This is a genomic window from Snodgrassella alvi, from assembly GCF_002777855.1.
Classification (GTDB): Bacteria; Pseudomonadota; Gammaproteobacteria; order Burkholderiales; family Neisseriaceae; genus Snodgrassella; species Snodgrassella alvi_E.
The window spans coordinates 1-45,604 of sequence record NZ_MEIK01000030.1 but is presented as its reverse complement, the minus strand read 5'-3'; the positions used below and the strand labels follow the sequence as shown (position 1 = coordinate 45,604).

The 45,604-nt window shown below is 42.5% G+C and carries 32 protein-coding genes and 1 pseudogene; 16 read left to right on the top strand and 17 right to left on the bottom strand.

Features of this window, described 5'->3' with window-relative positions:
• A partial coding sequence (locus tag BHC43_RS10610; RefSeq protein WP_218966471.1) for a PAAR domain-containing protein occupies window positions 1–952 on the bottom strand: 952 nt, incomplete at its 3' end.
• A 352-nt stretch (window positions 953–1,304) separates the two neighbouring features.
• On the opposite strand from BHC43_RS10610, the gene mutY reads away from it, so the two are divergent.
• Window positions 1,305–2,375, top strand: a complete 1,071-nt coding sequence (gene mutY / locus BHC43_RS05405) for an A/G-specific adenine glycosylase (protein ID WP_100156739.1) — start codon at window positions 1,305–1,307, stop codon at window positions 2,373–2,375.
• A 411-nt stretch (window positions 2,376–2,786) separates the two neighbouring features.
• On the top strand, window positions 2,787–5,495 hold the full coding sequence (gene mgtA / locus BHC43_RS05400; protein ID WP_218966470.1) for a magnesium-translocating P-type ATPase: 2,709 nt from the start codon (window positions 2,787–2,789) through the stop codon (window positions 5,493–5,495).
• A 259-nt stretch (window positions 5,496–5,754) separates the two neighbouring features.
• On the opposite strand, the gene BHC43_RS05395 is transcribed toward mgtA, so the two are convergent.
• The 3 genes from BHC43_RS05395 to BHC43_RS05385 all read right to left on the bottom strand — a co-directional run bounded on the left by BHC43_RS05395 (window position 5,755) and on the right by BHC43_RS05385 (window position 8,438).
• Window positions 5,755–6,126 (bottom strand): nuclear transport factor 2 family protein, encoded by a 372-nt coding sequence (locus tag BHC43_RS05395; RefSeq protein ID WP_100151935.1) that lies wholly within the window; start codon window positions 6,124–6,126, stop codon window positions 5,755–5,757.
• Between the two features lie 166 nt (window positions 6,127–6,292).
• Entirely contained in the window at window positions 6,293–7,555 is a 1,263-nt protein-coding gene (locus tag BHC43_RS05390) for a glycerate kinase type-2 family protein (protein WP_100156738.1), read from the bottom strand.
• 25 nt (window positions 7,556–7,580) lie between these two features.
• Entirely contained in the window at window positions 7,581–8,438 is an 858-nt protein-coding gene (locus BHC43_RS05385; protein ID WP_100151936.1) for a LysR family transcriptional regulator, read from the bottom strand.
• Window positions 8,439–8,545: 107 nt separating this feature from the next.
• On the opposite strand from BHC43_RS05385, the gene BHC43_RS05380 reads away from it, so the two are divergent.
• Window positions 8,546–8,977: a DoxX family protein gene (locus BHC43_RS05380; RefSeq protein WP_218966469.1), complete on the top strand. Its 432-nt coding sequence runs from the start codon at window positions 8,546–8,548 to the stop codon at window positions 8,975–8,977.
• 283 nt (window positions 8,978–9,260) lie between these two features.
• On the opposite strand, the gene BHC43_RS05375 is transcribed toward BHC43_RS05380, so the two are convergent.
• From BHC43_RS05375 to BHC43_RS05365, 3 genes are all read right to left on the bottom strand, one after another.
• Window positions 9,261–9,695, bottom strand: a complete 435-nt coding sequence (locus tag BHC43_RS05375; RefSeq protein WP_100156737.1) for a DUF3592 domain-containing protein — start codon at window positions 9,693–9,695, stop codon at window positions 9,261–9,263.
• A gap of 134 nt (window positions 9,696–9,829) precedes the next feature.
• Window positions 9,830–13,723, bottom strand: coding sequence for a translocation/assembly module TamB domain-containing protein (locus tag BHC43_RS05370; RefSeq protein WP_100156736.1), 3,894 nt, complete (start codon window positions 13,721–13,723; stop codon window positions 9,830–9,832).
• The gene (locus BHC43_RS05365) at window positions 13,723–15,606 is read right to left on the bottom strand and encodes an autotransporter assembly complex protein TamA (protein ID WP_257377990.1); all 1,884 of its coding nucleotides are present in this window, start codon (window positions 15,604–15,606) and stop codon (window positions 13,723–13,725) included. The genes BHC43_RS05370 and BHC43_RS05365 overlap by 1 nt, the downstream gene beginning before the upstream one ends.
• A 312-nt stretch (window positions 15,607–15,918) precedes the next feature.
• On the opposite strand from BHC43_RS05365, the gene kdsA reads away from it, so the two are divergent.
• Entirely contained in the window at window positions 15,919–16,758 is an 840-nt protein-coding gene (gene kdsA / locus BHC43_RS05360) for a 3-deoxy-8-phosphooctulonate synthase (protein WP_100156740.1), read from the top strand.
• Window positions 16,759–16,833: 75 nt separating this feature from the next.
• Here kdsA and BHC43_RS05355 read toward each other — a convergent pair whose 3' ends face one another.
• On the bottom strand, window positions 16,834–17,400 hold the full coding sequence (locus tag BHC43_RS05355) for an adenine phosphoribosyltransferase (protein ID WP_100141203.1): 567 nt from the start codon (window positions 17,398–17,400) through the stop codon (window positions 16,834–16,836).
• Window positions 17,401–17,595: 195 nt separating this feature from the next.
• On the opposite strand from BHC43_RS05355, the gene BHC43_RS05350 reads away from it, so the two are divergent.
• Window positions 17,596–19,806 (top strand): RelA/SpoT family protein, encoded by a 2,211-nt coding sequence (locus BHC43_RS05350; protein ID WP_100151957.1) that lies wholly within the window; start codon window positions 17,596–17,598, stop codon window positions 19,804–19,806.
• A 117-nt stretch (window positions 19,807–19,923) separates the two neighbouring features.
• Here the strand turns inward: BHC43_RS05350 and BHC43_RS05345 are convergent, their stop codons facing one another.
• The 3 genes from BHC43_RS05345 to BHC43_RS05335 form a co-directional block, all read right to left on the bottom strand.
• Window positions 19,924–20,700, bottom strand: a complete 777-nt coding sequence (locus tag BHC43_RS05345) for an N-acetylmuramoyl-L-alanine amidase (RefSeq protein ID WP_100156735.1) — start codon at window positions 20,698–20,700, stop codon at window positions 19,924–19,926.
• 294 nt (window positions 20,701–20,994) lie between these two features.
• Window positions 20,995–21,489 (bottom strand): hypothetical protein, encoded by a 495-nt coding sequence (locus BHC43_RS05340; protein WP_100156734.1) that lies wholly within the window; start codon window positions 21,487–21,489, stop codon window positions 20,995–20,997.
• A 645-nt stretch (window positions 21,490–22,134) separates the two neighbouring features.
• Window positions 22,135–22,491, bottom strand: coding sequence for a MerR family transcriptional regulator (locus tag BHC43_RS05335; protein WP_100156733.1), 357 nt, complete (start codon window positions 22,489–22,491; stop codon window positions 22,135–22,137).
• Window positions 22,492–22,632: 141 nt separating this feature from the next.
• Between BHC43_RS05335 and BHC43_RS05330 the strand changes: the two genes are divergently transcribed.
• The gene (locus BHC43_RS05330) at window positions 22,633–23,031 is read left to right on the top strand and encodes a carboxymuconolactone decarboxylase family protein (RefSeq protein WP_100156732.1); all 399 of its coding nucleotides are present in this window, start codon (window positions 22,633–22,635) and stop codon (window positions 23,029–23,031) included.
• A gap of 437 nt (window positions 23,032–23,468) precedes the next feature.
• On the opposite strand, the gene uvrC is transcribed toward BHC43_RS05330, so the two are convergent.
• Window positions 23,469–25,331: an excinuclease ABC subunit UvrC gene (uvrC, locus tag BHC43_RS05325; protein ID WP_100156731.1), complete on the bottom strand. Its 1,863-nt coding sequence runs from the start codon at window positions 25,329–25,331 to the stop codon at window positions 23,469–23,471.
• A 102-nt stretch (window positions 25,332–25,433) separates the two neighbouring features.
• Entirely contained in the window at window positions 25,434–25,880 is a 447-nt protein-coding gene (locus BHC43_RS05320; RefSeq protein WP_100141210.1) for a DUF4124 domain-containing protein, read from the bottom strand.
• Window positions 25,881–26,073: 193 nt separating this feature from the next.
• On the opposite strand from BHC43_RS05320, the gene guaB reads away from it, so the two are divergent.
• The 8 genes from guaB to BHC43_RS05280 all read left to right on the top strand — a co-directional run bounded on the left by guaB (window position 26,074) and on the right by BHC43_RS05280 (window position 36,548).
• The gene (gene guaB / locus BHC43_RS05315; protein ID WP_100141211.1) at window positions 26,074–27,534 is read left to right on the top strand and encodes an IMP dehydrogenase; all 1,461 of its coding nucleotides are present in this window, start codon (window positions 26,074–26,076) and stop codon (window positions 27,532–27,534) included.
• 309 nt (window positions 27,535–27,843) lie between these two features.
• Window positions 27,844–28,980 carry a glutamine-hydrolyzing carbamoyl-phosphate synthase small subunit gene (carA, locus tag BHC43_RS05310; protein WP_100156730.1) on the top strand — a complete coding sequence of 379 codons (1,137 nt, stop codon included), beginning with the start codon at window positions 27,844–27,846 and terminating at the stop codon, window positions 28,978–28,980.
• 54 nt (window positions 28,981–29,034) lie between these two features.
• Window positions 29,035–29,712: a leucine efflux protein LeuE gene (gene leuE / locus BHC43_RS05305; RefSeq protein WP_100151944.1), complete on the top strand. Its 678-nt coding sequence runs from the start codon at window positions 29,035–29,037 to the stop codon at window positions 29,710–29,712.
• A 70-nt stretch (window positions 29,713–29,782) separates the two neighbouring features.
• The gene (gene carB / locus BHC43_RS05300) at window positions 29,783–32,989 is read left to right on the top strand and encodes a carbamoyl-phosphate synthase large subunit (protein WP_100156729.1); all 3,207 of its coding nucleotides are present in this window, start codon (window positions 29,783–29,785) and stop codon (window positions 32,987–32,989) included.
• A gap of 863 nt (window positions 32,990–33,852) precedes the next feature.
• Entirely contained in the window at window positions 33,853–34,605 is a 753-nt protein-coding gene (locus BHC43_RS05295; RefSeq protein WP_100156728.1) for a Nif3-like dinuclear metal center hexameric protein, read from the top strand.
• Between the two features lie 160 nt (window positions 34,606–34,765).
• Complete coding sequence (locus tag BHC43_RS05290; RefSeq protein WP_100141216.1) at window positions 34,766–35,371, top strand: glutathione S-transferase N-terminal domain-containing protein; 606 nt, start codon at window positions 34,766–34,768, stop codon at window positions 35,369–35,371.
• 25 nt (window positions 35,372–35,396) lie between these two features.
• Window positions 35,397–35,837: a ClpXP protease specificity-enhancing factor gene (locus tag BHC43_RS05285; RefSeq protein WP_100156727.1), complete on the top strand. Its 441-nt coding sequence runs from the start codon at window positions 35,397–35,399 to the stop codon at window positions 35,835–35,837.
• A gap of 423 nt (window positions 35,838–36,260) precedes the next feature.
• Window positions 36,261–36,548: a hypothetical protein gene (locus BHC43_RS05280; protein ID WP_100141218.1), complete on the top strand. Its 288-nt coding sequence runs from the start codon at window positions 36,261–36,263 to the stop codon at window positions 36,546–36,548.
• Window positions 36,549–36,628: 80 nt separating this feature from the next.
• Here the strand turns inward: BHC43_RS05280 and BHC43_RS05275 are convergent, their stop codons facing one another.
• The gene (locus BHC43_RS05275; RefSeq protein WP_100156726.1) at window positions 36,629–37,261 is read right to left on the bottom strand and encodes a DUF2238 domain-containing protein; all 633 of its coding nucleotides are present in this window, start codon (window positions 37,259–37,261) and stop codon (window positions 36,629–36,631) included.
• A 391-nt stretch (window positions 37,262–37,652) separates the two neighbouring features.
• Between BHC43_RS05275 and ahpC the strand changes: the two genes are divergently transcribed.
• Together ahpC and ahpF are read left to right on the top strand one after the other, a co-directional pair.
• Window positions 37,653–38,219 (top strand): alkyl hydroperoxide reductase subunit C, encoded by a 567-nt coding sequence (gene ahpC / locus BHC43_RS05270; RefSeq protein ID WP_100141220.1) that lies wholly within the window; start codon window positions 37,653–37,655, stop codon window positions 38,217–38,219.
• Window positions 38,220–38,369: 150 nt separating this feature from the next.
• Window positions 38,370–39,938 (top strand): alkyl hydroperoxide reductase subunit F, encoded by a 1,569-nt coding sequence (gene ahpF, locus BHC43_RS05265; RefSeq protein WP_100156725.1) that lies wholly within the window; start codon window positions 38,370–38,372, stop codon window positions 39,936–39,938.
• 257 nt (window positions 39,939–40,195) lie between these two features.
• Here the strand turns inward: ahpF and cueO are convergent, their stop codons facing one another.
• The 3 genes and pseudogenes from cueO to BHC43_RS10700 form a co-directional block, all read right to left on the bottom strand.
• A complete protein-coding gene (gene cueO, locus BHC43_RS05260; RefSeq protein WP_100156724.1) occupies window positions 40,196–41,743 on the bottom strand; it encodes a multicopper oxidase CueO in 1,548 nt (515 codons plus the stop codon).
• A gap of 168 nt (window positions 41,744–41,911) precedes the next feature.
• Window positions 41,912–45,058, bottom strand: coding sequence for an autotransporter family protein (locus tag BHC43_RS05255; protein ID WP_100156723.1), 3,147 nt, complete (start codon window positions 45,056–45,058; stop codon window positions 41,912–41,914).
• Window positions 45,036–45,604: pseudogene (locus BHC43_RS10700) on the bottom strand (hypothetical protein); the annotation flags it as partial. The gene BHC43_RS05255 and the pseudogene BHC43_RS10700, both read right to left, overlap by 23 nt.

The window sequence follows — 45,604 nt, the reverse complement described above, 5'->3', positions numbered from 1 at the left end:
GGGGCAGATGGGCGGGAAGGGTGAAGTCGAGCTCTTCGGTGTCAAAGAGGAGTTTGGCGCCGGTGGGGAGGTGGACGGGGTGGCCGCGGGTAACCGCTTGTGCTAGTTTGGCAGAGGCTAAGCTGGTGCCTGCATTACTGGCGATGGCCAGGACAAGACATTTGATTTTGGAACAGATTTTGCGGGGACGTCTTAAGGCTGAAATCACACCAATGAGCTGGGCAACGGGATGTTTGCCGCTTCTGATTTCACGCACGACGATGGGTTCGCCACCGATGCGTACGTTGTTGGATACTTTGACGCCGCCGGCATGGTCGTCGGTGACTTTGGCTTCGCAGGTGCTGCGGTCGTTGCTGCGTACGGCCGGCTGGCTGTTGATGTAGACTTTGCTGGAGCCTTCTGCTAGATATTCATCTGTGCCGAACGGATGCGGATGTTTGCGGCAAAGTATTTTGTCGTCATCTCTGGGTTCTGCTCTGGGATCGGGTGAGGCGACTGTTGGCCGAATAAATTCTTGGGCGATTTCTCCGGCTGCGATAAGTATACCTGCTATATCGGCGAAGTTTTCGGGCTGCTGCGGTTCTTCGCTGCTGTCACTTAGTTCAATGCTTTGATCTATGGCACCTGCGGCGCGGGCGGAAGCTTTGCTGTTGGTGCGGGTATTGGGCGAGCCGGTTTTGATTTTGCCATCTTCGGAGGGCGGAAAAAGGCTACTGACCCAGTTGGCGAGGTTGGATACGATGGTATCACCACCTGAAATGGCCATGAGTACGCCGACAAGGACACTTAGGAGTAGTCCGCCGGTGGTGATGGTGCCAAAAATGGCAAAACCTACTGCGGCGGTGATGGCTGCGTAGCATGCTATTTCTACAGCCGCACCAACGATGTCTGCGAGCATGGAGGTGTGTAATAGGATGTCCCCTTCGCGGGCGGCCCAATACGCATTGCCCATTCGTTAAACCCCTTGATGAAAATATAGATGTGTATTGCTATGTTTGTTTTTTGAGTTCAATGCTTTGTTTGTTGTTTACAATAAAGCTGTAAAATGCATTGTTAAATTAACGTTTAATTACATTTTATCATGTTTGATATTATGTATAAATAAGAATGGTGTTTGTATATGGTTGGTTTGCTGTTCTTATGTTGTTTTTTCTTTATTTGTGATGTTGTGGTGGTGAAGGTAATCAATTTACTTTTTCAGATATGGCTGCTTGTTTTGGGGTTATGGTTACCAGTATTGGTGGTCTAAAAGGTGTGAGATTGATATTTCATTAATTGATAGATAAATTTTAAGATTCGGCTGTATGTGGAATGAGGAAGTTTTGAAGTCTGAATTTGCTCCGCGGTTGGTGCAATGGCAGCGGCAACATGGCCGGCATGGATTACCGTGGCAGACGCGGGAGCCGTATCGGGTATGGCTCTCGGAAATTATGTTGCAACAGACTCAGGTGGCGACGGTGCTGGATTATTACCCGCGGTTTGTGGCTACTTTTCCCGATGTGCAGGCACTAGCAGCTGCGGAAGAAGATGCGGTGCTGGGTCTATGGCAGGGACTTGGCTATTACAGCCGTGCCCGTAATTTGCACAAAGCTGCGCAACAGGTGGTAAATGAGTTTGGTGGTGTGTTTCCATCTGAAAGAATTGAGTTGGAAAGGCTTTGTGGAGTGGGGCGCAGTACTGCAGCAGCAATTGCTGCGTTCTGTTTTAATGCACGGGAAACTATTTTAGATGGCAATGTGAAGCGGGTGTTGTGCCGTTTGTTTGCGTTGGATGGTGATCCGGCCAATAAAGCTTTTGAGGCAAAACTGTGGACAAAGGCTGAAGCTCTGCTGCCACGGAATGCTGCAGATATGCCGGCTTATACTCAGGGGTTGATGGATTTAGGTGCTACGGTATGTAAACGATTGAAGCCGGTATGTGCTGTTTGTCCGATGAATGATATTTGTCTGGCCCATCTGCAAGGCCGCACGGCTGAGTTGCCACGTAGGAAAGCGGCAGTAGCAGTTAAGGATGTGGCGCTTTACTGGCTAGTATTGCGTAATCGTGCTGGAGCGGTGTTTTTAACTAAGCGGCCGGCTAAAGGGATCTGGGGTGGTTTATGGTGTGTACCCTGTAGCGAGAGTCTGGATGATTTGTATGCACTTGCCTGTGATTTCGGTATACAGGCGGAAGATTTGACTGAAGGCACAGAAATTAAACATCGTCTGACGCACCGGCAGTTGATGATTCTGCCGTTCACAGCTGTGGCTGGTGAGCAAGCGCCGGTATCGGCAAGGATAGCAGGTGAGTGGGTGGCACCAGAAAATCTGGCTATTTATGGTATTCCTAAACCATTGCATAGCTATTTGAATGCGGTGCAAAACAGTCTGTTTTAATCTGATGGTTTTGGGTTTTCTCTGTAATAATGGGCGGGCATACTTATTTTTATGTATGTTTGATTTGGGTGAATATACTGTAATGAATTTTGTGTAGTGTGAATAATATTGTTTTTTGTTTTGAATAGCGTAAATTTTGTTGACGCTATCATTGCAAATCCGTATAAACGCTATCTTGCTGAAATATTTCTTTCTTTTGAGTAATTGTACGCAAAAGGCATAATACTTAAGAGATAGATGTTTTAGTATTTGCTGAGCTTAATGCGATGCATTGAGTTTCTGATTATTTAACCGGGAATAAAACAATGGAAGAAGATTCGAGTCGACCGTTTATTTTATTGATACCACAACTGCAACTAGGCCGTTGAGGTTTCCGGGTTAGTCTACAGTATCTACCGACCGGGAAACTGCATGGCCGGTGAGGTACTGTTTATGAAAAAATTAAAAAAAATCATTTCTCAACCAGTGGATATTAAGGCTGTGCTGGAGTCGCGCAACAGTCTTGATGGTACGCTGTCTAATTTACAGACCAGTCTGAGTGGTTTGACCGAGCATGACGTTAAGGAACGGCTGGCCAATTTTGGTCGCAATGATGTGGTGCACGATAAAGCTCCGTCTGCGTTTGTGCAATTGTTGCTGGCATTTAAAAATCCTTTTATCTTCGTCTTGCTGGCGCTGGCTGGTGTAAGCTTTTTTACTGATTATCTGATTCCTTTGCGTCATGGTGAAGAAACCAGTTTAAGTGGCCTTTTTATTATTGTGGTGATGGTGCTGCTGAGTGGTTTGCTGAGCTTTTGGCAAGAATATCGTTCTAATAAGGCTGCGCAGGCGCTGAAATCCATGATCAGTACTACTGCCACGGTATTGCGTCGTAGCCACCGTGATATCAGTACTGAGCAGCTAGAAGTACCGATTAAGGAAGTGGTGCCAGGGGATATTATCTTGCTTTCTGCTGGTGATATGGTACCTGCCGATGTGCGCTTAATTGAGTCTCGCGATTTGTTTATTAGTCAAGCTGTGCTGACGGGTGAATCTATTCCGGTAGAAAAATCCGATACGGTGAATATGCATGGCACGGTGGCAGCCGATAAGCCTGTCTCTGCTAATCCGCTGGATGCAGAAAATATCTGCTTTATGGGAACCAATATTGTCAGTGGTAACGCTAAAGCTGTGGTGGTTGCTACGGGCAGTGATACTTATTTTGGCTCACTGGCTAAATCGATTGTGGGTACACGCAGCCAGACTGCTTTTGACCGCGGTGTAAACAGTGTCAGCCATTTGCTGATTCGTTTTATGCTGATTCTTGTACCGGTGGTGCTGTTGATTAATGGTTTTACCAAAGGTGACTGGGGTGATGCTGCTTTGTTTGCTCTGGCTGTGGCTGTGGGGCTGACACCGGAAATGTTACCAATGATTGTCAGCGCCAATCTGGCCAAGGGTGCGATGGCAATGGCACGGCGTAAAGTGGTGGTGAAGCGTCTGAGTGCCATTCAGAATTTTGGCTCTATGGACGTATTATGTACTGATAAAACCGGTACATTGACTCAAGATAAAATCATCCTCGAACATTACACTGATATTAACGGTAATAATGATAATGAAGTATTGCAGTTGGCATGGTTAAACAGCTCCTATCAGAGTGGTATGAAAAATCTGATGGATAAGGCCATTGTGCGCTTTGCGCAGGAACCGGAAAACAGTGCAGTGATTAACGATGGTGGTTATCGTAAGATTGATGAGTTGCCGTTTGATTTTGTACGCCGGCGTCTGTCTGTTGTGCTACGTGATGATAAGCAGCGTCATGTGCTGATTTGCAAGGGTGCAGTGGAAGAGATGTTGTCTATTTCCAGCTGTGTGTATGAACAGGGCAAACATCTGACATTGAATGCTGCACGACGTGAGCAGTTGCTGGCATTGGCTGAAAGCTACAATAAGGAAGGTTTTCGCGTACTGGCTATTGGTAAAAAGTATATTCCAGAAGGGGAGCAGAAGGCACAGTATGCGGTGGCAGATGAAACTGAACTAACTTTATACGGTTTTTTGACGTTTCTTGATCCACCAAAAGACAGTGCGGCACAGGCGATTGCTGCTTTAAGTGAAAATGGCGTAGCGGTGAAAGTGCTGACAGGTGACAATGCTATTGTGACGCGCAAAATCTGTCATGAGGTGGGTATTGAAGCTGGCCAGCCACTACTGGGTAATGAAATAGAAGCTTTGAGCGATGAGGCTCTGAAACCGCTGCTGGAACGGCATACTGTGTTTGCTAAGCTAACGCCGTTGCAGAAGTCGCGTATTATTCGTTTGTTGCAGGAAAATGGACATACGGTTGGTTTTCTGGGCGATGGTATTAATGATGCGCCGGCTTTGCGTGATGCCGATGTGGGTATATCTGTGGATACGGCTACTGATATTGCTAAGGAATCTGCGGATATTATTCTGCTGGAAAAAAGTTTGATGGTGCTGGAAGAAGGGGTTATTAAAGGGCGCGAGACCTTCGGCAATATTATTAAATACCTGAATATGACGGCGAGCTCCAATTTCGGTAATGTATTTTCAGTATTGTTTGCCAGTGCTTTCTTACCGTTTCTGCCGATGCTGGCGATTCAATTGTTAATACAGAATCTGCTGTATGATTTTTCTCAGCTTTCCCTGCCATGGGACAAAATGGATGAGGAATTTTTACGGAAACCGCGCAAATGGGATGTTTCTAATATCAGCCGTTTTATGCTGTTTATTGGTCCAATTTCCTCTATTTTTGATATCAGTACGTTTGCGTTGATGTGGTTTGTGTTTCATGCCAATGCACCGGAAGTGCAAAATTTGTTTCATTCTGGCTGGTTTGTGGAAGGTCTGCTCTCACAGACGCTGGTGGTGCATATGTTGCGTACACGTAAAATACCGTTTGTGCAAAGTACCGCTGCTTTACCGGTATTATTGATGACAGTGCTGATTATGGCTATAGGTATTTATATCCCCTTTTCACCAATTAGTGGCTGGATTGGTTTGACGCCATTGCCATGGCAATATTTCCCATGGCTGGTGTTGACTCTGGGCTGTTACTGTGTAGTGACGCAGACGGTGAAGCGCTGGTATATTCGCCGTTTCGGGCAATGGTTCTAACTATCGGTGTAAATAAGAGCGAGTGAATAACTCGCTCTTTTATTTAGTTGCTATTGGAAAAATCGCTGGCTAAGTTTGCCATCCATTTGGCGATGCAGAGTGCATAAAAGTGAATTCAGAAAAAAAATTAGATTGGTAGGGTCTGGAGAATTTAGTGTAAACACAGGTATTTGGTTTTTGCCTGTAGTATTTATCAAACTTTTTAGGCCATACTATTTCATACAGTATGGCCTGATGGATTAGCGGCAGGTGTTAATAATTAAAAAACACTGTTGCCGTTGACCGATTTTATTTTTTCGATATTTTCTTCTATTACGTCCCAGTGTTCGGCTATCTGGCCGTTTTCCAGTCGGTAAATATCACAGGTTTTGCTTTGATGACCTTGTTCATCAGTGGTTTTATAAAATACATATACCATATCGCCATCGGCGCTGATGTTTTTGGTGTCATATTGCAGTTTTTGCTGCAACAGGGTGTGTAGAAATTTGACGAAGCCTTCACGGCCATTTGCTACTTCTGGGTTGTGCTGAATGTAGTCTTCTTTGACAAATTTATTTATGTTGGATAAATCACCATTTACGAACACCTGTTGGTGAAACGCTGTGACAATTTCTTTATTGGTTTGCATCATTTACTCCAGAAAAATTCGGCATATACCGATAATTCATTGTAGCGAGTAATTTTTTATATAAATAACTGATTTATAATAATTAACTTTTTGTATTGCTAGATTGATTATTAATTAATTATTATTAAATCGATGCTGAAGCGGGCTAAATTTTGTCTGAATTTATTTTTTAGAGTATGAGTATGGCGCGGAAGTCGTTGATGTTGGTGCGGGTAGGGGTGGTAATCAGTAATTGTTTGGTGGCGGCAAAAAAATCATAAGCTCGGTGCTGTTGCAACAATTCATTGGGATTGAGGCCGATTTTTCGCGCATCGTGCAGACTCTCAGGAGTGAGCCATGCGCCGGCGTTGTCCTCGCTGCCATCAATTCCATCGGTATCAGCGGCCAATGCGTAGATACCGGAGGCGCCATTCAGTGCAATAGCCAGTGCAAGCAGGAATTCGCTGTTGCGTCCGCCGCGTCCTTGATGTTTGAGGGTTACAGTGGTTTCTCCGCCACTGAGAATTAACAGCGGTTTTCTATGTGGCTGCTGGCGATGATACTGGGCAATGCCGGCCATTACCTGAGCTACTTCGCGTGCTTCACCGCCTATGCGGTCGCCCAGATAGAGTACGTCGATACCCTGATTCTGTGCCTGTTTTTGTGCTGCGCTAAATGCCTGATGCGGGGTGATGATGATATGAGCGCTACTGTTGTCCAGCTTTTTGGGGGTTTCTGCTGTGGGTGAATTGAGATAGGTGGCTACGCTTGGCGGCAGTTCGAGCTGATATTGGGTGACGATTTGTTTTATATCGGCAACTGTGGTGGGATCGGCTACGGCGGCACCCGAGCCGATGGTGCTGATGTCGTCGCCAACCACATCGGAAATAGCCAGTGTGGTGATGTGAGCTGGAGCGGCTGCTTCTGCAAGGCGCCCGCCCTTTATGCGTGACAGATGTTTGCGCAGGGTATTCATGGCTTCGATAGGAACGCCGTGAGTAAGCAGTTGGTGGTTAATGTTTTGTTTGTCTTTCAGTGAGATACCGGCAATCGGTAATGTGGTCAACGCGGAAGCACCACCTGATACTAAATAATAGACCTGATCTTTAGCGTTTAGTCCTCTTACAGCTTGCAGTAATGCTTCGGCAGCTGCCTGCCCAGCGGAATCCGGTAGAGGATGGCTGGCTTCCAGTACTCGAATGTGTTTGGTAGGTACACTATGTCCATAACGGGTTACAACCACTCCGGATAGGAGTGGATAGTTTTCTGGCCAGATTCTTTCCCACTCGGCAGCCATGGCGGCGGCAGCTTTGCCGGCACCGACTACTATTACTTTGCCCGTAGGTTTTTGTGCTGGTAACCATGCTTTCATTTTATTTATTGGGCTGGCTTCTTGGACGGTGTACTGAAAAAGCTGCTGTAGAAAGCTGATGGCTTGGTCGTTTTTAATCATATTGTTTCCCCTTTGTATGTAAATGTTAGTGGTTTTTTTCATGTGCAAATTTCTGTGCCAGAAAATCGATAAAGCTGCGTACTTTGGCACTGAGAAATTCGCGATTCATGTAGGCGGCATACAGGGTGTGGCTTTCAGGGCAGGCAATGTGATCAATGGTTTGAAGGCGCTGATTTTCGATGTCTTCTTTAACCATCCACTCTGGTAAATAGGCCAGTCCCATATGATTGAGTGCCATTTGATGGATGAGCAGGGCACTGTTGCTTGTACAAGCCGGTATCAGGGGTAGGTCGAGATGTACGTATTGGGGAAGTAGCCCATAGTGCTGTTTGAGGTCGGCCATGGTATGTGGCGTACCATATTTTTTCAGGTATTGCGGGCTGGCAACCCATAGAAAATCGATTTTGGTGATGGGTTTGACGATGAGATTAGGTTCAGGATTATTGGTTACTCGCAGTGCAAGGTCTATTCCTTCGGCTACTAAATCGGCGCGGCGGCTGTCTAGATTAATAGATAAGCTGACTTCGGGATATTGGCGCCGATATTCTGCTAGCAGTTCTCCGAAATGACGAGAGGCACACCAGTTGGGAGCGGTGATTTTAAGTAGTCCCTGAGGTTTGATGGTACCAGCCTGTGCGATGTGTTTTGCTTCGGAAAGGGTATCTAGTGCTTCTACACAACGATGATAGTATTCTTGACCGGCTTCAGTGAGGCTGATGCGGCGGCTGGTGCGGTTGAGCAGTTTGGCCTGGATGCTTTTTTCAAGATGATGTAAGTGCTTACTCGCCATGGCTGTGGAAATATCCATGAATTCAGCCGCTTTGGTAAAGCTGCCAAGTTCGACGACATAGCGAAATACCCACATGCTTTGTAAGGTGTCCATTTGGTTTCTTTACAGGAAATAATTATTCTATAAAAATGATATCGTTTCTCAATGGTAAATTCAATACACTGTCGTTATCTTTTCAATAAATGAGTAATGGAGTGGCCATGATTAATACGAAAACAATGGATACTGATTTTAATGGTTATGCTTTGACTGTGTTGCGTCTGGTTACGGCTTTTTTATATATTCAGCATGCTACAGCAAAATTTTGGCAGTGGCCGTTATCCATGACTGACGGTCGTGGGTCTGTGCCACTGTTTTCGCTGATGGGAGCGGCCGGTGTTCTGGAATTAACGGGCAGTGTTTTGTTGCTATTGGGTTTGTTTGTGCGGCCAGCTGCTTTTGTTCTGTGTGGGCAGATGGCGGTAGCTTATTTGTTTTTTCATACGCGGGCTGCTGGTTTGCATACTTTACTTACTCCTCAGTTAAATAATGGGGAGCAGGCAGTATTATATTGTTTTATTTTTTTGTTTCTCTTTATGGCTGGTGGCGGGCGGCTGGCGCTAGATAACCGGTTTAAATCAATTTTAAAGTAGGCGGCTTTTTGACTATCGGGCTATGATTAGTTCATAAATATTCTGTTTGGCTAGTAGGTTTGGCTTAGACAGAATATTTAACTAGTATATAAATACGTAATTATAAGCCATGGTGATTTTTGTAAATATTTGAGATAATTTTATATCAATAGGATATTTTATTTAATTTTGCTCTTGCTATAGATTAGCTTTTAAAATTTAATATTTTAGTGATATGGGATTATAGTTCTTTTATTCTTGTGTTTACTGAGGCTTAATGTTTATATTTGAATGTTTGTAGAAACTAATTATGATTTTGTTTGTTTTGCCTGTATACAGATGCAGTGCAGCAACTAATGAAAATAGCGCTAGCAAAATAAAACCATAAATTTGTTTTAGTTAGATCGTTGTCTTTTATATCTGCAATTTCAGGAGAATATCTATTATAAAGAATTTTGATTTTCTCTCCTTCGTGTACATTAATCCAGGTTTTAATATCTTTGCTAATAACAACATTATTGTTTTTATCGAGATATTTGGCTGTTAATTCATAATAATCTGTCCCCTTTTTTTGATATTTATAAACGGTTTCTACAGTGGCTGAGGTTTCTATACCATGTATATAAACTCTGTAATAATAAGTAGCATAATATATGGCTACTATACTCAACATAGCGCTTATTAAGGTCCCAATCCAAAAATTTTTATCTTGATTATGTAAATCTAGTCTCTTTAACATAATTAATAATGTGCCCTTGAAATAAACTTTAAGAGTTATATTAATATACTATAATTTTTGATGGATAACGCAATTCGATGCTAAGTAAGCAGTTTAATTTTCGGCATAAATTTAACTTTAATTTAAGTTAATAATTAATCAAAACGTCGTGTATATCGGATTTCGCCACCTGCAGATCCTGTTCCTACACGTATGATGCTTTGCAGAGCTCGGCTGATCTGATAGGTAATGCTAACTGTTTGTGTAGCACTTTCTATTCCGTAAAGATAACTAATATATAGGTTGTTGGAAAGATGTTTGCCAATGGTAATGGCTTGTTCGGCCGGATTCATTTCGCCCGTTTGGCTATTGCGGGTTTGCTGGCTGGTTAGGCCAATTTCATCCAGCAGGCCAAGTTTATCGTTGAGACCGCCAGCCAGCCATGCGCTGGCAGCTGCGGCAATGGCTGCTTCATCGCCGGCGCTGCCGCTGCTGGGACGGTTGAGTATCAGCCATGACAGTTTGTCTTTTTCGCTCATGGCTTCGTTGGCGATAAGGTTGATACGTGGGCTGTCGAGGCGACCCAGTGCTTCAACTCCTGCTCCTACCTGAGAATATCGGCGTTTGGCACGGATTTTCAGGTTGGGGTTGTCCATCGGACCGACGAAGGAAATGGTGCTGCCATGCTGAATGACCAGATCTTGTCCGTAGGCTTTGTACTGTCCGCGCACAACATTCACAGTGCCGACAATCTGGATGGTGCTACCGGGATTGGCGCTGGCGTTGAGCTGACCACCTAGTAAAACATCTAATCCTTCGCCGCTGAATCTGAAGGCATTGTTCATATCTAAATCCAGATTAAGACGAATGGGTGTGGCGCGCTGCTGCTCGGTGGTTTTTTCACGGCCTAGAACAACTACGTCGTCATCAAGTTGTGGCATGCCGGATTTCTGCATGCCGAATAAACCTTTGTCTACTTTGAGTTTGCCATTCAGGACGATGCCATGGGCGATGGTATACAGCAGCTGCGTATTGCCGCTGAGGGTAAGACGGCGGTTTATCTGGTCAAAGATGTTGTAGTGGTCAAAATGGGCGGTGACGTTAATATCTGGAGTAAGTTTGGTCATGTCAACGACACCATTAAGTTTGATAGTACCGTCGCGGCGGGCGAAGGTGAGGCTGTCTATAAGCCAGCGACGACCCTGAAAATGACTTCTAAGACTGCCATTTTCGAGAATTGTGCCATTAGACTGATCACGATAATAAAGGTTGTTGCCGATGAGTGTGCCGTTTAGTAATGGTTCGTTCAGATGGCCACTGATGGTTGCGTTGGTGTGCATGCTACCATTGAGTTGCATGCCAATGGGCAGTAGATTGCGTACGCTACTGAGATCAGGACTGTCTATTTTAATATGGCCGCTGATGGGCGCATTACTAATTTGTCCGTTGGCGGCAGGGGTAATGATGAGTAGGGCATCGGTGGTGCCATAGCGGGTGAGGCCGCTGAGGTGGTTATCGATGTGACCATTCTGGAAACGGGTATCGAGTCGGACATTTTGCAGACCCAGTTTCTGCTGGTGCTGCGGTAGAATGATGTCGCCGCCCTGCTGATACAGTTTCAGATAGCCCTGCATGTTGCGGCTATAGCTGAAATTCCAGTCGCCACCGATTATCAGGTTTTGTTCGACGGGCAATTCAACGATGCTGTGCAACTCGCGCAAAGCGAGATTGCTGGCAGTGCCGCGGGTAATCAGTCCTTTGTTTTTGTCCCAATTGAGGTTGCTGAGGCTGAGGCTGCCACCCAGTGCCGCCCAACGTGCGTTCTGCATATTGACGCGTTGAGCTCCGGCTTCAAGTTGAATGGGGCTGAGCAGTTTGAGATTGAGGGCACCGTTGATATCTAGTGCGTTGACACGGCCTCGCCACTGATAATTTTTATCCATTCCGCCATGGGCATTAATGCTTAGATGATAGGATTTGCCATCGAGTGACAGACTGCTGTTGCCTTGTAGCTGATGCTGGTTGCCGCGGCCGTTAATTTTGATGTCGGTGTTGTTGATTGTAGTTGGTTTGCTTCCGTTGCTACCGGCTATGTATATGTGGTCTGCAGCCATGTTTAGCTGTAATGGCTGGGTAATATCGGGAGAACCAATAATTTTGAAATCCAGCTGGCTGATGTTAAGCAGTTTTGCGATTTGTAGGTTGCGGGCTGCACCGCTAAGGTTGGCGGTAATTTTTTTCGGTTCACCTGCAATAAAGCCTTTGGTGTTGAGTAGGCCTTTGAGGCCGAATCCAAAAAGACCGATATCAGGAGCGTTGATATCAAGATTGAGTTTATCGCCGGTTTTGCCGAAGCTGCCATTGGTGAGTATACGGTTGTGGCCAGCGTTGAGATTGATGTTGGCTTGCTCCAGATGCTGGTTGCGATAGCGGATTATGGCTTTGCCGGAAAGTGCTGCTCCAGAGAGTATGCTGTTGTGCCACAGCATGTCTGCTTGAATGGCCGGTTGCTGTGCCAGCTGACCGCTGACGTTGATATGGCCGTTGATGCTGCCGGCAGGAAAGCTGGAGTTGACTTTGGACGGGTTGAAATTATTGCTGTTTATAGCCAGTTGCAGGGCTTGATTTTGATACAGTGCTAGGCTGCCTTTGGCACTAAAGCTACCACCTTTATTCGGGGTGAGGTTCAGTTTGTCGAGTATCAAGGTCTGTTGATGTTTTTGTTCATCGGTAATGATTTGAATGGAACCATCGCTGCTGCCTTTTTCGCTGGACAGCAGCCATTGGGTATTTAAGCCGTTGAAGCTGCCAGATACGCGGATGTGTCCATTGAGCGAACCAGGCAATGGTGTAGTCAAAGCGTCATCTGCATAGATTCGTAACAACTGGCTATTGATGTCCAGCTGTTTAGCAGCGCTGTCTATGCTGCCGCGGGTGATGATTTGCCCTTGCCGAAGCAGGCGTGTGGTCAGGGCTGGTAACTGAAGCTTGCCATTGCTGTCGATGTTGATATCGCCTTCAATACTGCGGATAGGTAAACCGGAGCTTTTAGCATCATTATAGGCACGTGGCTGTTCGTTACCCAGTTTGATGTGGCCGGCCAGTTGGTTCTGGCTGTTTTTAACGGGAGTTAGGTCTAAGTTGAGATTAAGATCAGCAAAAGGAAGGCTGCTGCTAAAGGCAGCAGGATTGATATGGCGGCTTTGTAGGTTGAAGCTGACTATTTTACGATTGAGTTGTAAGGCGTAAGGTCTGAGAATGGCATGAGTGCGAAAATGGATATCTCCGCCATCCAGACGGGCAAATAGGTCGGGCTGTTGTAGGCTGCCTTTAATCAAGGCGGCACTTTCTACAGCGGTTTTATCCAGCGTGCCGTTGCCATTTAGTTGTCCGTTCAGTGCAAACGGTGTTTGAGTAGCAATGGCAATATTGCCTTGAAGGTTCTGCCATGGAGTATTCAGTTGGTTGAGGACAAGCTGATGCTTGCGGTAATCATATGTATAGCTGGCCTGACTATTGAGCAAAACCGGAGTCTGTTTTTTGCCGAGAGTGAAGTTGCCAAGCTGGATGCTATCAATTTGAATTTGTAAAGGCAGATTGATGCTATTGGGTAGTGTGGGAACTGGTTTCGGGGTGGGGACGCTGTGGTCGGTGTAGTTGATTTTGCCAACATCTAACAGCCGCACGTGAAATCGTCGTTGCCATAATTCGCGGTTGTTCCAGTTTAGCTGGAGTTTATCAATGGTTAAATCAAAATCGCGATGGCTGACATGGATGTCTGAACCGGCAAAGCCTTGCCAAATTGTGCCGTTCAGTTTTTGGGTGCTGATGTGTACACCAAACCATTTAGGTACGGTATGAACGCTGAAGCGAAGACCGGATTCGGTGCCGACCAGCCAGCACACTAAGGCGATGATGATGATTATGAGGCCAAGCAGGGTGAATAGGCTGGCTTTTAGCCAGCTTTTCCAACGTGGATTGCGCGGTGGCTGTGGAGTGGTTTCGGGTATGGCTGAAGTTTCGCCTGAGTGAAGTATGGTTTCAGCCATTAGAATTTTGTTCCCAAACTGATAGACCAGCGCCATTTTTTATCATGATGGCCGTAGGCGATGTCGAAGGCAAAAGGGGCAACGGGGCTAAACCAGCGTACGCCTAAACCAGAGCCATGACGCCATTGCATGTCGCTGAAATTTTTGGACACTGAACCGGCATCGTGAAATAGAGCCAGAGCAAAATCTTTGTACACCGGAATTTGGTATTCCACGCTGGCTACGGCCAGTGTACGGTTAGGTAATACGGAACTATGTGAGCTTTTGATACCAATGCTATCGAGCTCATAGCCTCTAACGCTACCGGCACCACCGGCACGAAACATGAGAATGGAAGGGACATTGACAGCATCACCGGTATGCACATAGCCAATTTGACTGCGTAACACCCATGTGCCGTATTTTTTGTTTTCCGGTGTGTAGTAATAGCCACCGCTGGCCGTTACCCGCTGCATGGAAGCGGATGCCAATAGTTTTCCCAGTGTAGTACCGATTTTCCCTTCCAGATAATAGCCATTGGCTGGCCTTAGCTGGGTCTGAATATTCTGACGCTTCCAAGAAGCGGTCAGCATAGTGGCATAGCTATGACCAAGCTCGGGGCCATCTTCAATTTTGCTGCTTTCAGTAATATATTCAATGCCAATACGGGAGTCTATGCCATTGCGGTCTCGTACTTTCCAGATACCGCTAGACAGGGCACGGCTTTCCAGATGCTGTACGGTAGAATAAGTATAGTTGAGATTACTGGTCCAGTAATGGCCACGGCTGTTGCGCGGCTGGCTCAGGCCAAAACCAAAGGTGGTTTCGTAGCGGTCGGTATCTAGCAAGGTGGAGCCGACAAAGCCTTTATGGAACACATTGTAATGGTCATAGCCACCGCGGAATCCGGGACCATTTTTGGTGTCGTAACGTAAACCAAAGGTCAGTTTCTGACGACGCATTTCGCTTACTTTTACCAGTACAGGTACGCGGTCATTTACCATGTGGTCAAAATCGGCACTGACCACGGCATTGCCATAATGGCTGTCTTGTTCCAACGCTTGTTGATAATCAAGCAGTTTGTCCAGATCATAAGGTGATCCGGGGCCGAAACCGGCCATTCCGGTAACAATAGACACAGGATAGCGCTCGTTGCCGCTTACCTGTATATCGCCGAAATAGATAGGCTGTTTGCTGTCTACAGTAAGTGAAAGGTCAGCCAAATTTTTTTGCGGGTCAATAGTGGCGCGGCTGGCACTGATGGTGGCCAATGGATATTTTTTACGCACGATGGCGGAGAGTACCGAAGATTTGCTGGCTGACCAGTTGCTCTGAGTAAAAGGGTCACCAACTGGTAGTACCCAGTTGTCAACGGCGCTTTTGTAGTAATTGGTCAGGTCGTCATCTGCTGTAACGTTGCCGCTCAACGAAATATTGACATTTTCAATTTGAGTACGGGGGCCAGGGTCGATATGTATCAGATAGCCATCTCTTTGTTTTTCGAGATTGACTTTTGCATTGAAATATCCCTCTGTTTCAAGCATGGTCTGCGTTTGCTGAGGTGCTTCCTCCGCCAAAAATCCAAGCTGCTCATCATCAAGGTCTTCGATCAATTGCTGAGTAATCAGTGGCAGATGGTCTGTAATTAATTTTTGCAGCGCAGAATTATTGACATCAATAGTGACAGGTACCCGCGGAGTTTTCGGCGGTTGATGCTTGTGTTCTTCGCGATACTGGTGCGGATGCAGTAATCGGTGCAGTAAGCCGGTTTTCGGTGGTGGAATGTCGTCTTCTATATCATCGCTGTCTGCTGGCAGACTGGCCGCCCATACCATTGAGGTAAGGGTGGTGAGCAATATACTCTGTAGCAGCCCGTGCAGGCGTTTCTGCGAGATATATATCAAGATTAATCCTGTAGGGTTATGTTTAGTGCGGCGTTTTCTAAAGATAAAAGGTATGTCGGGTGATTACTGGCCTGTTATTTTAGCTATTGTAGCGCGAAAATAGTAGTCAAACCTATACTGAAAACGGTGGCGATGTTATGAAAACGTAAAATTAACATTATTTTTGTATGGTAAGTTTGAATCAAGTTAACGATTATCGCGGTTAATGAGATTTGTACGCTGAGCAAACTATTTTGTAGAATGCGGGTTTATGCTGGTCTGGGCACTGATGTCCACGTACCGGAACCTGAGTGAGGATTGATTGTGACCAAGATTGTTCATGTTGGTAATATTTCAGTAGCCAATGATTTGCCACTGGTGCTGTTTGGTGGCCTGAATGTACTGGAAAATCTGGATTTGACTTTGCGTACTTGTGCGCATTATGTTGAGGTAACTCGGAAACTGGGCATTCCTCTGGTGTTCAAGGCATCATTTGATAAAGCCAATCGTTCTTCGATTCATTCCTACCGTGGTGTGGGTTTGGATGAAGGTATGAAAATTTTTACCGCGGTAAAACAAGAATTTGGTGTTCCAGTAATTACGGATGTACATGAACCGTATCAAGCTGCACCGGTAGCAGAAGTGGCAGATGTTTTGCAGTTGCCGGCATTTCTTGCTCGCCAGACTGATTTGGTGGTGGCACTGGCGCAGACGGGTAAGGTGGTGAATATCAAAAAGCCGCAGTTTTTGAGTCCGCACCAGATGAAGAATATTGTTGATAAATTCTACGAAGCGGGCAATCAGCAGCTGATTCTGTGTGAACGAGGCAGCAACTTCGGCTATGACAATCTGGTGGTAGATATGCTGGGCTTTGGGGTGATGAAAAAAGTCTGTGACGATTTGCCGATTATATTTGATGTTACCCATGCGTTGCAGCAACGGCAGGCAGATGCAGCCGCTTCTGGTGGTCGTCGCAGCCAAGTGCTGGATTTGGCTCTGGCCGGTATGGCCACGCGGCTGGCTGGATTATTTCTTGAAGCTCATCCTGATCCAGATAAAGCGCGTTGTGATGGTCCGAGTGCCTTGCCGCTAGACATGCTGGAACCATTTTTGGCTCAGGTTAAAGCAGTGGATGAGTTAGTAAAAACCATGCCTGTACTTGAGATTAACTGATTGATCATATACCAATAAAAAAGCAGAGATATTTATCTCTGCTTTTTTGCATCTCAGTAAAACTGGCTTAAAAATTTATTGCTCCACAGAACCTGAATTCTGATACAAGGTAAATAGTGGAACACCTTCATTGCGAATTCTTTTTCCACCAGGTAAATCAGTGAATTCGATTATGGCTGCAGCCTCAACAACTTCTGCACCTAGTTTGCGAATGAGTTTGGCACCTGCCGTCATGGTGCCGCCGGTAGCTACCAGATCATCAACCAGCAGTACTCGAGTACCGGGTTTTACAGCATCTGTATGCATTTCAATAGTAGCATGGCCGTATTCCAGTTCATAACTTTCAGCAATCGTTGTGAAAGGTAATTTGCCTTTTTTTCTGATGGGAACAAACCCAACATTAAGCTGGTAAGCTAATGCTGCACCGATAATAAATCCTCGTGCATCCAGACCGGCTACTACGTCAATTTTCTGATCCATATAACGATAGACCATTAAATCAACCAGTAGGCGGAAATACTGCGGACTTTGCAATACCGGTGTAATGTCATGAAATAAAATTCCTTCCTGCGGCCAGTTTGGAATTTTGCGAATTTTTGCAGCCAGCGCTTCAACACCTATGACTTCAGGGTGAGTCTGCATTATAAATCCTTTAAAAATAAAGACTATATGCGAAAGCTATAAACGCAGGACGAGCGAGGTTATCTGCATATAGTGTATGCGAAAGGTGCGCATAATAGCACTATTCGAGTTTTTCTACAGCCCATACTGAAGCAGAAACTTGTGGCTTTTGGTACAATTGCCAGCATAATTTACACAAATCAACAGGTTGATAACATGGTTAGCACGCCTGATACTATTCTCGCCACACCCGCCCATGCGCCATGTGTTTGGCTGGATGAATATATTGCCACTTTGCCTCCAGCTATGGCGACAATGCTACGGCATGCTCAGGCTTTGATGGATAGTGGTTATCCGCAGAATGCAGTTACCTTTTGTGGTGAAAACTTGTGCAGTAATCTGATGATAGCCGCCAAAAGCGTAGCGGATATGGATTTAATGGCCGATGCAGTGGCCGCTACTTTACTAAGTTGTCTGCCCAACTACGTGACTGACTGGAAAACCATCGTAAAAGAGCAGTGTGGTGAGAGTGTAATGCAACTGGTGGCAGGTTTGTATCAGGTGCAGAAGCTAACCTATTTTGTCAGTATCAGCCCGCTGGCTACAACGGAAGAGCGCCAGCAGCAGGCAGAAGCCATGCGCCAGATGCTGCTTGCAATGGTATCTGATATTCGCGTGGTGCTGATTAAGCTGGCAATGCGTGCGCAGACCATGAATTATCTGAGCAAGGTAACCGATGAAGCGTTGAAAAAGGCTGTGGCCAAGGAGACCATGACCGTATTTGCCCCACTGGCCAATCGGCTTGGTGTATGGCAACTGAAATGGCAGCTTGAAGATTTAAGCTTCCGTTATCAGAATCCAGACGAATACAAAAAAATTGCACGTTTGCTAGATGAAAAGCGCACTGAGCGGCTGGATTATATTGAGCACTTTGTAGATACCCTTAGACAACAGCTTAGTCGCCTGAATATGCATTTTGAAGTAGCGGGCCGGCCGAAACATATCTATTCTATTTACCGCAAAATGGTAAAGAAGAAACTAAGTTTTGACGGATTGTATGATATTCGTGCTGTGCGTATTCTAGTCGATACTGTAGCCGACTGTTATGCAACGCTGGGTATCGTACACAGCCTGTGGCAGCCGATTCCGGGCGAGTTTGATGATTATATTGCCCATCCCAAACCCAATGATTATCAGAGCCTGCATACTGTTGTGGTGGGGCCGGAAGACAAAGGGGTGGAAATCCAGATACGTACTTTTGATATGCATCGCTATGCCGAATTCGGCGTGGCTGCACACTGGCGCTATAAAGAGGGTGGTAAAGGCAATGAGGCTTACGAGCACAAAATTGCCTGGCTGCGTCAGCTACTCGATTGGCGTGAAAATTTAGCCGAAAACGGCAACGATCGTGAAGACTTGTCTCGTGCATTTCAAACAGAACTCTTTAACGATACCATTTATGTGCTGTCGCCGCATGGCAAAGTATTTTCTTTACCTGCCGGTGCTACCCCGATTGATTTTGCCTATGCTTTGCATACCGACATCGGTAACCGCTGCCGGGGCGCAAAAGTAGACGGACAGATTGTGCCTTTATCCACACCGCTTGAAAATGGCCAACGCGTGGAAATCATCACTGCACGTGAAGGTAAGCCCTCTGTAAACTGGTTGCATGACGGATGGGTGAAGAGCAATAAAGCTATCAGCAAAATCAGGGCGTTTATCCGTCAGCAGAATGGAGAATCGATACGCGAATCCGGTCGTACAGCACTGGAAAAGCAGCTGGTTAAACTACAGGTACAGCCCAACACGCATAAATTGGCGGAAGCGCTTGGATTTAGCAGTGTAGATGATTTATATCTGGCTATGGGGCATGGAGAGGTATCCGGCCGCATGATTCAGAAAGCGGTTGATACCATGATGGAAAAACCGGAAACACCGGTTACAGAAAATCATCTGGTCAAACGCAGTAAAATTAAAAACAATTTTGGTGGTGTGCTGGTGGATGGTGAGGCTGGGCTCTATACCACGCTCGCCAAATGCTGCAAACCAGCCTTTGGAGATGACATTATCGGTTTCGTTACTCGTGAACGGGGTATCTCCATTCATCGCAGTAACTGCTCTTCATTTCAGTATCTGGCGCAAATTTCACCTGATAAGGTATTACCTGCTTCTTGGGCCAATGATTCAGCTAATCAGGTCTTTGCTATCGATATTGAAATTCGTGCACGTGATCGCAGTGGGCTATTGCGTGATATTTCAGAAACACTGGCACGGAACCGTCTTAATGTTACCGCTGTACAAACCCTTTCACGTGATCTTGAAGCTCAGTTGCGTTTTACTGTTGAAGTACATCAGGTAAATGATTTACCGCGCGTGTTGAGTAATTTAAGTGATGTCAAAGGCGTATTATCGGTAACACGCTTGTAAAGTAGGGATTAGAATTTAGAAAAGTTGCAGGATTATTGAAAAAAACCACGAACCATATTTAGCGGTTCGTGGAAGAAAAATAATTGCTTTTAACGTCTTTTTCTATACGGCAATAGTTTATTGTGCAGGTAAATATTTATTTACCAGTGCATATAAAATAGCTGCTGTTTCAAAGTCTAGTTTTCCGTCATATTTTTTGGGACGAAAGTGAAGCTGGAAAGCCCGGATTAACTTACTGAACTGTTCTGCATTGGTATCTGCTCCGGTAATATCATAGCCATAGCGGCTTAACTGTTTTAACACTTCTGAATTGTCTGGAATACCTTGTTTTCTGAACCGAGTTTCGAAATGTAATTTTGTTTTGGTCTCGTACCATGCACCGATACCGGCTTCATACAGTTCTTTCCATGGGAAAGCTGCCCCGGGGTCGCTTTTACGTTGAGGTGCAATATCAGAGTGACCAACAACATTAGTTGGACTGATATCCGGATAACGCTGCAGAATGTTCAAACAAAGCTCTTTGATCGCTTTAAACTGATTCAGCTTATAAGGTGGAAAAGTAAAAATGCCGTTATTATCAGTAGCTAAATTAACTATTTCGATCCCAATTGATGTATCGTTAAGATTATTACGCCCTTGCCAGCTACTAACTCCTGCATGCCATGCACGGTCTGTTTCTGAGACTAGATTAAAAATCCGCATTTCATTAAAGCCCGCTGCTTGATAGCTGAGTTCAGTATCATCAGGTATTAAATAATGAATACTGGTAGCTGAGCCACTCAAAGATTTTACAGAATCTGCAAAATTTTCTGCCGTATAGTGTAATACTAGAAAGCGCACGCGCTGGTTAAAACCGCCAACAGAGCGGTAACTATTGTAATCAATAGAATACATTCTATTTTCTCCTTTGTAATTTTTTTCCCTTCTCTAGATTCAAACAAGTCTGAAGTTATGTTTTCAAGAAAAGGTAATACATTATATAACTAAAATTATATTAAGCAATATCTAATATAAAATATTATAATTTCAAATTATTTAGCATTAAATTTTTAATATTATGCATTAAAGGTTTATATTCAGTATATTGTCTTAATTCAATCTATTATAGGATTTATATAGTATGTTTATTGTTGATTAACTATAGGGTTGTTGGTAACAAATAAAATTAGGAAGGCTGTATGTTTTAGTTTAGTGAGGCAGACATTTATGTGTAATGTGCAGATAAATATTATTAGCAAGTTTGGCTAGAAATAGCATAAAAGAACTGATACTAGTGCATAAGAAAAAGAAAAGGATAGCTGTAAAAACTAATATTGCTACTGAATCTGGGCTGATTTCAAAGCCTGACCAGATTATTAGATATTTTCCACCATACCAAGACGAGAAAAGCAGGATGACAGACAGAATCAGACCCACCGATAATGTTTTTAAAGAGGGCGATGGATTCATTTCTGAATGAAAAAAAATAGCTTTGAAAATACTGACATTAATAATAATGAGGTAAACAAAAAAGCATATTAGTGCGCATACAGCAATAAACGCACAAGAACCGGCCTGATCACAAGTATCGAAAAAATACCATCCCAAAATACCAATAATAAAAACAGTATAACTAGCAAGTGAAATCAGTAATTGTTTAGCTAGTTTTCCTTTGTTAAAAAAGGTTAATATATTTTTGGGCATAATTATCTATTACGAATATAACTAGAAAAAGTAATTATATTTACAAGTATGTTTTAATGTAAAGCTATATAAAGTTATCAGCTAATGCTTGTTGTTATCTCAGTCTAACTTCAATCTTGTGCAATGGATACATACTCTAAACAGACCGCCAAAATGTAGCAACTTGGCTTTAGCTCGTTTAGGCAATGGCGAATATTTGATAAGATTGTTATGCATTGTCTGTAATATACATGTAGAGTCGAATAGCGCGATTCATCGAGGATATTGCACTGTTAATGTGTGAGTATCGTGGCAAAATGGTTTTACTTTTGGGTACTTTATAAAAATGCTGACAATTAGTATTCAAATACTGAGTTTCTGTCCCTCATCCAGTGGCATATGTACCTGACCATTACGGCCAGCAATCCGCATCCGACTATTTGTATAAGCTTTTAACATTTCCAGTCAGTCAACCAAAATAATGGCTCGGTACTTTATGATATATGTATATTTATTATGTGCCATTCTGGATATACAGTATCATTTTTAATAAAAAGTATCCTCCTTAGTTGAGATGTTATCGTGTTTGTTAATTTCCATTTTTAGTAGCAGTTTTTTTACTACATTATTAACCTTTTTAAAATTCAGAATTTACAGTCTTTAGTTTTATTTGGTCAACTCGAGATAACTTTTAATTTTATGTTCAATAAATTTAATGTTTTCATTGAGTTTATCCTGCTCTAGATGTAAAGAATCCAATTGCTCAAAGAGGAGAACTAGTCTTTGTGGTATGGTTTTATTTCCCTGATAGCGCAACCTAGCATATTCCTGCATTTTTTTTATACTCATATCAGTTTTTTTCAGTCTAAGGATAAACTTTACCCAATTAATATCTTTTTCCGTATATACACGGCGATTATTTTGATCTCTAGTTGAAAATATTAATCCTTGTTTTTCGTAAAAGCGAAGTGTATCAATGGATAGACCACACAATTTTGAAAATTGACCAATTGAATATTGCATATTAGTTATCTATATTTTAATTACTTTATGTAATCGTTATTATATTTTGAAATTTTCAAATTACTAAAAAAATGGTGTTGACGTGGAGTGAACTCCAGCATTTATCCTAAATCTGTAATCAAAACTTAAAAGGGAAACAAAATGGCTGAATTAAATCGTTTTGAAACAGGTTTAAAAAATCTGGCAAAAGTGGATGAAATCGGTGGTCAGGCTGTGATTGATTCATTAGCAGGTCTGTATGAAGATGTAGGTAAATATATCATTGAATTTGCTTTTGGTGATATCTATGAACGTGGGGTTCTGGATTTAAAACAAAGAGAAATGATTACTATCACTAGCTTGCTTACGCAAGGCGATACAGTACCGCAATTACACTTTCATATCAATAGTTCTTTGAATGTGGGCCTGACTCGAGAAGAAATCATTGAAACTTTCATTCAAGCTTTACCATATGTGGGTTTTCCTAGAGTACTAAATGCAGTTAATGTAGCTAAAGAAGTATTTAAGAAAAGAGATGAAGAAGGCAAAGTGGGTATTTAAAATATTTTTTCTTTTGAATCTATACATTTAGTTCACACAAATCACTTCCATACAACGAAGTGATTTTTTGTTTAAGCTAGTAATCATTTTGATTGATTAAAAGCATTTATTAGATAATATTTTAGGATAAATGCTGGTATTGATTCAGGATTTATATGCATTATTATAATTTTGAAAATTGCCTAATTTGCAAAAATTCTCAACTGTATATCAGCAATAAATAAAGATAAATAAGTAATCAATCCCATGGTTCAGAAAGACACAGAAACCAATTTATTCATATCTAACCAAGCAATATGGTTAACGAAAAAAATAATAAATTTAAATTGCTGATCAGTAACGGTTTCTGTGTTTTGCAATATTTCTATATTAGGCTATTAATTAAAAGTACTTAATTATTTATGTAATTTAAATCTATACTAAGTTATATGCTTGTATTAATGTAGGGCAGCATAAATTTTTTCAGCCAGTGCCTGACTGATTCCTTCTGTTTGGCTTAAGTCATGCACGCTTGCAGCTACTACGCCACGCAACCCACCAAACCTTGTTAAAAGGGCTTGTCTGCGTTTGCTGCCGATACCGGGAATATTGTTTAGTGAAGAAGTAACTCTGGCTTTGGCTCGTTTTTGGCGATGGCCTGTGATGGCAAAACGATGTGACTCGTCACGTACTGTCTGCAATAAATGCAGTGCTGGATTATGTGGTTCTACACGTATATTGCGCTGTTGATGTGGAATGATAAGTTCTTCGAGACCGGCTTTGCGTTCTGGACCTTTGGCGATACCTACAATCGGAATATGAATACCCAGTTCCTGCCACACATCTAGAGCCATATGTACCTGACCTTTACCGCCATCAATCAGTACCAAATCTGGCCAAGCGCCAATGCTGTCATCATTATCAGCAAGCCGTCCATAGCGACGGGTTAATACTTCTCGCATAGCTGCATAATCATCACCGGCTTTTGCTGTAGTAATATTATAGCGGCGGTATTTAGCTGGCTGCATAGCCTCATCCTCATATACTACACAAGATGCAATTGTAGCTTCCCCCTGTGTATGGCTGATATCAAAACATTCAATGCGATTCAGACTTTCTGCATCCATATCCAGTAATTGTGCTAGGGCTTCAATACGGTGTTGTTGGCTATGCTGTTGCAACCGATATTGTTCAATGGCCATCTGTGCATTACGTTCCGCCATCTGCAACCAAACACGCCTTTCTCCGACAGTATTATGTATAAACTGAATTTGCCGGCTGTTTTCTGCATTCAGTGCATCACATAAACTTTTAGGTAATTGAAAGTTACTGATTATTATATCTGGTTTGTTTTTACCTAAATAATGTTGAGCTACAAAGGCTTCACCGTAATGATTGAGCTTTTCAGTGACACGAAAGCGTGTATCTGGGAAAAAATTTTTATCCCCAACATGACGGCCACCGCGAATACTTACCCAATGGATACAAACAATATCGTTTTCTTCAGATAGGGCAAGTATATCAATATCATTCTGATTAGCTTGCTTGCTGTCAATAAATTGCTGGGATTGCATCAGCCCTAATGCTTGAATTTGATCTCGTACTTGCGCCGCTGTTTCAAAATCCAGTTGCTGAGCAGCCTGCTGCATTTTTTCATGCAGTGTGGCTGTTAATTCTCGGGTCTTGCCTTGTAAAAAGCTAACAGCAGCTTTAACGCTACTCTGGTAGTCTTCTACACTGATATGGCCGACACAAGGGCCGGAACATCGTTTGATTTGATATAGAAGACAAGCACGGTCACGATGTTCAAATACGCTATCTTCACAGGTACGCAGCCGGAAAACCTTTTGTAAAGTTTGGATACTGTTTCTGACCGCGTAGCCATTTGGATAGGGACCAAAGTATTGGTTTGGTTTTTTCAGATTACCGCGATAATAAGCCATTTGCGGAAAACGGTGACCGGTAAGCATCAGGTAGGGGTAGCTTTTATCATCGCGGAATAAGATATTGTATTTGGGAGACAAAGCTTTAATAAAATTGTTTTCCAGTATCAATGCTTCGGTTTCCGAATGAGTAGCCGTGACCTCTATTCGTGCTACCTGTTTTACCATGAGCTGAATGCGCGGGGACAGGTCGGTTTTTTGAAAATAACTGCTCACGCGGCGTTTCAAATTTACTGCTTTGCCAACATATAATACTTTGTCATGAATATCCAACATGCGATATACCCCCGGCACCAATGGCAGGTTTTTTAGAAACAGGGCTATATCGAATTTATTTTTGTCTTCAGAACTAGATGAAGTGTCAGCAATTTCGGTCATGGTGGTGATTCATTCAGGTTAGCAACTGTGCAGCCATAAAAAAAGTCCATAAGCTGCATACACAACTTATGGATGATGAGTGAAATAGTCAAGAGTAAAAAATTAATTACAATTCAGACGCACATCTTCATCATATCGCTGTATCAGCGCGTCGCGGTTGTTGGTACGTAGGCTGTCGGCCATTTTCCGATTCATCTGTGCTGTTTTACAGGCAGATTCACGATTTTTCTTATTTTGTGCTTCAATTTTCTTATTCTGTTCATCGGTTTTTTTATTTTGTTCTTCAATTTTGCGATTCAGTTGTGCTTGTTGTTCAGTTAAGGTGTCTGAACCAGCCTGAGCGCTGGGCTGCGGTGCAGCCAGTGGGGTGGCAACTTGTGTGCGTACATTAAAACGCTGGGTTTTGGCCGGAGTCAGTTGTACTGGTGCGTCTGAATATTCATTCACACCTTTCTTATCGCGCCAGGTGTAAACTTCTACCGCACCTGCCATTATCGTGCTGCCCATCAGTACTACTGCCAGAGACATTTTCAGTATTTTGTGACGCATGTTTACTTTTCCTTCGCGTTTGAAAATATATGTTTTGACTATTATACGATAAAAAAACTTTTTGATTACCAATACACCAGATTGTACAGAATGTGTAAAAGTATATTTTGCCAGTATGTCGCGGATTTGTTAAAATTGCACGCCAGTTCTTCCATCTGAATCTTCCTCTTTCTTCAAATAAAGAAGCCCTAAAATGCGTATAGTCGAAAAAGCTTACACTTTTGACGACGTGCTACTCGTACCTGCTCATTCTGAAGTACTGCCGCGCGACGTTATACTTAAAACCCCTCTTACCCGTCATATTAGCCTGAATCTGCCACTTGTTTCTGCGGCAATGGATACGGTAACAGAAGCTAAACTGGCTATTTCTATGGCACAGGAAGGCGGAATTGGCATTATTCATAAAAACATGAGCCCGGAACGGCAGGCACGCGCTGTTGCTAATGTAAAACGTTATGAAAGTGGCGTGGTTAAAGACCCTGTTACTATCAGTCCAGACACGTTGATAGGGGATTTAATCGGCCCTGGTCGTAAATATAAAGTATCTAGTTTACCGGTATTGGAAAACGGTAAAGTAGTCGGACTGGTCACCAACCGTGATTTGCGCTTTGAACGCAATCTACAACAAAAAGTAGCCAGCATCATGACACCGCGTGAGCGTCTGGTTACAGTCAGTGAAACCACCAGCATCAATGATGCACGTGAATTAATGCACACGCATAAAATCGAACGTGTACTGGTGGTTAATGCTGACTGGGAATTAAAAGGTCTGATTACTGTTAAAGATATTCTGAAAAATACTGCTTTTCCTAATGCTAATAAAGACAGTGAAGGCCGTTTGCGTGTCGGTGCGGCTGTAGGCGTAGGTCATGATACAGAAGAGCGCGTAGCAGCTCTGGTACAGGCCGGTGTTGATGTACTGGTGGTGGATACTGCCCATGGCCACAGCCAAGGCGTGATTGAGCGTGTACGCTGGGTAAAAGAGCATTATCCAGAAGTAGATGTTATCGGTGGTAATATTGCCACCGCTGCCGCTGCCCGCGATCTCGTGGCAGCAGGAGCGGATGCGGTAAAAGTAGGTATTGGCCCCGGTTCTATCTGTACCACACGCATTGTAGCCGGTGTGGGTGTGCCGCAATTGACAGCTATTCATAATGTGGCCACTGCGCTGGCCGGAACGGGAGTGCCGCTAATTGCAGATGGTGGTATCCGTTTTTCTGGTGATTTGGCCAAAGCTCTAGCTGCTGGAGCATCGTCTGTGATGCTTGGTGGTATGTTTGCCGGTACTGAAGAAGCCCCTGGTGAGATAGAGCTGTATCAAGGACGCTCTTATAAATCTTACCGCGGTATGGGTTCAATGGGTGCTATGAGTCAGGGTTCTTCTGACCGCTATTTTCAAGATAATGTATCCAGTGCTGACAAATATGTGCCGGAAGGTATAGAAGGGCGAGTTCCTTATAAAGGGCCTATCAGCCAGATTATCCATCAATTGGTAGGTGGATTACGTTCAAGCATGGGTTATCTAGGATGTAAAACCATCCATGATATGCATGAGAAAGCGGAATTTGTGGAAATTACCGCCGCTGGTATGAGCGAATCGCATGTACATGATGTACAGATTACCAAAGAAGCACCGAATTACCATGTTCGCTGACAAATTGTTGTAAGATTTGATACTCGTGTAAAGGACAGCTTTCGGGCTGTCCGGCAACTTAATAAATATTTTCTCTTTTATTATTGATACCTGCATTGCCAAAGCAGGAAGGATTAGCTAAAATGCATTGCTTTCATGGCAGTGTAAGAAGCAGATTCTGCTGTCATATTCAAGCACGTAGCTCACGTATTTTTGCGTGAAGTGGCGTGTTTTTTTTTGCCTGCAAATGGTAAAGGAAAGCACAATTCATTACCCATAAAAACTGACTGTCGCTATGGCAACAGTCTGATTAAACCAAAGGACTCATCCATGACTACAAACGCAATTTTGGTGTTGGCTGATGGTTCCGTATTTCATGGTGTCAGCATTGGTGCAGCAGGGCAGGCAGTTGGTGAAGTTGTCTTCAACACCAGCATGACTGGCTATCAGGAAATTCTCACTGACCCGTCTTATACTCAGCAGATGGTAACGCTCACTTATCCGCATATTGGTAATACCGGTGTGAACAGTGAAGATACAGAAAGCAAACAAATTTATGCTGCTGGTTTGATTGTTCGTGATTTACCTCTTCTGCACAGTAATTTCCGTGCTGAAGAAAGTTTGGCTGATTATTTAATACGTCATAACACTGTGGCAATTGCAGATATTGATACACGTCGTCTTACTCGTTTGCTGCGTGATAAAGGTACTCAAGCCGGCTGTATTATAACTGGTAATGATACCAGCATTGACCAAGCACTGGAGCTAGCACGAACTTTCGGCAGCATGGCAGGTAAAGATTTAGCACAACAAGTAAGCTGCACTACTCAGTATGAATTTACACAGGGAGAATGGCAGCTTGGACAGGGTTTTACACAGCCGCCGGCAGCTAAGTTTCATGTGGTTGCTTATGATTTTGGGGTTAAAACTAATATCCTGCGCATGTTGAGTGAACGTGGCTGCCGATTAACTGTTGTACCTGCAACCACACCGGCAGCAGAGGTGCTGGCGCTGAATCCGGATGGCGTATTTCTCTCTAATGGCCCCGGCGACCCAGAGCCCTGTGATTATGCGATCAATGCGGTGCAAGAGATATTGGTTCATAAACTGCCGCTATTTGGTATTTGTTTGGGACATCAGCTACTTGGCCTGGCACTGGGTGCTCAGACGCGTAAAATGCCTTTTGGTCATCATGGTGCCAACCATCCTGTACAAGATATGGATACAGGGCGTGTAGTGATTACTAGCCAGAACCATGGCTTCGAAGTAGATGCTGCTACCTTACCGGACAATGTTCGCATTACCCATAAATCATTGTTTGATGGTTCCCTACAGGGCATCAGCCTGATTAACCAGCCGGCGTTTTCTTTTCAGGGGCATCCTGAAGCAAGCCCCGGACCGCATGATGTTTCCTACTTATTCGACCGTTTTATCGAACAAATGCAGACAGCCAGACAGAGCAAATAATTTAATTTTATTCACTACAATATTGATAATTAGCATAAATAGACAGGAACACCCGTGTTTGGTATTACTGAGCTGGGAACGTACATAGTTGGTGCTGTTGCCATCATTTTGCTTCCTGGTCCTAATTCAATGTATTGTTTGGCCATGGCTGGAAAATATGGCGTGAGAACAGCATATTGTGCCGTCGCCGGTATATTTTTAGGCGACAGCGTGCTTATGCTGCTTTCAGCTACCGGTGCAGCGTCCATCATTAAAACCATTCCTGTCTTGTTTATGTTGCTGAAGCTGGTTGGTGGTGTGTATTTGTTTTATTTGGGGTGTCAGCTATTACGTTCTGCACTCAGACAATGGCACCACCGTCGGCAGGCTGCCACGGCTTTCAGAGAATCATTGTATGAATCAACCAGTACGGAACCCTCGCCATCAGCACGCTATGTATTTCAGCATGCACTGTTGTTGAGCTTGTTAAATCCGAAAGCCATACTGTTTTTTTTGGCTTTCTTTGTCCAGTTTGTTGATCCGCATTACGCTTATCCTGCAATCAGCTTTCTGCTGCTGGCAATCATTCTGCAGTTATGCAGTATGACTTATCTGAGCATGCTTATTTTCAGCGGATTGTCATTGGTTAAATGGTTTCGTCATTATCAGCGACTTGCTGCGGGTGCAGTAGCCAGCATCGGACTGTTATTTATGGCGTTTGCACTGAAATTATGGATGGCCAGCATAGACTGAAGCACTCTATCAGTAAAAAATGCTGCCGTACTGCTAAATTAAACAGATAATCATTGATAAAGGTATCAATATGCCCAAGCGCACAGACCTAAAATCTATTCTTATTATTGGTGCCGGCCCCATTGTAATCGGTCAGGCATGTGAGTTTGACTATTCCGGTGCACAAGCATGCAAAGCATTACGCGAAGAAGGCTATAAAGTCATCCTTGTGAACTCCAATCCTGCCACTATCATGACCGATCCGGACATGGCCGATGTTACTTATATAGAGCCCATTATGTGGCAAACGGTCGCAAAAATTATCGAAAAAGAACGTCCGGATGCCATCTTGCCAACCATGGGTGGGCAAACAGCACTCAACTGTGCGCTAGACTTAGCGCACCAAGGTATCCTGAAACAATATCAGGTAGAATTGATTGGTGCTTCAGAGGATGCGATCGATAAAGCAGAAGACCGTGGCCGTTTCAAAGAGGCTATGAATAAAATCGGTTTGAATACACCGAAATCCTTTATCTGCCACAGTATGGAGCAGGCACTAGAAGCACAAACACAAGTGGGATTTCCGGCACTCATTAGGCCATCTTTCACTATGGGTGGCAGCGGCGGCGGTATCGCTTATAACAAAGATGAATTTATCAGCATCTGTGAACGCGGTTTCGATGCTTCACCTACACATGAACTGTTGGTCGAACAGTCCGTACTGGGGTGGAAAGAGTATGAGATGGAAGTCGTGCGCGACCGTGCCGACAATTGCATCATCATTTGCTCGATTGAAAACTTTGATCCATGCGGAGTCCATACCGGAGACTCTATTACTGTAGCGCCGGCACAGACTCTTACCGATAAAGAATACCAGCTTATGCGTGATGCATCGTTGGCTGTATTACGCGAAATAGGGGTCGATACAGGGGGGTCTAACGTTCAGTTTGCCATTAATCCGAATAATGGCGAGATGATAGTGATTGAAATGAATCCGCGTGTTAGCCGTTCATCAGCGCTCGCTTCTAAAGCCACAGGTTTCCCAATTGCCAAAATTGCTGCTAAATTGGCTGTTGGCTATACCCTGCATGAATTACAGAACGACATTACCGGCGGCCGGACTCCAGCTTCTTTTGAGCCAGCAATTGATTATGTTGTGACCAAAGTGCCGCGTTTTGCTTTTGAAAAATTTCCAACAGCAGATGATCGTCTGACTACTCAGATGAAATCAGTAGGTGAAGTTATGGCCATCGGCCGTACTTTTCAGGAATCTATACATAAAGCTTTACGCGGTCTAGAAGTAGGTTTGAGCGGTTTTACCAGCCGCAGTAGTGATAGGGCGGTGATTCAGCGTGAATTGGCTAATCCTGGCCCAGAACGTATTCTGTATGTCGCCGACGCCTTCCGAGCCGGTTTTTCTCTTACCGAAATCCAGCAGATATGCGCTATTGATCCATGGTTTCTGGCTCAAATTGCTGATTTAATTACAGAAGAGCAGCAATTATCTGGCCAGAAGCTTGATAACATTGATTACGCCAGCTTGCGTAGGCTGAAGCGCAAAGGTTTTTCAGATAAACGTCTGGCTCAGTTGCTGGGTTCTGATGAAACTAGCGTGCGACAGCATCGGCATCAGCTGAAGCTCCATCCAGTATACAAACGTGTTGATACCTGTGCAGCTGAATTTGCTACCGACACTGCCTATCTGTATTCCACTTATGAAGAAGAGTGTGAGGCTGAGCCGAGTCAGCGAAAAAAAATCATGATTCTGGGTGGTGGACCAAATCGGATTGGACAGGGTATCGAATTTGATTATTGCTGTGTGCATGCTGCTTTGGCTTTGCGTGAGTCTGGTTTTGAAACCATCATGGTTAACTGTAATCCTGAAACTGTGTCTACAGATTACGATACTTCCGATCGTCTGTATTTCGAACCACTCACACTCGAAGATGTACTCGAAATTTGCCATACTGAGCAACCAGACGGCCTGATTGTACATTATGGTGGTCAAACGCCCCTTAAACTGGCGAATGAACTAGTAGCCAATGGTGTAAACATCATCGGAACTTCGGCAGATGCCATTGATGCAGCGGAAGACAGAGAACGTTTCCAAAAGATTTTGTATACTTTGAAATTGCGTCAGCCGGAAAACCGTACCGCACGTACCGAAGGCGAAGCATTACAGCTAGCAGAAGAAGTTGGCTATCCGTTGGTAGTACGTCCTTCTTACGTACTTGGTGGCCGTGCCATGCAGGTGGTACATTCAGCTACCGAACTACAAACCTATATGCGCGAAGCTGTGCAGGTATCCAACGACAGTCCGGTATTACTCGATTATTTCCTCAGTCATGCCATCGAAGTAGACGTAGATTGTGTCTGCGATGGGCAGCAGGTGGTAATTGGCGGCATTATGCAGCACGTAGAACAGGCTGGGGTACATAGTGGTGATTCTGCCTGCTCCATTCCGCCATATTCTTTGTCGCCTGCCATTCAGGATGAAATTCGTCGCCAAACAGCAGCTATGGCTAAAGAATTAAAAGTTGTTGGGCTGATGAACGTGCAATTTGCGGTACAGGATGATGTTGTCTACGTTCTAGAAGTCAACCCGCGTGCTTCACGTACCGTACCCTTTGTATCCAAAGCTACCAGCGTACCACTGGCTAAAATCGGTGCACGGGTTATGGCAGGCATATCACTTGCAGAGCAGTGCTTCACGCAGGAAATTATTCCAGAATTCTATGCAGTTAAAGAAGCTGTGTTCCCATTCATTAAATTCCCCGGTGTCGATACCATTCTGGGGCCAGAAATGCGTTCAACTGGTGAAGTGATGGGCGTAGGTGAAACTTTTGCCGAAGCTTATCTAAAAGCACAGCTTGGTGCTGGTGAACGTATGCCGGCCATCGGCAAAGTTTTCCTAGCTGTACGGGATGAAGACAAGCCCTCTGTGGTGCAGGTAGCCACTAATTTTCAGTCACTCGGCTATGGTCTTTGTGCCACGCGCGGTACTGCAGCTTTTCTGGCACAGCATGGGATTAATGTACAGGTAGTTAATAAAGTTACTGAAGGCAGACCGCATATAGTCGATGCCATCAAAAATGGCGAAATTGCACTGGTAGTAAACACTGTTAGCAGTGATATGCAATCCATCCAAGACAGCCACTCGATCCGCCGCAGTGCACTCAATATGCGCGTGCCTCTGTACACTACTATTGCAGGCGCACTGGCCATGAGCGAAGGTGTCAGCCAGTTGTCTCATACCCAAGTGTACAGTATTCAGAATCTGCATCAACGTGTTAAATAAATCATAATTTCAGATAATTTTTTATACAGAATAAGGCCATTAGCTGTATTTATAACAGTTAATGGCTTTTTAAATATAAGTTATACATATCCAATTTATATTGATTTATTTTGTGTTCAATTAATAAATTAGCTTTCATAATATATAAAGCATTTAAATGCTAGAAAAAGCTTTGTATGTATTAATTGAAATAAGCTTTTATGTATGCTTTTGTCAATGCTGCATGATGTATAAGATTGGCTTGTACATGCAAGTTTGAATTTTCGAAATTACCGGTAGACTTATACACTATTGTCAGGTCAACTGTTTTACCAGATTTGCAGCAGGAAATGATTACAGTGTTCAGTGTGTTTTTTTTTAATTATAAATACGCTTTTAGATGTATTTACATACTAGTTTAATCCAAACTTTCCTAATATGTTTGTTTTATAAAAAACTCAAAAATTAAAATCAGTAGTTTTTCCTTAAAAACATTGAGGCAAAATAAGAGCAAGTTTTTTGTAACTGTTTAAAAGGTGTAGATAGTAATTGTTGTGGTATCTGTCATAGTAAGTTTATCCAGTAGTATTTTTTTTTGCACTTTGCTACTGCTATTATTTAGCTTATTAAGTAAATAAAATTTATGCACCCCATTACATTTCCTTTTAAACTAGAATTTTTTAAATTGTATTTATAGATCAATGTATTGAAATTTATTTAAGTGTTATTCGAAACATGATTTTAGAATTAATACATGAAATTTGTTTGTACAATTTATAAAATGAACAATATAGCCAGCGCTATTAGGTTTTAATTCAATCAATTGTTTAATCTAGTATATATAATTAAGAAAAAGTCGTATTCATATTGATATAAGGTAATTCATGGCCAATAGAAATGAGATTTTAGACTGGTGTGCTACGCAGCTTGATATAAACCAGTTTCGTGATTTTTGCCCCAATGGACTGCAGATAGAGGGCAAGAATGAGGTGAATAGGATCGTCTGTGCAGTCACTGCCAGTCAGGCAGCGATTGATTTTGCTGTTGCTCAGCAAGCAGATATGCTACTGGTACATCATGGTATGTTTTGGAAAAACGAAAATGCGGTTATTACCGGCTGGAAAAAGCGTCGCATTCAGACGCTGTTATGCCATGATATTAATCTTGCTGGCTATCATTTGCCACTGGATGCACACCAACGATGGGGTAATAACGTGCAGTTGGGGTTACGTTTGGGTTGGCAGCTTGACGGATGTGGTGGGGAACAGAACCTGCTGCAATTCGGCACTCTGACTCATCCACAAACTCCGGTAGAGCTTGCTGAGCAGCTGGCACAAAATCTTGGTCGAAAACCGTTGCTGTTAAGTACCAAGCCACAACAGCAGATTCGTAAACTGGGCTGGTGCACTGGTGGGGGTCAAAGTTTTTTTCAGCAGGCCATTGATACAGGAGTAGATGCTTTTATCACAGGTGAAGTATCCGAACCACAATACCATTTGGCACAGGAGTACGGTGTTGTGTTTATCGCTGCCGGGCATCATGCAACTGAACGCTATGGTATTCAGGCTCTGGCGCAGGCTTTGGCAGCACAGTTTAACATCCACCAACAGTTTTTTGATGAACCCAATCCTGCATAGTTGCTATGGTTGTACAGAAGTAAGTTTTTTTAGAAAAATTTTTAATAAACATAAACTTAAGCTATTTTTCTGGTAAAAATAGAGTCATTTGTCTATAATTAGATAATTTTTTTGACACCACACTGTATTGATATTATACGGTAATTCTGGGAAATTAATCATGATGACATTATATGCGGGTATTACCTGCCCGTTTAGTCAGCGTTGCAGCTTTGTCCTGTATGAAAAGGGCATGGATTTTGAAATAAAAGATGTAGACGTTTACAATAAGCCTGAAGATTTGGCTGTGATGAACCCTTATAATCAGGTACCCGTGCTAGTGGAGCGTGACCTGATTCTGTATGAATCCAATATTATTAATGAATACATTGATGAACGCTTTCCTCATCCGCAGCTGATGCCGGCAGATCCGGTTATGCGTGGCCGGGGCCGTCTGGTTTTGTATCGGCTAGAAAAGGAACTGTTCAGCCATGTACTGGTATTGGAAAATCCAGAATCCAGTAATAAAGAAATGAATAAAGCCCGCGAAGCCATTACACAGGGGCTAACTATGCTGGCACCGGCATTTAGCAAGAATAAATACATTATTGGTGATGATTTTTCCATGATTGATGTGGCACTGGCGCCGTTGTTATGGCGCTTGGATCACTATGACATTAAGTTGCCAAAATCGGCAGCACCTTTGCTGAAATATGCAGAACGTATTTTCCAACGCGAAGCCTTCATTGATGCATTAACACCGGCAGAAAAGGCCATGCGTCGTTAAGCATTCTTGATAAAGGGAGAACACAATGAGCAAACTGAGTACTAAACCTTACATTCTACGCGCTCTGTATGAGTGGGCGCTGGACAGTGGTTATACACCGCACATTGTTGCATGGGTAAATGATAAAACCCAAGTCCCTCTTCAGTATGTTCGAGATAATGAGATTGTGCTCAATATTGGTGCTGTGGCAGCGCATAATCTGAATATTGATAATGAGTGGGTAAGCTTTGCAGCTCGTTTCAACGGTATATCACATGATATCTGGATTCCAGTTGGACATGTTATTAGTCTGTTTGCTCGGGAAACTGGTGAGGGAATGGGTTTCGAATTAGAGCCGCTTACTGATGAAAAAGCTTCGATTTCTACATCCGAAGAGACTTTTGATACGGAAAATAGCTCCGAAAAAAATCCGGCTGCTGAAACTAATCAGTCTGGCGGGAAAAAAGGGCTAAAAATTGTCAAATAAATGAATTTATTTAATAATTTTTGAGGCTATCAGATGCAAAAGGCTGAAATGGATTAATTTCAGCCTTTTTTGATTTTTATATTCCAATGTTTTTTTACAACAAGTATTACACTTCAATTACTCAAAAATATCCAGGCAATCGCAGATAAATTTATTTTTAATAAATTTTTTTACAATCATAATTAAATCAGTTAATACTAAACATTTTTATTTCAAGCAACTAGTATTTTTGTAGGCTGTTTTTATTACAATTTTTAATCATCAGTATGAGGAAGTAAAATATATATTATTGCCTGTTTTTAAAATCATATTTAAATGAATGATACTTCATTGTAAAAGTAATATAGGTTAGAATAAGTACCATTAAGTAATTAAATTTTACAATTGATTTCCTCTGCTTTACATGTACTGGAGTTTGAACTTATGAACCAAACTACTGAATCTGCTGCAGTTGGTAAGGATTTAAGTGAACAGCTGACGCATAAAGAACAAAAATTTAAACGGGTAAAATTTTATTTCAATGCAATTTTTGCTTTATGCTTTATCGTTTTTGCTTTGGGTTTGGTGTGGATGAATGTTATGGCTATAGCCAGTTCATTTATCACAGCGATGATGTTTGGTATGGCTTATCTGGGTGTGATTATGATTTTTGAAGAAGATATCAAAGAAATCAAAATCAAGCTGGAAAAAAGTGCATCAGTTAATATTTGACTTTTTTTGATTAGTAGATATTGTTTCTGTACTCTTATCTGAACAAAATAGAGCCTAAACTATTTTAGGATAAATAAACATTATTTAGTTGGATACATGGAGTGGAAGGTTTTTTCTTCGTTCTCTGGCTGTAAATGACGTTTACTGAAGTAGAGATAAATCAGCATGCTGCTGGCGCCGATTAGACACCATAGCATATCTTTCTGAGTATCCCATACATCGCCTTGTGTACCCAGAAAAGCGACAGCTTCCTGATTACTGATTTCTGCTACCATCCATTCGAATAGCTCATAAATGGCACTGATAGCCATACATACACAGCCACTTAGAAAGATTACCCAACTACGTTGGCGTACGATGTGCAAGCCCCAGAGTAATTCGCTGGCGATAATGGCTGGCGAGAAACCCTGAAAAAAATGGCCTAATTTATCGTAATTATTTCGTGACCAGCCAAGCAAGCTGCGCAGGTAATTAAATACTGGTTCTTGTGCATAGGTGTAATGGCCCCCGATCAATAAAATTAATGCATGAATCAGTACGACCCAGTACATCAATTTACTGAAGCGGAAACGGGAATAGGTACATATAAGTATTGCAACACCTATCAAAGCCGGAAATACTTCTAGCCCCCAAGTGGGATAGTCATGTGGCTGATAGCCAGACCATATTAAAACTACTAGGAATAAGGCTAATTGCAGAATATGACTTTTCATAGGTTTCAGCCCCTGCATATTACTGGTTAGGATGTACAGTCAAATTTGTCCCGTAATAATAGAAATCAAAACTTAGATTTCAATATGTAATCAAATATATAGGCTTGATTTAATTATTATAGTCTGGTTTTAATTGTGAATGAAATACTCAGAGAAACAATGATTTCAAAAGTCATCTTAGTTTCAGTTTTCATTATCTGCTTAGTAGAATGGATTAAATAATGATTTTCTCAATGCTTTTTAAAAATTATCAGGTGTTAAAAAATCAAATATTTGATTTTTATAAATAAAAAAAACTATCGCTTACATAAAATCATTTGATTATATTTATTAAAGAATTTTGTGTACTATACGTTCATTAATTAATTCAACCTTTTTTAAGGAGATACTTATGGTTGCTAATGTAAATACCGAAATTAAACCTTTTAATACCACAGCTTTTCATAACGGTAAATTTGTTGATATCAGTGATGCTGATGTGAAAGGTAAATGGTCTGTTTTCTTTTTCTACCCAGCTGACTTTACTTTTGTTTGCCCGACTGAATTAGGTGATCTAGCTGATCATTATGATGAATTGCAAAAAATGGGTGTGGAAGTTTACTCTGTATCTACCGATACACATTTCACTCATAAAGCTTGGCATGATACTTCTGATACCATTGCAAAAATCAAATATTTTATGCTGGGCGACCGTAATGGTACGCTGGCTACTAATTTTGGTGTAATGCGCGAAGGTCAAGGTTCTGCTGACCGTGCTACTTTCTTGGTAGACCCTCAAGGTATCATTCAGAGTGTGGAAGTAACTGCTGAAGGTATCGGACGTGAAGCATCTGATTTGGTACGTAAAGTTAAAGCTGCCCAGTATGTAGCATCTCATCCGGGTGAAGTATGTCCAGCTAAATGGAAAGAAGGCGATAAAACACTGGCTCCTTCTTTGGAACTGGTTGGTAAAATTTAAGCACTTAAACACACACATCTTATCTGCTGTTAATTAGCAGCCATTCAGTCCGGATACCGGCTGCGGTATCTGGGCTTTTTAGTAAAATAAATATACAGGCTATCAAAAATAGAATATCGATTGTTATTTTTAATGTAATGGAGCAGTAATATGTTAGACGACACCCTGAAAAGCCAATTAAAAGCTTATTTAGAATATGTAACCAGACCGGTTGAAATCATAGCAACTCTGGATGAAAGTGCAGGTGCTCGCGACATGCTGGCACTGTTACAAGAGGTAGAAGCACTTAGTGATAAAGTTTCCTTACGCACTGATGGTGAGTCTGAACGTAAGCCCAGTTTTGAAATTACCAATCCGGGTACACATACCGGACTGATATTCGCCGGTAACCCGATGGGGCATGAGTTTAGTTCGCTGGTGCTGGCCTTATTACAGGTAGGCGGACATCCTTCTAAAGAAGCAGAATCTTTACAGCAGCAGATTAAAAATCTGCAAGGCAACTATCATTTTGAAACCTATTATTCAATTACATGTCATAATTGTCCGGATGTAATTCAGGCGCTGAATCTGATGACTATTCTTAATCCGAATATCACGCATACAGCAATTGACGGAGCTCTGTTTCAGGATGAAATTGAAGCCAAACAGATTATGGGTGTGCCGGCAGTTTTTCTGAATGGTGAATCCTTTGGTCAGGGGCGGATGGAGCTTGCTGAAATAGTAGCTAAACTGGATAGCAATGCCGCCAGTGATGTTGTAGATGAATTGAATGCCAAGGCACCCTTTGATGTGTTGATTGTTGGTGGCGGACCAGCGGGTGCAGCAGCTGGAGTATATGCTGCACGTAAGGGTATCCGTACAGGAATAGTGGCAGAACGTTTTGGTGGGCAGGTACTGGATACGCTTGAGATTGAAAATTATATTTCGGTATTGACAACAGATGGTCCACGGTTTGCTCGTGATCTGGAAAGCCATGTACGCAGTTATGATGTCGATATTATGAATCTGCAAAAAGTCAGTGCACTGGTACCGGCTAAAACTGAAGGTGGCCTGATTGAAGTACATACCGAAAGTGGTGCTGTGCTGAAATCTCGTACAGTAATTCTTTCTACAGGTGCTCACTGGCGTTCGATGAATGTACCGGGTGAACAGGAGTACCGAACTAAAGGTGTTACCTATTGTCCGCATTGCGATGGCCCGTTATTTAAGGGTAAAGATGTAGCTGTAATAGGCGGTGGTAATTCTGGAGTAGAAGCTGCCATTGATCTGGCTGGTGTGGTGAAGAGCGTCAATTTGCTCGAATTTTCCGATAAAATGCGTGCAGATGAAGTTTTGCAGCATAAACTAAACAGTTTGCCCAATGTAAAAGTTATCTTAAATGCCCAGACAACTGAAGTTACTGGTGCTGAAGGTAAGGTTAATGGTTTGAATTATCAGGACAGAACTACTAATACTGCTCATCATCTAGCTTTAGAGGGTATTTTTGTTCAGATTGGTCTGCTGCCCAATACCAGCTTTTTGCAGGGTACCGTTGAGTTAACTGAACCAATGCATGAAATTGCGATTGACCGCTATGGTAAAACGAGTGTACCCGGTGTCTTTGCTGCCGGTGATTGTACTAATGTACCTTATAAACAAATTATTATTGCTGCCGGTGAAGGGGCAAAAGCAGCCTTAAGTGCTTTTGATTATCTAATTCGCACCAGTGTACCACAATAACTGTTTTTTATTATTTATCCCTCAAAATTTGCTGTTTTGAGGGATATTTCTATTCTAGCCAAATAAAGATTGTTTCGGATTGCCTGCAGCTATCCGAGAGTATTCAACAAACCTTGTTTGAAAAAATCGCAACAGTAATAAATCTATTCTCGTATGTGCAACTGAGTAGCGAAGATATGATAATAATATTTATCAGCTGTGTTCTTTCGTTTCTACTCTAGTACAAATTGTTCCATTTTTTGAACTTATTATTTGCTTCATACCGTAAAACTTAGCATCATGCCAGTATCCTCATGTTCGAGTATATGACAATGTGCCATGTAGGGGAAACTAGATGGAGCAGGGTGGTTGAATTTGACCAATACTTTGCTTACAGCACCTTCTACACTGACTATATCTTTCCACCCTGCACGATGAGCTGGCGGAATTTTACCGTTTTCACTTAAGATTCTGAATTGAGTACCGTGTATATGGAAGGGGTGTAGCATCATATCGCCTACACCGGATATTTCCCAGCATTCATACTGTCCTTTATTAGCTTTAAAGGCTGGTTTGTGGATATCAAAAGTCTGGCCGTTAATCCGATTTGCATGCATCAAATCTAAATCAGTCATGTTTGCCTGCATATTATGATGCATCACAGCCATCTGTCCGTGGTTTGTTGGCATGTGATGCATGGATGAGTCGCCGGAAAGTTGCTGTAAAGCCTTCATGCCAAGAGTGTCCAGCTGTGAATCCATAGACAATTTAAATTGTCTATTAGTTAGAATATCTACAGAGGGGATGGCAGGTAGCTTATTGTTAAGCTGTTCCGGCAAAGTGGCGTTGTTCCGAGTAGATACGGTGGCCATTTGGATAATTGGGTAGGGATGATCAAAAGGAGCTAGATTCATTCCCATTTGCTTAACTGGCAATGTCAGTAGGTCAAATGCCTGTCCATTGCTTGTATCAATTAGTACTTCAAAACGTTCAGCCGGCAACATGTACAGATTCTGCACTGCTACCGGTTCAGGCAGAAAGCCTCCATCACTGGCAATAACATACATCGGCCGGTGATCACTGCATGCCAGATTCAGGCTTCTGGCGTTACAGCCGTTGAGCAGACGCAGTCGTAGCCAGCCACGTGGCGCATAATGTTGAGGATACAGCTGCCCATTACACAGCAGAGTATCGCCAAACCAGCCCACAGCAGCACTGAGTACATTAAGCTCATAATCAATCTGCCCATTCTCATCAAATTTTTTATCCTGAATTATCAGCGGAATATCATCTATTCCCCAGTTTTTAGGTAATGGCAAGCTGGTGCTGTTGGCATCTTCTAGCAAAAGCATACCGGCCAGCCCCATGGCTACTTGTTTTCCAGAATGCATATGCGGATGCGGATGATACCAGCAGGTTGCAGCCTGTTGTATTGAAGTAAGGTTGATTTGCCGTGTTTGTCCGGCTTCAATGCTTGCTTGTGGCCCACCATCAGCGATACCTGATATTTCCATACCATGCCAGTGTACTGTAGTGGCTTCGTTAAGACGGTTATGTACTGTAATCTGCACAGGTTTGTCTCGGTACAAGCGAATTACAGGCCCGAGTAAAGCACCATTGTACCCCCATGTGGTAATCAGATTTTTGCCAAACTGGCTTTTACCTTGCTGTACAGTAAGTTGAATTTTAGTCTGTTTGGCAGTGTCCAGCAAAGGCGGGATTATCAGCTTCGGTAAGGCTGCATTTCCCTTGGCAAAAGCCGGCCATGGCAGGCCGGCTGCTGCTCCTAATAATGTGGAATATTTGAGAAAATCACGTCTGTTCATGATAATTCCTCTATAAAAATAAATAGCTTAAACCTTTACGTGTAGGTAAGGTCAAGCTATTCTGCCAAAATTTTTTTCTGAAATTAAAAAACAGGACAAAACCTTTTGCAGTTTTGTCCTGTTGCGAACCTCTTATTGCATCATACTGTCAATTTTGCAATTACAGGTTTATAACCAAGTATATTTATAACCCATTGTGCCCTTTAAACCTTTACGTTTGTCGCTACCAAAGTTTTTCTCGTAACGTACATCTCCGTAAAAATCACTCTGTTTGGTAATTGGCAGTTGAATACCCAAACCGAGCTCTCCCCAGGTTTTAGCATATTCTTCTTTCAAGCTATCGCGGCCAATATCAACAGATTTTGGATTAACAAAATCATGCCAGATATTCGCAACGCCATAGAATGATGAAGGTGGTAAATTATCCGTTACATCACCGTTATAGCCAAAGCGCATACCTACACGACCGCGCAATGCAGATGGGTCGTGCTGATCAACATGGCGAATACGGTCATTAAAATCATCCAGAGACAAATACTGATAAACCAACTGAGCCTGTGGTTCGATAAACCAGTTGTTACCGTAAACAATGAAAGATTTTCCAGTTTCAGCGGATAATGCTGCACCCCAGCCATTTTGATGCTCGGATTCATTAGAGCGTGCACTATATTTATTACGTAGATAAGTTACCTGGCCTACAAGATCTACATAGCCACCATTAATACCGTAGAATGTACCATAGCCACCAACACTTACTGCATCCGTACGGCCTTTACCATTGTAGTGGTCATCTACAACTCTACCGTTTTCTGAGCGATATTGATCTCGGAAGTCATTTTCATTATGACCATAAGCTACATAGCCACCTACATGTCGGCGTGTACCATTTTTATCGTTTTCATCCAATATAAAATCGTGACCAATTTGAAGAACAGACTGATTTCCGGCAGTATCCAAACGTTTCTTACCATCTTTATCCAGATGTTTTACAACTACTCTGGCCCATGTTTGCTGTTGGTCTTCACCTAGAGCCGTATTATTGGTACCGTTGATATTGTAAGTCTGATTTTCACTACGACGTTCATGCAATGTACCGATCGTGGTAAAGCCTAGTTCCATATCTGCTGTAGGCATTTGTACATAGCCTGATACCGGTTCTGCATAAATGGGTACTTCAGGTGGATTGGGTTTGTCTGGACCAGTTTTGCCCTTAGCTTTTAAAGTCCATGCATAATCTGTTCCTGCTGAGCCATCCGCACGAGTGGTGTTGATTTTTTCAAGCTGTGCTTCACCGGCATTTGTAGTTGGAGCTTTACCTGTAAAGTCACTTCCTGTTGTTTGTCCGTCTACGTGTACAACGACAGCAGAATGGATAGGTATTTCTTTCTGCGTTACATCACCATAGATTCCATTTTTATTGGCTGTATGTACAGTTGTCGGTTTATTCCCGATTACATTTCCAGCAATGTCTACACGGTCACTGTAAGTGGTGCCATCCTTATTCCAGAACGTATTAACGTACATCTGACCACCACCCGTATAGTCACCTTTTACTGTTATGCTATGGTATTTATCTTTATCAGCAGCATTTACTGAAGGAATCTCTGGAAATTTAATCGTTCCTTTGCTGTTTGTCAGATTGGTTAGCACAGAATTGCCGGTATTTGTCCAAATACCCTGATTATCAAGATCAATTTTTCCGTTTTTGGCGAAACCTGAATTACTGGTGGTACCGGTAAAGTTTCCAGTGTTTACGCCTATAATTGATCCAGAATTGGCATTGACAAGATTACCCTCAAAATCAGCTGTGTTACTAAATGTTATCAAACCGGAACTAGCTACATCATTAGTTACATCTGTTCGAAGTATATGGTTATTGATGACCGAAACTTCACCAGTTCCAGAGTTGGTAATCTGTGCAGGAGAGCTTACCCCCTGGTTGATAAAACTGATCTTACCAGAGCGGTTATTAATAATATTACTGCTGAGATTACCTAAGCTTTCATTGGTGATTTTGATTGCCCCTGAAGCATCGTTACGGATAGTACTTGTAAGTGTCTTTCTATTGATAATCTCAATATTATTTTCATCTGATCCTTTGCGTTCACCCAAATTAGCTATTAAACCACCCAAAACATCATCGTTTGTAATTTGGATATTACCTTTTTTGTTATTCGTAATTTCGCTATCAAGATGACCCTTCAGATTATTATGAATTTCTATAGTACCTTCATCATTGTTAGTAATCTTATTTCCATTCATTTGACCATTATTTTCTACTATAAGCGTACCGGTACCATTATTATCAAATGCTCTGCTCATAGTATTGTTATTGGTAATCTTTAAAGTGCCGTTATTCAAATTGTTAATTTTTCCGGTACTGCTGCTGACTCCTGTAGCTTTGTTATCAATATTTCCGTTGTTTATCAGAGAAATCATTCCGGAACTTTCATTAGAGATATCACCATCTAGCTCACCATCAGTACTATTGGTAACCTCAATACTACCCGTTCCTTGGTTAGTGATATTACCGGTAATTTTTCTGTTATTAATAATATTAATATTATTAGTATCAGAAAGCCCTTTAGCCCCAGTATTCGTAATGGATCCGCTTAAGATATTGTTATTAACAATCTTAATAGCACCGGTGGAAGAGTTACTAATCGCACTACCAAGCTCACCAGTTTCTTTATTATTGATAGTAATCGAACCGGTACCGTTATTGTTAATCTGATTACTGCTGGAATTACCTTCATTATCTAAAGTAATGCTACCGGAACCACCATTATTGATATTACCGGTGATTGAACCGGCATCTTTAGTATTCTGAACATGGATACTACCTTTGCCATTATTAATAACCGTACCAGTAAGATTTTTGTTATTGGTAATATCAATATTATTAGCAGCAGTAGTGTTCGCATCACCAGTATTCGTAATGGTGCCGCCCAGAACATTATCATTAACAATCTTAATAGCACCGGTGGAAGAGTTACTAATCGCACTATCAATTACACCAGTTTCTTTATTATTGATAGTAATCGAACCGGTACCGTTATTGTTAATCTGATTACTGCTGGAATTACCTTCATTATCTAAAGTAATGCTACCGGAACCACCATTATTGATATTACCGGTGATTGAACCGGCATCTTTAGTATTCTGAACATGGATACTACCTTTGCCATTATTAATAACCGTACCAGTAAGATTTTTGTTATTGGTAATATCAATATTATTAGCAGCAGTAGTGTTCGCATCACCAGTATTCGTAATGGTGCCGCCCAGAACATTATCCGCAGAATTTATTAACAATCTTAATAGCACCGGTGGAAGAGTTACTAATCGCACTATCAATTACACCAGTTTCTTTATTATTGATAGTAATCGAACCGGTACCGTTATTGTTAATCTGATTACTGCTGGAATTACCTTCATTATCTAAAGTAATGCTACCGGAACCACCATTATTGATATTACCGGTGATTGAACCGGCATCTTTAGTATTCTGAACATGGATACTACCTTTGCCATTATTAATAACCGTACCAGTAAGATTTTTGTTATTGGTAATATCAATATTATTAGCAGCAGTAGTGTTCGCATCACCAGTATTCGTAATGGTGCCGCCCAGAACATTATCATTAACAATCTTAATAGCACCGGTGGAAGAGTTACTAATCGCACTATCAATTACACCAGTGTCTTTATTATTGATAGTAATCAAACCGGTATCGGTATTGTTAATCTGATTACTGCTGGAATTACCTTCATTATCTAAAGTAATGCTACCGGAACCACCATTATTGATATTACCGGTGATTGAACCGGCATCTTTAGTATTCTGAACATGGATACTAC

Bases quoted from the DNA above. Each gene is read 5' to 3' on its own strand.
- mutY (WP_100156739.1), top strand. From the start codon at position 1,305: ATGTGGAATGAGGAAGTTTTGAAGTCTGAATTTGCTCCGCGGTTGGTG.
- mgtA (WP_218966470.1), top strand. From the start codon at position 2,787: ATGGCCGGTGAGGTACTGTTTATGAAAAAATTAAAAAAAATCATTTCT.
- BHC43_RS05395 (WP_100151935.1), bottom strand. From the start codon at position 6,126: ATGATGCAAACCAATAAAGAAATTGTCACAGCGTTTCACCAACAGGTG.
- BHC43_RS05390 (WP_100156738.1), bottom strand. From the start codon at position 7,555: ATGATTAAAAACGACCAAGCCATCAGCTTTCTACAGCAGCTTTTTCAG.
- BHC43_RS05385 (WP_100151936.1), bottom strand. From the start codon at position 8,438: ATGGACACCTTACAAAGCATGTGGGTATTTCGCTATGTCGTCGAACTT.
- BHC43_RS05380 (WP_218966469.1), top strand. From the start codon at position 8,546: ATGATTAATACGAAAACAATGGATACTGATTTTAATGGTTATGCTTTG.
- BHC43_RS05375 (WP_100156737.1), bottom strand. From the start codon at position 9,695: ATGTTAAAGAGACTAGATTTACATAATCAAGATAAAAATTTTTGGATT.
- BHC43_RS05370 (WP_100156736.1), bottom strand. From the start codon at position 13,723: ATGGCTGAAACCATACTTCACTCAGGCGAAACTTCAGCCATACCCGAA.
- BHC43_RS05355 (WP_100141203.1), bottom strand. From the start codon at position 17,400: ATGCAGACTCACCCTGAAGTCATAGGTGTTGAAGCGCTGGCTGCAAAA.
- BHC43_RS05350 (WP_100151957.1), top strand. From the start codon at position 17,596: ATGGTTAGCACGCCTGATACTATTCTCGCCACACCCGCCCATGCGCCA.
- BHC43_RS05345 (WP_100156735.1), bottom strand. From the start codon at position 20,700: ATGTATTCTATTGATTACAATAGTTACCGCTCTGTTGGCGGTTTTAAC.
- BHC43_RS05340 (WP_100156734.1), bottom strand. From the start codon at position 21,489: ATGCCCAAAAATATATTAACCTTTTTTAACAAAGGAAAACTAGCTAAA.
- BHC43_RS05335 (WP_100156733.1), bottom strand. From the start codon at position 22,491: ATGCAATATTCAATTGGTCAATTTTCAAAATTGTGTGGTCTATCCATT.
- BHC43_RS05330 (WP_100156732.1), top strand. From the start codon at position 22,633: ATGGCTGAATTAAATCGTTTTGAAACAGGTTTAAAAAATCTGGCAAAA.
- uvrC (WP_100156731.1), bottom strand. From the start codon at position 25,331: ATGACCGAAATTGCTGACACTTCATCTAGTTCTGAAGACAAAAATAAA.
- BHC43_RS05320 (WP_100141210.1), bottom strand. From the start codon at position 25,880: ATGCGTCACAAAATACTGAAAATGTCTCTGGCAGTAGTACTGATGGGC.
- guaB (WP_100141211.1), top strand. From the start codon at position 26,074: ATGCGTATAGTCGAAAAAGCTTACACTTTTGACGACGTGCTACTCGTA.
- carA (WP_100156730.1), top strand. From the start codon at position 27,844: ATGACTACAAACGCAATTTTGGTGTTGGCTGATGGTTCCGTATTTCAT.
- carB (WP_100156729.1), top strand. From the start codon at position 29,783: ATGCCCAAGCGCACAGACCTAAAATCTATTCTTATTATTGGTGCCGGC.
- BHC43_RS05295 (WP_100156728.1), top strand. From the start codon at position 33,853: ATGGCCAATAGAAATGAGATTTTAGACTGGTGTGCTACGCAGCTTGAT.
- BHC43_RS05290 (WP_100141216.1), top strand. From the start codon at position 34,766: ATGATGACATTATATGCGGGTATTACCTGCCCGTTTAGTCAGCGTTGC.
- BHC43_RS05285 (WP_100156727.1), top strand. From the start codon at position 35,397: ATGAGCAAACTGAGTACTAAACCTTACATTCTACGCGCTCTGTATGAG.
- BHC43_RS05280 (WP_100141218.1), top strand. From the start codon at position 36,261: ATGAACCAAACTACTGAATCTGCTGCAGTTGGTAAGGATTTAAGTGAA.
- BHC43_RS05275 (WP_100156726.1), bottom strand. From the start codon at position 37,261: ATGAAAAGTCATATTCTGCAATTAGCCTTATTCCTAGTAGTTTTAATA.
- ahpC (WP_100141220.1), top strand. From the start codon at position 37,653: ATGGTTGCTAATGTAAATACCGAAATTAAACCTTTTAATACCACAGCT.
- ahpF (WP_100156725.1), top strand. From the start codon at position 38,370: ATGTTAGACGACACCCTGAAAAGCCAATTAAAAGCTTATTTAGAATAT.
- cueO (WP_100156724.1), bottom strand. From the start codon at position 41,743: ATGAACAGACGTGATTTTCTCAAATATTCCACATTATTAGGAGCAGCA.